This is a genomic window from Methylobacterium sp. WL69, from assembly GCF_008039485.1.
GTDB lineage: Bacteria > Pseudomonadota > Alphaproteobacteria > Rhizobiales > Beijerinckiaceae > Methylobacterium.
Window position 1 is genome coordinate 1 of the sequence record NZ_VRUZ01000026.1, and the last position, 47,238, is coordinate 47,238.

Below are 47,238 nucleotides of genomic sequence, written 5' to 3' on the forward strand. Positions count from 1 at the left end.
AGCGCCAGACCCTGATGGATCGCCGCTTGCGCCACCACGCGCAGGCCGCCTAACCTCTCACCCCAGATGGACCAGAGCCTCCGCTCCTGAACACCGCTGAATGTCCCAAATCATCTGACGACGGACACGATCCGCGCCTGATAGGTCGCCTCGATGGCGATCTCGCTGGAACGGACCGGGTAGGACGCCCCGGAGAACCGCGCCACGTCACGGTCGAGGTCCGCCGACCGACCTGAATTCCGGGCGTAGCCCACGGCAAGGCCGAACGTATCGTGGCGGCGGGTTGACACCAGTCCGTTGAGGCTGATCCCGGCATCCGCGTAGAGGTCGACGAGATTGCGGTCGGACGGGCTCAGGGAGACCCGTCCGAACACCCCGATGCCGGCATCCGCGTCCTTAGGCGCCCGATAAACCAGCTGGTCGACGATGGCGTACATGCCGTCGTTTCCACGCACCCGCCGGGCGATGCCGCTGCTCGCGGGATCGGCCAGGGACACCAGGTTGGTGGCAATCCGTTGGTCGTTGAACCGGTCGAAATGCGTCCAGGCTCCGATCTTGGTGGTGCCGGGCATGCTTACCGTGCTCTTTCCGTAGTCTAGCACGGCCTCGGCGATCACGAAGGGCGGGTCGCTGACCCGGAATTCCAACCCGGTGGCGTCGATGCGCTGCGGTTCGCCGATACGGGCGCCGGCCGGGTTGCCGTTGAAGACCGCGGCGCGCACCCGAAACGTCTCGCTTTGCCGGTACTCGACACGGCCCCCGGGGGTCGCCAGCACGAACGCCGGACCGCCGCTGGGCAGGTTGGCGGCGGTGATGGTCGGCCAGGAGAAGGTCGCGTTGACGAACACCCCGGCATAGCGGCTGCGTAGGAATTCGGAGTCGGCGGCGAGTTGACCGATCCGGATGGAGACGGCGTTCCCCTCGAAGCGGTGCTCCAGATAAACCTCGAACAGCCGGGTCGATGCCAGCGCCTCGATACCGGAGACTACGAGCAGGTTGCCGAGGTGGAAGCTCGACAGGCCGCGACCGTGTATCTGGTAGACGTTGCCGTGCAGCGTGGTGCGATCCCAACCCAGGATGCGTTCGAGGTCGGCGGTGACCTGGACATCGAGACGGCCCTCATACAATGCCCCCCTTTTGAGACCGCCGGTAGCGTTGCCGAGCACCTCGCCGACGTAGTCCAGGGTGTAGGTAATGCCGCGATTGGCGAGGAACGCGCGGTATCCGCCCGGGTCGGCGTATGGGCCAAGCGAACTCGCGATGGATGGCGCCTCCCGGGCGTTGTAGGGCGTGTCGGAGAAGGTCGCCTCGGCCGGCAATTCGCGCGTGCCGCCGCGGTCAAGGTCCGTGGCCCGTTCGGCAGCCGGAAGCGCACGGGCGACAGCGGGTCCGACGTCCACGGCGAGGATGGCGACCAGCGAAGCGAACCCGACAAGGCGGTTTCCTAGAGGCATCAACGCACCCTCGAAGGCGCGCACACATCGTCACGAGGCTTCGACCTGCTCACCGCGGGTGATGCTCCGACATATCGTTTCTGAACCTTCGCCGGCATCGAACCATTGATCACCGCCCGATGCCCCATGGCCAGCGGATAAGGCCGCTGCCCATGTTCCGTATAGCGCTCACCGAAATCGTGGACGCTCCACGCAGGCTTCCCGCGACCTTGCCTTTACCGAACGACGATTGGAACAGCCCACGATGGCGCCCCGCCTCCGAACCCTGCTTGTGTTGTTGACCCTGACCACGACGGTCACTTCGGCTGCGGCCGCCGAGAAGAAGCTCAGCGTGCCCGACGACTACGACGGCTCCTGGTCCATCGCGGTCTCGACCAAGGAAGGACCATGTCCCGACGGGCGGACCTACGCCGTGCGGATCAAGAACAGCGACGTCTCCTATCCGGGAGACGGCATCGACGTGGACGGGAGCGTCGCGACCGGGGGCGGCGTTCGGGCGACCATCACGAAGGGCTCGATGTCCGCCAGCATCTTGGGCAGCCTTGACCGCAAGGGAGCCGGGGACGGGACCTGGAAATCGGCTGGTGACAGCCTGTTTACATGCAACGGTACCTGGACCGCGCGTCGGGGCGGGTGACCGGTCTGCGTCGGTGCGACTGGCATCGCAAGTTCGACCCATCCCGTCTCCCATCGAGCCACCTAGGGGCAGGGTCGCAGGTGTGCGCCCTGTTCCGCCGGACGCGAACGGGCGTCGCGACGAACCTTGGCGGTTCACGTGATCGAGCACGTGGGACGGGAATGCCGCGCACCGATGTCGGAGACTGAAGGCCCCGTGTTCCTGATCCCCCTCGACGATGCTGAGACGCCGCCGGTTCCGAAGGAGGAGATCGCTCGACGATATCTCGGTCGGTTGATCGCCCTGTTCCATCGCAAGAAGTCCGAGCCCTTCATCGCCGACGACAAGCTGCACCGCGCGACGCTGAAGCGTCTCGACGAGGTCGTGGCTCCGCCCGCTTGCGGGCCGGTCCTCGCCGAGATCGGGGCCACCGTCGGCAGGCGGCTGGATCGCCAGCCCGGCGGGTCGCACATCCTGACCGTGGTGCTGCCGCCCTGCGACGAGAACGCGGTCATCGAGACCTGGGCGTCGGAGGCGGGGCATCAGGTCCTTGCGCCGCCTAACCGGCAATCGCTCGTCGCCGCGGAAGATCCCATGCTCCCGAATCTGACCGGGTCAGGCATCCTGGTCATCCCCAGGCTGGAGGACTGGTTCCTGCGGCATCGGGATGGCCTTCGGGCCGTGCGAGCGCTCCTCACGGCCATCGACGGGCTCGACCGATCGGTGGTCGTCGGCTGCAACGCCTGGGCCTGGGCATACCTCGCCAAGGCGACCGGCGCCGACGCCCTCCTGCCGGACGCCGTCACGGTGAAGCCGTTCGACGCCCTCCGCCTGCATGGCTGGTTCGTCCAACTCTCGACCTCCGAGGCCACCGGGGCGATGCGGTTCCGCCTGCCGGCCGACGGCGAGGACGTGCTAGCCGTCGACGAAGCGGGCGCGCCGCGAAACGACTACCTGCGCAAGCTGGCCGGGCGAAGCCTCGGCATACCCTGGGTCGCCTGGCACCTCTGGCGGCGTAGCCTTCGGACGGGTGACGACGCGGGTATCGCCGAGGACGCGAAGGCCGCGATCTCGGATGGAGAGGCCAGCGAGCAGACCCTGTGGGTGGCCGCCCTCGACGAGTACCTGCTGCCGGGTTCGGACGATGGGGCCGCCCTCCATGCCCTGCACGCGTTGCTGATCCACGGGCCGCTGACCCGCGAGGAACTGCTCCTCGTCCTGCCGGGGGTCGGCGAACCGAACGTCCTGCCCGTCCTGCTCAGGGCCGGGTTCCTAGAGCGCAAGGGTGATCGGTTCGGCTGCCGGGCGGCGGCCTACCCGGCGATCCGAGACGGCCTCGAAGCGGCGGGCTTTCCCGCGGGACGGGTTTGAACGCCATGGCCACCGCACAGGACGTACAGGACGGGGGCGTGCAGCTCGTCCACAGCCTCCAGGACATCCGGTTCTGGGAGATCGGGCTCATCGTCGCCGGCACCTGGGCGGCGATCTGGCTGGTTCGCAGCACCTTTCCCTACCTCGCCGAGCGCGGCCCAAGCCGCTTGAGGCTCTACCTCCTGGCGGCCGTGCCCATCGCGCGATTGCTCCTGATGGTGCTCGCCATCGTCTGGATCGTGCCCATCGTCTTCAACATCACGCTGCAGAACTTCCTTGTCATCGCCGGTGCGGCCAGCGTCGCCATCGGCTTCGCCTTTAAGGATTACGTCAGCAGCCTGATCGCCGGGGTGGTGGCCCTGGTCGAGCGACCGTACCGCCCTGGGGACTGGGTCAAGGTCGGCTCCGACTATGGCGAGGTGCGCAACGTCGGACTACGCGCGATCCTGCTGCAGACGCCCGACGACAACGCGGTGACCGTCCCGCACTCGACGATCTGGACTGACCGGATCACCAACGCGAACGACGGCGCCGAGACCCTGCAGTGCGTCGCCGACTTCTACCTGCTGCCCCGGCACGACGGCGCCCTCGTTCGCGCGCTGCTGAAGGACGTGGCGCTGACCAGCCCGTTTCTGAACTACGGCAAATCGGTCCGCGTGGTGCTGCATGAGGAGCCCTGGGGCACGCATTACAAGCTGCGCGCCTACCCGTTCGACATGCGCGACCAGTTCGCCTTCGTCAGCGACCTGACCGTGCGCGGCAAGCTCGCCATCGCCGACGCGGGGGCCATGGAGGCGGTCGCGCTGACGCCGTCTCCGACAACCTGACTGAGCGGCGTCGAGCGCGGCTTCGAGTCTGACCATTCCGACCTGGACGCATTCGCTTCCAGGTCCACACGAAGGATCAACGCGTGCATTTCCTCGGAATCGATTGGGTCGGCGTCAATGCCGAGAACGGGCGAAAGCTCCTGCTCTCCCTGATCTTCATCGCGGTGATCGTCGGGGGCGGGATCGGCCTTCGGGCGCTCGTCGGGCTGGTCCTGAACCGCACCGACCATTCCACGCTCCAGACCAAGTTCTGGACGCGCCAGGGCATCAGCCTCCTCGCGGCGGTGCTGCTGGTCCTCGGCCTGCTCTCGATCTGGTTCAACGACCCCGCCCGCCTCGCCACCGCCTTCGGGCTGATGTCCGCCGGCCTCGCGTTCGCCCTTCAGCAGGTCGTCACCTCGGTCGCCGGCTACTTCGTGATCCTGCGCGGCTCGACCTTCACGGTGGGCGACCGCATTACCATGGGCGGCGTGCGCGGTGACGTGCTCCGCCTCGGCTTCATCCAGACCACGATCATGGAGATGGGCCAGCCGCCGGCAGTGCAGGGCAGCAGCCCGGCCATGTGGGTGCGCAGCCGCCAGTTCACCGGTCGCATCGTCACGGTGAGCAACGCGCAGATCTTCTCCGAGCCGGTATTCAACTACACCCGCGACTTCCCGTTCATCTGGGAGGAGATGTCCATCCCGATCACCTACGAGGCCGACCGCGCGAAGGTCGAAGCGATCATGCTCGCGGCGGCGAAACGGCATGCCCTGGACACGAACGCCATGACCGACGAGGCCAAGACGAACTTGCAGGACCGCTTCGGGGTCGAGCCTATCGACCTGGAGCCGCGCGTGTTCTTCCGGATCACCGACAACTGGCTGGAGCTGACCGTCCGCTTCATCCTCGGCACCCACCAGATCCGAGGCGCCAAGGATGCGATGAGCCGCGAGATGCTGGTAGGCCTCGACGCCGCGGGCATCGGCATCGCCTCGGCCACCTACGACATCGTCGGACTACCGCCCGTCGAGCTCGCCGGACGGCGGCGCATGGGGCATGCCGCCTCCTCCTCGGAAGCCGCTGAATGACGACCGCGATGCCGTTCCTGGCTGCCCTGACAGCGCTCGGCGTCTCGCTCGCCTCGACGGTCGCCTTGGCGGCCTGCGTCCGTTTTCTCCTCTAGGCATGCATCTACGCGACGGAGATGCGCGTCCGGCCCGCCACGGGCGCTCCGAATACCGCTACCAAACGTAGGAAACCGGATCGTCCGGCTTGTTCACGAATAAGCGAGTGCCCCGAGGTCGCTGCCATTCGGTGGTACGGACCGCGTGCACACACCGGAAGTCCCATGGTCCACACCGGATACGATCCGCTCCTCGTCGCGCTCTCCATCGTCATCGCGGTGTTTGCGTCCTACGCAGCGCTCGACCTCGGCGCGCGGGTGCGCCGGCCGGACGTCGGTCCGCGCTGGGCCTGGGGAGCGGGCGCGGCGGTGGCGATGGGCGGGGGCATCTGGTCGATGCACTTCGTCGGAATGCTCGCCTTCGAGATGGGGCTGCCCGCCGCATACGACTTAGGCCTGACACTCTTGTCGCTGCTGATCGCCGTCGGCGTGACCGCCGCCGCCTTCGCCTGGGTGGCTCGCCGAGGCACTGGCACGCGGTCCCTGCTGGTCGCGGGCCCACTTATGGGTGTTGGCGTGGCGGCGATGCACTACACCGGCATGGCGGCAATGCGGGTGCCCGGCAACCTCGCCTACGACCCGGCGGTCGTCGCCGTCTCGGTCGCCATCGCGGTTACCGCCGCCACCGCCGCCTTGTGGCTCACATTTCGACGCAACCGGCCCTGGCAGAAGCTCGCCGCCGCCTGCGTGATGGGCCTGGCGGTCGCCGGGATGCATTACACAGGCATGGCGGCGGCGACCTTCACCGCACAGGAGGCCGGCGCTCACGCCGCGCACGTGACCACCCTGGCGACCGGCCAGCGGGACGTCGCCCTGGCGGTGGCCGGCGTCACCTTCCTGATCCTGTTCCTGGCGATGATGGCCTCCTCGCTCGACCAGCGCCGGGTGCAGCGCCGCCTGCACGTCAGCGAGGAGCGCTTCCGATCCGCCGTCAGGGCTGTCAACGGCATCATGTGGACCACCGACGCCGCCGGGCATTTCGTCGAGGAGCAGGCGGGGTGGGCCGGCATCACCGGGCACGTCCCGGAAGAGTACATGGGCGCCGGCTGGGCGAAGGCGATCCATCCTGAGGACCTTCCATCGACGGTGGCCACCTGGACCGCCGCGTTGCGCGCCGAGGCCCCCTACACCGTCGAGCATCGTGTGCGCACCGCCGACGGCGAATGGCGACGGTACGTGGCCCGCGCGGTACCGGTGCGCGACGCCGACGGCACGGTCCGCGAGTGGGTCGGCGTCCACGAGGACATCACCGAGCGCCATGGATCCGAGGTCGCGCTGAAAGAGGCGCGGGACGCCGCGGAGGAACACAGCCGGGCCAAGAGCCGCTTCCTCGCCAACATGAGCCACGAGCTCAGGACGCCGCTGTCCGCGGTGATCGGCTATTCCGAGATGCTTGAGGAGGAGGCGGAGGAACTCGGGCAGGACAGCCTGCTGAAGGACCTCGGCAAGATCAAGTCCAACGCCAAGCACCTCCTTGGACTAATCAACGACGTGCTCGACCTCTCGAAGGTCGAGGCCGAGAAGATGGAGCTCGATCCCGAGGACATCGACGTCGCCGCCTTCGCGACGGATGCCGCCGGCACCGTCGGCGCCCTGGTCGGGAAGAAGGGCAACGACCTAATCCTCGATATCGCCGCGGATGCCGGCCACGCCCGAACCGACGCGGTGAAGCTGCGCCAGTGCCTGTTCAATCTGCTCTCGAACGCCGCCAAATTCACCGAGGGCGGCACCATCACCCTGCGGGTCAAGCGCGAGATCGACGGGGCCGGTGCGTGGCTCGCGTTCACGGTGGAGGACACCGGGATCGGCATGAGCCCCGATCAGGTCGGGCGCCTGTTCGAACGCTTTACGCAAGCCGACGAGACCACCACGCGCAGGTTCGGCGGGACCGGCCTCGGGCTGGCGTTGAGCCGCGCCTTCGCCCAGTTGCTCGGTGGTGAAATCACCGTGACGAGCGTTGAGGGCCATGGGACCAGCTTCACGCTGCGCATCCCGGTCGTCGCCCCGGACCGGGACATGGAGGTGGTGCCGACGTCTCCGGAGAACCATGCTTCGACGGGCGACCTCGTGCTGGTCATCGACGACGAAGCCAGCCAGCGCGAACTGATGACCCGGTTCCTCGAACGCCAGCGCTTCGCCGTGCGAACGGCGGGCGACGGGCGCATCGGCCTCGACCTCGCCCGGACGCTCAAGCCCCGCGCCATCCTGCTCGACGTGATGATGCCGGACATGGACGGCTGGTCGGTGCTCGCCGCCCTCAAGGCTGATCCGGAGACCGCCGGCATCCCGGTGGTGATGGTCAGCTTCGTCGCCGACGCGGCGCTGAGCGCCTCGCTCGGTGCGGTCGAGGCCGTGCCCAAGCCTGTGGACTGGACGAGGCTCCGGACGATCTTGGAGCAGTTTAGGGCGGCGGACGGCGACGTGCTCGTGATCGACGACGACGCTGACATGCGCCATCGCCTTAGGACCGTGCTGGAACGCCACGGTTGGACCGTGCGCGAGGCCGGGGACGGTCGCGAGGCGCTCGACCAGGTGAGGCACGGCGTGCCGCGACTGATCCTGCTGGACCTCACCATGCCGGTGATGGACGGATTCTCGTTCCTCGACCGCCTGCGGGTCCTACCCAGCTGCGTTGAGGTGCCCGTGGTGGTGCTCAGCGCCCGGAACGTCACCGCCGAGGAACGCGAACGGCTATCCGAGGCCGACCGCGTCCTTCGGAAGGGCGATACCAGCCTTCAGGACATCGCCACCGAGTTGCGAAAGCTAGACAACCGCCAGATTGCTGGCGATGCGGACGCCCCGGCTAGGGAAACGCTGGGCACCTGAAGCCAAATGGGATCACCCGGTTCGGTAGCCGGGAGACCCCGCGGCCCTACCCCCGCGAGGGTCCAGGTCTGCGAGGCGTCCGAAAGCCTACCTGAGGGTCGCGGACTCCCCGTATTTTACCTGCCGTTCCTCCCCGTCGGCCCCGCCGAGCGAGGTGTGGGAGTTTAGGCGTCCCAAGTGGTCGAAGACGTGCTCGAAGGCTTTCGTCACGGCCTGCTCGAATGACCCGTCGTTCTTGCCCATCGCCGACCTGAGCCCGTCCATCAGCTCGCGGTGCCGTTCGGTGTCGCTCGACATGGCGCTCCTCCCCGCCGGCGGTCGGCCGGTGCGAGACGCCAAGTTGCCACGTCCTATTCAGGTTCCGGCCGCCCCGGGCCGTCGCTTGGTCCACCAGATAACGGAACCGTGTCGCAAACCGTTTAATGTCTGATTGTGGGCAGTCGCCGGGCATGCCATGAAACGTAGCGCCTAGGGCACGCATCGCGCCTGGAACTCCCAATTCCCATGTCGAGCGAACCGGCCCATCCCTTCGAGGGCAACCTGCTCCTCGCTGCGCTCGCGCCGGGCGACGTCGCGTTGCTGGCGCCCCACCTCTCCCGTCGGGAGCATTCGCGCCGCGACGTGCTGTTCCAGGTCGACGAGGACGTTTCGCACGTCACCTTCCCGCTCGACCGGACCGTGGCGACCCTGGTCGTGCCGATGGATGGGGGTCGGACGGTCGAGACCGCCACGGTCGGGCACGAGGGCGCCGTCGGCGGCGTGGTCAGCCACGGCTACCTGCCGGCCTTCACCAAGTGCGTTGTCCAGATCGAGGGCGCGGTCCTGCGTATGGATGCGGACCGCCTGCGTGAGGCCAAGCGCGCTTCCCCGACCCTGAACGACCTGTTCGTACGCTATGCCGACTGCCTGCTTTCGCAGGTCCTGCAGTCGGTCGCTTGCAACGCCGCCCACCCCATCGAGCAACGGGTCCTGCGTTGGCTGCTGGGCTTGCAGGACCGGCTCGGCACCGACGCCCTGCCGGTCACCCAGGCCGTGCTCGGCGACATGCTCGGGATCGGGCGCACCTACGTGACCACCGTCCTCGGCCGGCTCCAAGACCGGGGACTGATCCATGTCGGGCGCGGCCGCATCCACATGCTCGACCGTGCGCGGACGGAAGCCGCCTGCTGCGATTGCCACGCCCGTGTGCGCCGGCACTTCCGTACCGTCCTGGGGGCGATCTACGCGCCCGACGGCGGGATCGTCGCGGTCGAGGCGACCGAGCCCGGGACCGAGCCGAAGCCCCGTCCCGAGGCCATCCTGCCGGAACTTCGGGAGGCGACACCGTGCTCGTGACCACCATCCCATCCATCCCGCCAGTGGTCCTCGATGCTGCCAGGCTGACGGCGCTCGACGCCTACGCCATCCTCGACACCCCGCCCGAGAAAGGGTTCGACGACATCGTCCATCTCGCCAGGAAGGCCTGCGACGTGCCCGTTGCGCTGGTCAGCCTCGTGGCCGGCGACCGGCAATGGTTCAAGGCGCGGGTCGGGTTCGAGCCCTGCCAGACCACGCTGGACCAATCGGTCTGCGCGCACGTCCTCGGGCAGCCCGACCTCCTCGTCATCCCCGACCTAAGGCTGGATCCGCGTACCCGGGACAACCCGCTGGTCACGGGCGCCCCGTTCCTGCGCTTCTACGCCGGTGTGCCTCTGCGGGCGGCCAGCGGCGAGCATCTGGGATCCCTGTGCGTGATCGACGTCGCCCCCCGTCCGCAAGGCCTGACCGAGGACCAGGCCGAATCCCTCAGGGCGCTCGCCGGACAGGTCATGGCGCAGCTGGAGCTCCGCCGTTCGTTGGGCGAGCGCGACGCCATGCTCGAACGGCAGCGCGCCACCGTCGTCCAGCACGAGGCCCTGCTCGCTACCCAGGCCGCCGTGGCGGCGGCGGGGGGACGGCTCGACGACATCCTCGCAGCCGTGGTCGACGGCGCGTTGCGGGCGCTGCCGCAGGCGGAGGGCGGCGTCATCGAGATGCGGGAGGGCGAGGAGCTCGTCTACCGCTCCGGGGCGGGCAACCTCGCCCGCCATGCCGGGCTGCGCCTGCCGTTGATCGGAAGTCTCGCGGGCGCCTGCCTCCTGTCCCGCCAGGCAAGGGTCGTAGCGGACGTCCTCGACGATCCGAATGTGAAGCGCGACCTGATCGAGCGCCTCTCGCTGCGCTCGTGCGTGGCCGTGCCGATCACGCGCGGCGGCGAGCCCATCGGCGTCCTCAAGGTCCAGTCCAGCCGCGTCGGCGCCTTCACCGAACGCGACATCGAGATCGTCGGCTTGTTCGCCGGCACCGTCTCCGCGGGCCTAGCGCAGGTCGGCGAGGCCGAGGCGCGCCGAAACGTCCAGGCGAGCCAGGACCGTTACAGGGCGGTTTTCAACAGCGCCATCGACTACGCCATCATCGTCATGGACCTCGACGGCATCGTCGACGACTGGAACGAGGGTGCCACGCGCATCCTCGGCTGGGAACCGGCCGAGATGGTGCGTCGTCCGGCCGACGTGTTCTTCACACCCGAGGATCGCGCCGACGGCATCGCCACCAAGGAGATGCAGGCCGCACTAGACCATGGCCGCGGCGTCGACGAGCGCTGGCACCTGCGCAAGGACGGCACTCGTTTCTGGGCCAACGGCGAGATGATGGCGCTCCGCGACGAGGCCGGTGCCGCCATCGGCTTCCTCAAGATCCTGCGCGACCGGACCGAGCAGCGCGACGCCGCCGCCCGCCTGCAGGCCAGCGAGGCGTTCCTTCGAGGCGTGCTCGATTCTTCGGCCGACTGCATCAAGGTGCTCGACCTCGATGCCCGCATCCGCTTCATGAACGAGGGTGGCCGACGAATCCTGGAGGTCGAGGACTTCGATCAGGTCGGCGGCAGGGAGTGGCCGGCGTTCTGGGCCGACGCCGACCAAAGCGAGGCCTGGGCCGCCGTCGAGGCGGCGCGGTCCGGAGGCATCGGGCGCTTCGCCGGCCCCGCATGCACCCTGAAGGGCGCTCCCAAGTGGTGGGACGTCCAGGTTACGCCGATCCGCGATGACGACGGTGTGGTGACCAAGCTGCTCGCCGTCTCGCGCGACGTGACGGCCAACCGAAAGGCCGAGGAGGCGCTGCTCGCCAGCGAGGCGAGCCAGCGCTCGATCCTGGAGACCGTGCCGGTCGGCATCCTCTTCGCCGAGGCCCCATCCGGCCGCATCGTCGGCGGGAACGCGCGGATCGAGGAGATCCTCGGCCACCCCGTGCTGCGTTCTCCCGGGGGCGTGGCCTACGGGGATTGGCGTGCCGTCCATGCCGACGGCAGCCCGGTCGATCCGATGGACTATCCACTCGCACGGGTGATCCAGTACGGCGAGGCACGTGCCGAGTTGCAGGTGCGGTACCCGCAGCGGGACGGCACCGAGACCTGGATCTACATCGTTGCGGTCCCGGTCCTGGGACCGGACGGGTCCGTGACCGGGGCCGTCGCGGCCGTCTCGGACATCGACGCGCGCAAGCGGGCCGAGGAGCAGCGCGACCTGCTCAACGGCGAGCTCAGCCACCGCATGAAGAACCTGCTGGCGATGGTGCAGGCCATCGCGGCCAACACCCTGCGCGGCGCCACCGACATCGAGGTGGCCAAGGAGGTCCTCGCCGACCGGCTGATCACGCTAGGCAAGGCCCACGACCTGCTGCTCGGGGGCGCGGCCGAGCACGCAGCGATGGAAGCCGTGATCCGCGGCGCGGTCGGGCTGCAGGACGACGGATCGGGACGGGTGCATTACGGCGGCCCCGCGGTCGAAATCGGCGGCAAGGCGTCCCTAGCCCTCGCCCTGATGATCCACGAGCTCGCCACCAACGCGGCGAAGTACGGCGCCCTATCGACGCCGCGGGGCCGTGTAGACATCGCCTGGACCCTGGCGGGTGGGGACGGGGCGCGGACGCTCGCCATCTCCTGGCGCGAGAGTGGGGGCGTCCCGGTCGTCGCGCCATCGCGAAAGGGGTTCGGCACGCGACTGATCGAGCGCGGCCTCGTCGGCGCGGTCGATGGGAAGGTGGCTCTGAGCTACCCGGCGGACGGCGTTCGTTGCGTCGTCGAGGCACCGCTCGCCAACTTCCAGGATGCCCTTTGAGATCGTCGGGCAACACCTGGGCGATCCCGCCGTTGTCGCTGCGGCCCTACTCCCCCCGGATGCCAGATACCGCCCTGCATGCCCGATGAGACCAGCACGCGTTCGATGACGTTCCCGAACGCCGGCGGCGAGATGGGTGCGATGATGCGCGCCCACGATTGGAATCGCACGCCATTGGGTCCGGTGGATGGCTGGCCCGCCGCGCTGAAGGTCGCCGTCAACCTGATCCTGGCATCGCCGGAGAGCATGTTCCTGGCGTGGGGGCCGGAGCTGACCTTCCTCTTCAACGACACCTACCGTCCCATCCTCGGGCCTAGGCTTTCTTGGGCGCTGGGCGCCACGATGCCCGAACTCTGGTCCGACGTCTGGGACCATGTCCGCCCGGCGGTCGAGAAGGCATTCGCCGGCACCGCCAGCCGGTTCGACGACCTGCCGCTGACGATGGCCCGGCGTGGCGTCGAGGAGGAGACGTGGTGGTCATTCTCGTACTCGCCGGTCTATGACGAGGCTGATACGGTCATGGGCCTACTCTGTACCGTGACGGAGACGACGCAACGCGTCCTTACCGAGCGCGCACTGCGCGCGCGGGAGGCCGAGCTCCTGCTCGTCACCGACGCCCTGCCGGTGCTGATCGCGTTCATCGACCGCGACCTGGTCTACCGCTTCGCTAACCGTGCCTTCGAGGACTGGTTCGGCTTGGCGCCCGCGGACGTGATCGGGCGCCACGTCGGAGAGTTCGTCGACGCCACCGGCCTCGAAGCGCGACGCGGGGCCTTCGAGGCCGCGCTGGCGGGCGAACGAGCGCGGCTCGAACTCGATTGGCCCTACGTCGACGGACGTCCGCGGGTCGCCGACATCCGCTACATGCCGCGCCGTGCGGAGGACGATAGCGTCGACGGGTTTTACGTGTTTGTGCTCGATGTGACTGACCGTAAGCAGGTCGAGAGCCACCTGCGGGAGACGAACGAAACCCTGGAGCGCCGCGTCGCTGAGAGGACCCACGACCGCAACGCGCTTTGGCAGCTGTCATCCGACATCATGCTCCGCTGCGGGTTCGACGGGGCCATCGTCGCGGTGAACCCGGCCTGGGAAACGGTCCTCGGATGGTCGGAGGAGGAACTCGTCGGGCGCAACCTGTTCGACCTGATCCATCCAGAAGACGTGGAGCGCACCGTCCAGGGCGCGAAGGCCTCCGCCGAGGGACGGTCGCTTGCGCGCTTCGACAACCGATACCGCCACAAGGACGGCGGCTACCGCTGGATCTCGTGGTCGACCCGGCCGGACGCCGGCGTCATCAACGCGGTCGGGCGGGACTTCACCGTCGAGCGCGAACGCACCGAGGCCCTCCAGGTCGCCGAGGAAGCCCTGCGGCAGGCCCAGAAGATGGAAGCCATCGGCCAGCTCACCGGCGGCGTGGCACATGACTTCAATAACCTGCTGACCGTGATCAAGTCCTCGACCGACCTGCTCAAGCGACCCGGTCTCGCCGAGGAACGTAGGCTCCGCTACGTCGGGGCGATCTCCGAGACCGTCGACCGGGCCGCCAAGCTCACGGGACAATTGCTTGCCTTTGCCCGGCGACAGGCACTGAAGCCGGAGGTGTTCGACGTCGCCCGAAGCCTGATGTCGGTCGGCGACATGGTCGGGACGCTCACCGGCTCGCGCATCGCGGTCCACGTTGAGGCGCCCGAGGAAACCTGCCTCGTCGACGCCGACCCGAGCCAGTTCGACACAGCCATCGTCAACCTCGTGGTCAACGCCCGCGACGCGATGGACGGCGAGGGCAGACTCGATATCGCTGTCAGGCCGGCCGTGGCCATCCCGGCCATACGCTCGCATCCCCTCCTACCGGGCGATTTCATCGCGGTGTCGGTGACCGATACCGGCACGGGCATCGCGCCCGATGACCTCGGAAGGATCTTCGAGCCGTTCTTCACCACCAAGGGCGTCGGACATGGCACCGGCCTTGGCCTGTCGCAGGTGTTCGGCTTCACCAAGCAGTCGGGCGGCGAGGTCCAGGTCGACAGCGCGGTGGGCCGCGGCACGACGTTCACGATCTATCTACCCCGTTCAGGCACCGCCGCCCCGGCGGCCGTCCAGTCGCCGGAGCCCGCCCCTCTGGTCGAGGGCCATGGCACCTGCGTGCTGGTGGTCGAGGACAACGTCGACGTCGGCACCTTCGCGACGCAGACCCTTGCCGAGCTCGGCTACTGCACCGTCTGGGCCGTCGACGCCCAAAAGGCGCTCGCCGAACTCGACCGGGACGCCGAGCGCTTCGACGTGGTCTTCTCCGACGTGGTGATGCCCGGGATGGACGGCGTAGCGCTCGCCCGCGAGATCGGGAGGCAGCATCCCGACCTGCCGGTCGTGCTCACCAGCGGCTATAGCCACGTACTCGCCAAGGGCGGCACGGGCGGCCTCGACCTGTTGCGCAAGCCCTACTCGGTCGAGGAGCTCTCGCGCATCCTGCGTCGGGTTGCGATGGTGCGCAGGGACGCGCGTGCGGAAGCCGGTCGATGATGGGCATTACGACACCCGGTGATCCGGGATACACCTCGAACCCGAAGGTCCGAGAACAGATGAACGACGCAGCGGAGCCAAGACCTACCGCCCCAGACGAGGCCGACTTCCGCAACCTCGCCGACACCCTGCCCCAGATGGCCTGGATCGCGGACGCGGACGGCGACATCTTCTGGTACAATCAGCGCTGGTACGACTACACGGGCACGACCATCGACTCTATGAAGGGCTGGGGCTGGAAGGCCGTCCACCACCCCGACCACGTGGACCGGGTCGTCGAGCGGATCTCGCGCGCCTTCAAGGCCGGCGAGCCCTGGAACGACACCTTCCCGCTTCGCAGCGCCACCGGCGAATACCGCTGGTTCCTTTCGCTCGCCAACCCGTTTCGCGATGCCGAGGGACGCGTCATCCGCTGGTACGGGACGAACACCGACATCACCGACCGCAAGCGCATGGAGGGGCGGCTGGCCCGCCATGCCGTCGACCTGCGCCGCACGAACGAGGAGCTGGAACAGTTCGCCTACGTCGCCTCGCACGACCTTAAGGCGCCGCTCCGGGGTATCGAGAACCTTGTCGGCTGGATCGAGGAGGATCTCGAAGGCGCGCTGACCGGCGACGTCCAGACCAACATGGATCTACTGAAGAGCCGCGTCCAGCGCCTGGAGAGCCTGCTCGACGACCTTCTCGCCTACTCGCGCGCGGGTCGCGCCGACGTCGCCTTCGCGCAAGTCGACACCAAGGCCCTCGTCGAGGAACTCGCCCAGCTGGTGAGCCCGCCCGAGGGGTTCGAGATCGTCGCCGCGGACGACTTGCCGACCGTCAAGGCCGCGAAGGCCCCCCTGACCCAGGCGTTCCAGAACCTCATTGGGAACGCGATCAAGCACCACGACCGCCCGGGGGAGGGCCACGTCCGGGTCGATGCGCAGCCGTCTGCGGATATGGTAGAGTTCGTTGTCACGGACGACGGTGCGGGTATCCCGGAGCAATTCCGCGAGCGCGTGTTCGGCATGTTCCAGACCCTGAGGCCCCGCGACGAGGTCGAGGGCAGCGGCATGGGTCTGGCCATCGTCAGGAAACTCGTCGAGCGCCAGGGCGGCAAGGTCTGGCTGACCGAGGGCCGGGGGGGACGCGGCCTCTCGGTGCACTTCACGTGGCCGCAGGACGGCGCGAAGGGGAATTCGGATGGGTTCGACGGTTAATCTGCTGCTGGTCGACGACGACGAGGTCGACGTCCAGGGCCTCAAGCGCGCCTTCAAGAAGAGCAAGATCGGCAACCCGATCACCGTCGCCCGCGACGGCATCGAGGCGCTGGAATTTCTGCGCGGCCAGAACGGTAAGGAGAAGCTGCCGAAGCCCCACCTGATCCTCCTCGACCTCAACATGCCGCGGATGAACGGCATCGAGTTCCTGGAGGAGATCCGGGCCGATGAGGATCTGCGCACCGCCGTGGTGTTCATGATCACCACCTCGAAGGCGGACGAGGACCGCATGCGGGCTTACGGGCACAACGTCGCCGGCTACATCGTCAAGCGGGACCCGGCCAACACCTTCATGGAGGCGGTCTCCATGCTGGAGCACTTCTGGAAGGTGGTCGAGTTCCCGCAATAGGGCTCGGCACGAACGTGGAATCCCCGACCCGAATTCTGCTGATCGACGACGACGCCGTCGACCGGACCTCCGTGCGCCGCGCCCTGAAGAAGTCCGGGCTCAAGCACGTGCTGACCGAGGCACCGGACGGCACGACCGGCCTGCGCCTCGCGCGCGAGGGCGCGTTCGACTGCATCCTGCTCGACTACCGCCTTCCGGACGTCGATACGTTCGATCTCCTGGCCTCCCTCCTCGCCCTCCCGGGCGAGGGGCACGCCGTTCTGATGCTGACCGGCGAGGCGGACGAGGACCTCGCGTTCCGGTTGATGCGGGCCGGCGCCCTGGACTACCTCGCCAAGGCGGAGGCGACCCCGTCGAGCCTGGCTCGGGCGATCCGCTACGCGGAAGCGCGACGCGGCTTCCAGGCCGAACTCGATGAGGCGCGGCGCGAGGCCGAGGCGAAGTCCATGGAGCTCGACACCCTGAACAGGCAGAAGACCCTGCTGTTCTCGATCATCGCCCACGATCTGCGCAATCCGTTCCAGTCGCTGCTCGGCCTGTCGGAAGTCCTGACCAAGGCGGTGGCGACGCGGGACCACGCCTCCATCGAGCGCCGGGCCAAGGGCATCAACGACGCCGCCACCCAGGCCTACGCCCTGCTGGAGAGCCTGTTCTCCTGGGCGAGCCTGCAGATGGACACGATGGCCGTCACCATTACCGACGTAGCCCTCGGCACGGTGGGGGCGGAAGTGATGCAGGGCGCCGCCGAGGCGGCTGCCGACAAGGGTCTGACCCTGTCCATCGACTGCCAGGGAACCACCGTCCGCGCGCAACGGGACATGCTGGCCACGGTCCTGCGCAACCTCGTGAGCAACGCTGTCAAGTTCACGCTGCCGGGAGGGACGATCACGGTTGCCGGCCGGCGGACCGGGAGCGGCGTCGAGATCACGGTCTCCGATACTGGCGTCGGCATGCCCGCTGGCAAGGTGGCCGACCTGTTCCGGCTCGACCGACGCAGCACGACGAACGGCACGGCGGGCGAGCGCGGCAGCGGATTGGGGCTCCTACTCTGCCGCGACCTCGTGGAGCGTCAGGGCGGCGAGTTGACCGTCGAAAGTTTACCGGACCAAGGCACCACTTTCCGCTTTACCCTTCCGGAAGCGGTCGGCGCCTCATGTCCCTGACGACCCGCATCCTGCTCCTCGTCCTGCTCGCCCTCGCGCCCGCTTTGGCGATCCAGGGCTACAACGAGCACGCCTTGCGCACCTCGCGCGACGAGATCGTGCGCGCCGATACGATGGCGACGGCCCGCACCGTCGCGGAGGACCTTTCGCAGGTCGCGGAGTCGGCCCGCCAAGCCCTCAACTTCCTGGCTCAGGACCCGGCGGTCCGTGCGATGGAGCCGTCGGGCTGCACCGAGTACCTACGCCGGGCCGTGCGCGACAATCCGCAATTCGCAGTGTTCGCGCTGACTCGGCCGGACGGGACCGTCGTGTGCAACAGCCTCGGCTCTGCACCCGGCTCCTACGCCGTGCCCGACCGGGTCTACCAGCGCCGCGCGGTCGCCGAGGGCACGTTCGTGATGGGGACCTATGCCCACGGCAATGCCTCCCGCAAGGACTCGCTGCACTTCGCCCAAGCGCTACCAGACGCGGAGGGGCGCACGGTCGGCGTACTCGCCGTCGCCGTCGATCTCGGGTGGCTCGACGGTTACCTTAGGCGCAACCTGAGACTGCCCAGCACGTCCGTGACGGTGGCGGACCAGGACGGCATCATCTTGGTTCGCTATCCCGACGGGAATGGTTGGGTCGGAAAACCGGTGCCGCCGGATCGGCAGCGCATCGTGATGAGCCGTGGCGAGGGTGTCCGCGTCGACTTCGGCATCGACGGTCGCGAACGCATCCTCGCCAACGCCAAGCCCGGCGGCGCGGCGTCGTCCGCCTGGGTGACGGTCGGTCGCGACCGTAAGGTCGCCTTCGCGGACGTGGACGCCGCCACCCGCAGGGGCGTGGTGCTGATCGTGCTGGGGGCCGTGCTTGCCCTGGCCGCCGCGCTTCTGGCGGGACGCGTCTTCATTCGGCGACCCTTCGACCGCCTGCTCCGGACGGCATCGAAATGGCAGGCAGGAGACCTCGCGGCCCGAACTGGGTTGGACGGCGCCGACGAGTTCGGCCGCCTCGGCAGCAAGCTCGACGCAATGGCCGGCAGCCTTCAACGCAACGAGGCCGACCTTCGCGACGAAGTCCGCAACGGTCGCGCAATGCAGGAGCGGCAGGTGACGATGCTGCACGAGTTGAATCACCGCGTGAAGAACACCCTCGCCACGGTCCAGGCCCTGGCACGGCAATCGACGCGCGGCGGCGAGGCGCCAGGCGAGCGGCTGGAGGCACGCATCCTCGCCCTGTCGAAGACCCATGACCTCCTGACTCGGGACGACTGGTCGGGCGCTCCCTTGCGCGCGGTGTTGGAGAACGAACTCGGTCCCTATCGGGGTGGCGACGCGACCTTCGTCGTGGACGGTCCCGACGTGGACCTTCCGCCGCGCCATGTGCTGTCCCTCGGGATGACGCTGCACGAGTTGGCTACCAACGCCGCCAAGCACGGCGCGCTGTCCGTACCCGGAGGCGAGGTTCGTATCGCATGGTCGGTCATGGCCGACGCCGGCAAAGGCCGTCGGCTCCTCTTGGAGTGGCATGAGACCGGCGGCCCGCCGACCGCTCCGCCGACGCGTCGGGGGTTCGGCACGCGGCTGATCGCAGTCAGCGTCGAGCGCGAGCTCGATGGCGAGATCGACCTCGATTTCGCCGAGACGGGCCTCCGTGTGACCCTCGACATCCCGTTGACTGCGCTCGGGGTGGCCCACTTGAGCCCGCTCGCGACCGCGCATTTAGGGACGCGCAGTCAGCGACATTGAAGAAATCGGACATGCGCACACCTGAGAAACCGATGGGACCGCGGGGCGACTCCATCTCCACGATGCCGACGGTGTCTGCGAGAGCGTCTATGGCCGCCGCCGGAACGTTGCGTGACCCCGCGAAGTGACCGAGATCCACCTCCGCTGGGCTGGCTTTGAGGAGGCCGTCGAGCGCGTGCCCATCGTTGGCTTGGTCGAGGGCGCGGACCATCGCCTGCCGCTCTTCCGACCAATATCGCGTCGCGGGCCGTCGATGCCGACGATGGTGCCTCTGCCAAATGTGCGCGAGGCGGAGATGTCGCGCAGGATGAAGCGTTCGCCGTAAAACGCCCGAAGTTCCGCATTGAGGGCGATCTGAGCTCTGGCCGACCCAGCAGGCTCGACGAATACGTTCTTGGGAAGGAGTACCCGACCGATGGCCAGGCCTGCGCCGTGATGCACTTGAATGAGCGTAAGATGGCGGATCCCCCCCCTTTCGCCGGGCAACATAGGAAGGAGCTGGTCCGCTCGACGTCCGCTTTCCGGCGTTGCTTTGAGAGTCTGAACAGCTGGGTTGGGTCGAGACCGGCTGGTCCGCTCTATGACCGGCTTGGGTAGAATTTTGCCAGTCCGTTTTGAAGAAACGAGATCTGCGAAGCGAACGTTCGCTTAAGAAAGAAGATTACGACCGGAGGCGTTCCTGAAAATTGATTATATTAATATATTCGATATTTAATCTGCTATATATCAAATCAAATATCGAATTTATAAATAAAAACTAACGAATGACAGGGAGTTTTCCATTATTTTTCAGTTTTGCTCGCCATGCATTACTCTCAACTAGTTCTCCAATCACTGAAGCAAGTACCTTCGCGACCCCCTCGCTCCCGCGACCGTTTAACGTGCGCTGAGAAACTACGACCGATAGCCGCCAAGAAGGTGTTGGATCTACGATTGGGATAGCGACCATCTCGCCTCGCGCGATCTCCGCAGATAAAGCGAAATGCGGCATAATCGCCGCGTACTTTTTCGACCGCACGAGTTCCGCTATGGCTGGCAGGCTCTCGCAATCGATTGCCGTCGGCGTGACCTCGTGGCGTGCGGCCAATTGCTCGATTACAACGCGAAGGATGTTCGGACGTCCAGGCAACACGAGCGGTAATGGCAGCCGGAAAACATCCGGGAACCCGATCTGATCTTGGCAGGCGATCGGGTGGCCCGAAGGCATGATGAGCATCAGGTCCTCAATCATCATTTCGGTCCAGGCCACATGCTCGAAAGCTTTGTGGTCGTAGAGTAGCGCAACGTCGAGGCGACCGGCCTGTATCCACTCGTCGAGGGTGCCGCTCATCGCCTCGACGATATGAAGCGTGATGTTTGGCAGCACCTTGGCGGTTTCTTCATGGAGCGGCAGCGCCAGACCACGGCAGGCGGACGTCGGCAGGCCGATGGAGATGCGTCCGCTCGGGCTCGTCGCCTGGGAGCGTACGGTGTCCTTTGCCCTTTCGACTTCGTGCAGGATGCGGCGGGCATGTTCGTAGAATGTCAGGCCCTGTTCGGTTGGCGTGACGCCGCGAGCGTGGCGGAAGAGCAACTCAGCGCCGAGTTCGTTTTCGAGATTTCGAATCTGCTGACTGAGCGACGGCTGGGCCACGCCCAGAACTTCGGCCGCGCGGGAGACATTCCCACTCTCCGCAATCTGCACGAAGTACCGAAGCTGACGAAGATCCATGCATGCTCGCTTTCACGCGAGAGATCCGCAAATTTTGAGGCGCGCGTCAATGCTATGCCAGGAAGCAATGTGCCTATCCTATGGGCACAAATAAGATATTTCCAAATGTTTTTCAATAGGTTGGTGCTGATCGACCTTGATTTCTATTGCCTATCGATAGAGCCGATAGTTTTTTCCTATAGTGAGTATCGGAAATCGGTCTTTGATCATCGCCGCCTCGAGTGAGCAATCTCATAGGTGTTCGGGGTGGAGCGAGCGCTATCCAGCGACGCATATCTGATAATCGGAGAGTTTTGCATGACGGCGCAGAGATACTTGTGCAGCCTCGTCCTGGCTGCTCCGATCGCCCTTGGCGTGCCGACGTCCGTGCTAGCGCAGCAAGAATCCTGCATCGGAAATTCCGCAGCCATCACGGGTCCCGCAGCCTTCGGCGGTCAAGCCATCAGGATGGGCGCCGAAATTGCCATCGAAGAGATCAACGCCAAGGGCGGCGTACTGGGTAAGCCGCTGCGTTTCGTCCAGTACGACGATGCCGGGGCACCGCCCCGCGGCGTCGACAACACCCGCCGCATCGCCCTGGCGGACAAGTGCGTGGTAATCCTTGGAGGCTATCACTCGACCGTATCGGTCGCGCAGGTCGAGCCGGTGCACGCGCTTGGTATCCCGTTTGTCGGCGTGCTCGCCGCGAACACGCAGGCAATCGAGAACGGCCGCAGCCCGAACTACATGTTCCGGGTCTCGGCTAAGGACAAATGGGTCGCTCGATTCCTCGTCGAGCAGGCCGCGAAGGTCTCGAAAACAGGCAAGATCGCGTTCTTCTACGAGAATACCGGTTGGGGCAACGGCGCACTGCCCGACGTCAAGGACGCCGTCGCGAAGGCCGGTAAGCAACTCGTTGCGACGGAGACCTTTAACTGGAACGATCAGGACATGACCCCGCAGGCGATCCGCGCGCGGGATGCCGGCGCGGACGTGGCTCTATTCTGGGCCCTCGACCGCGAGGGCAACCAGATCCTGCGCTCGATGGATAAAGTCGGGTACAAGCCAACGATCATCGGTGCCTGGGGCATCGCCGGTAATCTCGGTGAGCTTGCCGGGCCGCTCGCCAACGGCGTCGAGGTCGTGCAGACCTACAGCTTCATGGGCGATCTCGACCCGAAAGGCGAGGCGCTCTGGGACAAGATCCAGGCCAAGTACGGCTTAAAGGATCCCGCGCAGATCAAGATGGGCTCTGGCGTGGCTAACGCCTACGACGCGGTCTTCATCGTCGCCAAGGCGATCGAGAAGGCCGGCGCCTACGATTGGAAAAAGGTTCGCGAGGGGTTGTACGGCGTCAGCCATGACGGGTTGGTCGCCAAGTATGCCCCGGCCTTCGACGCCTCGGACCCCGAGCGCCAGGACGCAATTCTGCCGCGCGACTACAAGCTCACCGTTTGGTCCGACGGCAAGCTGCTGCCGATCGCGCAAACGCCCTACGGCAAGGCGAACTGAGCGGGTTGCGGACCGGCGCTTCGTGGCCGGTCGACCCACGCTGCGAAGGGCGGGATGCGGATCATGACGACAGCGCTGCAATACAGCCTCTCGGGCCTCTCCATCGGCGGGATCTACGCCCTGGTGGCGCTCGGTTTCCATATCATGTGGTCCGCCGCCAGGGCCGTGAACTTCGCCCATGGTGACACCCTGATGCTCGGAGCCGTGCTCGCGGTGCTCGGGGTCGATGCCGGCCTTCCCCTGCCGCTCGCCTGTCTGCTCGCCATCGCCGCGGGAGGGGTCTTCGGCGTCTTGCTAGAGCGCTTCGCGGTGCGGCCCTTCACGGGTACGAACGCCTCGATCGGCTGGATGCTCACCACCATCGCGGTGGGCATCATGATCGAGTCGCTGGCGACGATGCAGTTCGGCGGCTTCTCGCGCCCGCTGCCCTCACCAGGGGTCGCAAAGCCCATCACGATCTGGGGGGCGGGCATCTATCCGCAGGAACTCCTGATCCCGGTCGTTGCCGTGGTTGCGATGATCGGCTTCCGCCTGCTTCAGAAGCGGACCCTGGTCGGGCGCGCCATGCAGGCCGTGGCACACAACAGGCAAGCGGCCTCCCTCATGGGCATCGACGTCAACCGCATCGTGATGCTGTCGTTCGGGCTGGCCGCTCTGTTCGGCGCCGGGGCCGGGGTGCTGGTCGCGCCGGTCATCCAGGTCTCCGCCACCATGGGGGTGCTGCTCGGCCTGAAGGGATTCGCCGTCGCGATCATCGGCGGCATCACCAGCGCGCCCGGCGTCGTCGTGGCCGGCCTGATCTTCGGCGTTATGGAGAAATTCGTCGAAGGATACGTCTCGACGGCCGCCCGCGAGATCGTTGGCTTCGGCTCGATGATCATCGTCCTTCTCGCCTTTCCCCAGGGTCTGTTCGGCAAGCGGGAAATCTTCAAGGTATGAACGCGCTCTTCCGCCTCGGCTTCGCGCTTCTCGCGCTGACCCTCGTCGCCGTCCCCCTGACGGCGGGCAACGAGTACGAGCTCCGGCTCTTCATGCTCTTCCTGATCTACGGGATCATCGCCGTCGGCCTGAACGTGCTCGTGGGGCTAACCGGCCTCGTCTCCCTCGGTCAGGCCGGCCTGTTCGCCCTCGGCGCCTACACGGGCGGCATCCTGGCAACCCGATTCGGCTTCGACATCCTGTTCGCTAGCCTCGGGGCGGCCGTAGTGTCCGGCCTGTTCGGCGTCCTCCTGGCCTATCCCACGGTCCGGGTTCGGGGCGTCTATCTCGCGGTGGTGACCATCGCCTTCGGCCTCATCGTCGAGAACGTCGCCATCGAGTGGCAGTCGCTGACCGGCGGCACCACGGGCCTTAGCGGCATTCCAGGCCCTAACATCCTCGGTATCCCGCTGACGGGCTACGCCTTCTACGGGGTTCTCGCCGTCACCCTGTTCGCCGTCACCCTGCTTGCCCATCACCTCAAGAGGTCGGCCTATGGCCGGGCCATGCTGGCGGTTTCCCAGAGCGAGACCGCAGCGCGCAGCCTCGGCGTCAACGTGACGGCGATCCGCACCCTGGCCTTCGTGGTGGCGTCCACGACCGCCGGAATCGCCGGCAGCTTCTACGCGTTCCTCAACGCCTACATCTCGCCGGACATCTTCACCTTCTCGGATTCGATCCGCTTCCTGCTGATGGTCATCCTCGGCGGTGCGGCCTCGACGTTCGGTCCCGTCATCGGCGCGGCCGTGCTGACCTACCTTCCGGAGCTGCTGCAGCAGTTCGCCGAGTGGCAGAAGTTCGCCTATGGGGCGCTCCTCCTCCTCGTGATGTTCGGCCTGCCGCGGGGGATTCTCGGCACCTTGAGCAAACTGTCAGGCCGTCTGCGGCCGGTGGCGCGCGGCATCGATCCGCGTGAGGGCATCCCAGCAGCCGAGTTCCTGCGGGACGGTGCGCGCGGAGCGGCCGAACTGGTGACGGACGGTCTGACCGTGCGCTTCGGCGGGTTGACGGCGCTGTCGGCGGCCTCGGTCCGCGTCGGACCCGGTGAAATCCATGCCCTCATCGGTCCGAACGGTGCCGGCAAGTCGACCTTCGTCAACACGATCTCGGGCTTCTACGCTCCAACCGAAGGTTCGTTCAGCATCGATGGCATCCCGCTCGCGGGCCGCAAGCCGCATCGGATCGCCCGGCTCGGCCTCGCCCGCACCTTCCAGAACACCGAGCTGTTCGGCGAGATGAGCGTGCTGGAGAACGTCATGGTCGGGGTCGAGCAACGCCGGCGCTACGGCTTGGCCGGCGCCCTCCTGCGGACCCCCGGCTTCCAGCGCGAGGAGGACGCATGCCGCCGTGCCGCAATCGGCCTCTTGGACCTCGTCGGATTGGCCGAATATGCCAACGAAGCTGCGCGCTTCCTGCCGTTCGGCCACCAGCGCCGCCTGGAGATCGCCAGGGCCCTCGCCGCCCGGCCCCGCCTGCTCCTGCTGGACGAGCCGGCTGCCGGCCTCACCAGCGGGGAGATCGACGACCTGGAGCTCATGATCCGGAAAATTGCCAACCTGGACGTCTCGATCCTGCTGATCGAGCATCACGTCGACCTGATCATGGCGGTGGCCGACACCGTGACGGTGCTGGATTATGGCCAGATCATCGCCAGCGCATCGCCCTCCGTCGTCCAGGTCGATCCTCGGGTGATCGAGGCCTATTTCGGCAGCCCTCTGGTGCAAGCATCCGTGACGGAGGCCGCATGAGCATTCCCGATCCCCTACTCTCCGTCGAGGGTCTCGAGGTCCGCTACGGCGCCGCCACGGCCCTGCGCGCGGCGAACCTCTCGGTCCGGCCCGGCCAGCTCGTCGCGGTGATCGGCAACAACGGTGCCGGAAAGACCTCGCTGATGCGTGGCCTCACCGGCCTCGTCCGGCCTGCCGCCGGGCGGGTGATGTTCAAGGGCGAGGACACGACGCGCCTGGCCGCCCACGCCAAGGTCGCGCGCGGGCTCGTGATGGTGCCCGAGGGCCGGATGCTGTTTCCCGACCAGAGCGTTGAGGACAATCTGATCCTCGGGGCCTACGTCCACGGCGGGTTGAAGCGGCTCGAGGCCAAACGCAACCTGGAACGGTCCCTGACCCTGTTTCCGCGCCTGCGCGAGCGCCTTCAGCAACCGGCCGGCAGCATGTCGGGCGGCGAGCAGCAGATGCTCGCCATCGCCCGCGGCCTGATGACGGAGCCGGACCTCCTCGTCATCGACGAACTCTCCCTCGGCCTCGCGCCGAAGATCGTTGAACAGCTCATCGGCATCCTGCGCGATCTCAACCGCCAGGGCCTCAGCATTCTTCTCGTCGAGCAGCTTGCCGCATACGCCCTCGCCATCGCGGACTACGCCTACGTGGTGGCGCATGGGCACGTCGAGCGCGAAGGGCCGAGCGCCGTCCTGGCGCGGGACCCGGACGTCATGGCGGCGTTCCTCGGCAAGAAGAAGGCCGCCTGATCCCGGGGCGGCCCGCCCCGCGACTCAGTCGACGGAGACGCGCTCCGGTCCGCATCGGAGCGCGAACGATCCCCCACGTCCCAATCGGAGGACAAGCCATGCCCCAACGCGTCGTCGACCTGAGCCTTCTGATCGAGGACAACATGCCGGCTCATAAACTGTTTCAGCGGCCGGTCATCACGACACATATGAGCCATGAGAGCTCGAAGGCGCTCAACCTCGGCGTCCCCGGCGACGCGATGACGTTCCAGACCAACTTCATCGCGATGCTCGACCACGTCGGCACCCATGTGGACGCGTTTCGCCACGTGAACCCGAACGGTGCGGCGGTGGACGAGATGCCGCTCGAAATGTTCATGGGCAAGGCGGTGTGCTTCGACCTGCGCCACATCCCGGATCTCGGCGACATCACGGTGGCCGACATGGAGGCGGCCGAGGAACGATGCGGCGTCAGGGTCGACGGTCACATCGTGCTGCTCTGCACCGGTTTCCACGCGCGCAACTACCCGAGCCTGGATTCCGTCTGTAAGAACCCGCTGCTGACGGCGGACGCCACGCGATGGCTTCACGCGCGCGGCTCACAGATGCACGGCGTCGAGGGTCCCTCGACGGACAAGCCGAGCGACGACGTTTTCGCTCAGCACCGGCTCTGTCGCGAACTCGGCATGAGCCATTGGGAATGGCTCGTGAACCTCGAGGAACTCGTCGGACAGGGCGTGGTGCAGTTCTTCGGGGTTCCGCTGAAGTTCAAGGGCGGCTCCGGCTCGCCGGTGCGGGCCTTCGCGATCCTCGACGCCTGATCCCGCCGCCGGAGCCACGAATTTCGTGGGCTTCGGCCCCGGCATCGGTTTTCGAACCGAGGCGCCGTTCCGAAGCTACCTCGACCGGAGAATCGTGATGAGCGATTTCGACTTCAAGAGCGCGCTGGACCTGCGGCGCCTCGTGGCGACCCGGCAGGTCTCACCGGTCGAGCTGACCGAGCGGGCTCTGAGCCGGGCCGAGGCCACCCAGTCCAGCCTGAACGCCTTCTTCGTGCTGATGCCGGAGGAAGCCCGCGCCGCCGCCCGGCAGGCGGAGGCGGCGGTGATGCAGGGGGGGGCGCTCGGCCTGCTGCACGGCCTGCCGGTGTCGGTGAAGGACCTGATCGCCATCGCGGGCCAACCCTTCGCCTCGGGCTCCCGGGCGATGGCAGGCAACGTCGCCGCCGTCGATGCCCCTTCGGTGGAGCGCCTGAGGCGGCACGGGGCCGTCATCATCGGCAAGACCACGACCAGCGAGTTCGGCTGCAAGCCGGTTGGGGACTCGCCCCTGACCGGGATCACCCGTCACCCCTGGGATCTCGCCAAAACCCCCGGCGGATCGAGCGCCGGGGCCGCGGCGTCGGTCGCGGCCGGCATCACCCCATTCGCGCTCGGCACCGACGGTGGGGGCTCGCTTCGGATCCCCGCCGCGCTCACGGGTCTCGTGGGTCTCAAGGCGCAGTTCGGACGCGTCCCCGTCTGGCCGACCTCCGCAACCCCGACGCTCGCCCATGTCGGCGCGCTGGCCCGGTCCGTCGGGGATGCGGCGCTGCTCACCACGGCCGTGGCTGGCCACGACCCACGGGACCCGTTCTCCGTCGCCGGCCCGGTTCCGGATCTCCTCGGAGCGGTCCAGTCTTCCGTCGCCGGCCTGCGCGTCGCCTGGAGCCCGACGCTCGGCTACGCCCGGCCGGACCGGAACGTGGTCGAGATCGCCCGCGCTGCCGCGATGGCGCTGGCCGACCAAGGCGCCGTCGTCGAGGAGGTGGAGACCGTGTTCGACGGCGATCCTGGCGATCTTTGGACGGCTGAGTTCTATGCCGGCGTCGGCACGCGCCTGCGCGGCGTCCTGGAGACGCAGCGCGATCTCCTCGACCCGGCCGTCGCGGACGTGCTCGATGCCGCCCTCGCGCAGGAGATGCGGGCCTATTACGAGAGCGTGTTCCGGCGCTACGCGCTTCGCGATGCTATGGTTCGCTTCTTCGACCGCTACGACGTGCTGATCTCGCCGACCGTGCCGGTCTCGTCGCTCGCAGCCGGATGCGATCTGCCGGCGCGGTTGTCGGACCGCAGCCTCGTCACCTGGGTGTTCTATACTTATCCGTTCAATCTCACGGGACAGCCGGCCGCCTCGGTCTGTGCGGGCCTGGACGCGGATGGAATGCCGGTGGGTCTCCAGATCGTCGGCCGCAGCCTCGGTGAGATGGACGTGGTCCGGGCGGCGGCGGCGATCGAGCGTACCAAGCCCCGGGGCTACAACCTCAAGCAGCCGGTCGTCTGATTAAGCCGTGTCGGTATCCCCGATCAGGGAGCCGCCTCCCTGCGGAATGTCCCGCAGTTTTGCGTGCGCACTGCAGTTTTCTCCGCCGAACGCCTCAAGGATTGATGCAATGGAGCCGATCGACTTCCACCGGTTGTTCCGTGCCCACCTTGATAGCGAAACTGTTGGCACCTTGGTGTCAGCAGCGTTAGTGCATCTTGTCAGTTTCCCATTTCGAGCCAACGCTGAACGGCGGCCGACCAATGACCATTTTTGGTAAGCCACATTGATCATCTGTATCCTGAGTTGGGTCAGATGCGGAACGTCTACACCCGTACAACGGGTCGTGGTCCGCTTCCCACTCCGAGCCGAATTCGGCGGAGAGCTGAGGAACGGCCGCTTTGGAGAATCTCCGAGGGCGGTGCGGATGGCTGGCATGGGTCGGATGCGGAACGTCCGCTTCGAGGTGAAAGACCCAGGTTCGGTTGCCGCCCATCCCGCACAGTCCGGGTGCTCGCCATCCAGTATCGTCAAATCACCAGCAGGGAGCTCGTAGCCGCGCCGCCGGGATGCCACACATGATCCAGAGGAGCGCATCGGCATCGCGGGCTCCTCGCATCGCCGCAGCGGCCTTGGGATCGCGCATTCGGCGGGCGACGCAGGCCAGGGCGTTGAGCTGGGAGCCTTGCGCCTCCATCGGGAGCAACAGGAGGAAGACGAGGTCGACCGGACGCTCGTCGATGGCATCGAATTCGACGGGATCGCGAAGGCGAACCAGGCCCCCGAAGGGACGCCGGACGGTCTCCAGCCGGGCGTGCGGCAAGGCGATGCCGTTCCCAACCCCGGTCGAACCGAGTCCCTCCCGCTTTTCCAGGGCTGATCGCACCGGGGCGGCATCGTGGTCGAGCGCCCGGGCGGCCCGACGTGCGAGGTCGTCCAGGAGCGCGGCCTTGCCACTGACGCGAACACCGACGGCGACATGGTCGGGCGACGGGAATTCGTCGATTGCCATTCGGTGCGGCTCGGTCACGGGCGGTCGGGATCCGGCAGGGCGTTCATCGGTCCCTCGGGGTGGGGATTCGAGGAATGTCGGTCGACCTTGCCCTGAGGCGATGGCGGGGAGTTCAAGCGTGAGCTTCGTCGTCCGGGGCCCGCAGCCGGTAGCCCACGCCGGTCTCGGTGAGCAGGATGCGCGGACGCTCGGGGTCCGCCTCCAGCTTGAGGCGAAGCTGGCGCATGTAGACCCTCAGGTATTGCGGGTCCGACGAGGTCGAGACCGCGCTCATGAGCTGGGCGTGGGTCAGGGCCTTGCCGGCATGCTGGATGAGGACACGCAGGAAATCGTATTCGCGTGGCGTGAGCTTCACTCCGGCGCCCCGGACCTTGACGAGGCGGCGCACCAGATCGACGCTGAGACCGTCGACCTCGAACACGGCGCGCTCGCCCTGGACGGCCAACTGATGGCGCAGGGCCGCCCGGATGCGGGCCAGGAGCTCGCCCATGCCGAAGGGCTTGGTCACGTAGTCGTCGGCGCCGAGGTCGAGGGCCTCGACCTTGCCGGCCTCGTCGTCGCGGCTGGACAGGACCACCACCGGCAAATCGGGAAAATCCTTGCGGATGAGGCGCAGCAGGTCGTGCCCGCGCATGTCCGGCAGGCCGAGGTCGAGGATGACGAGGTCGACCGTCTCACGGGACAGGACGTCGAGGGCGGTCCGTCCGTTGGGCGCCTCGAAGGTCTCGTAGCCCTGGGTCGCCAGGCCCATGCGCAGGAGCTTCCGGATCGGCGGCTCGTCGTCGATGACGAGGATGCTGATGCTCATGCCGCCAGATCCGAGTGAACGTGTCCCGCCGGGGGGATGGGCAGGAGGATGGTGAAGACGGCGCCGAGGCGGTCGCGGCGGTTGCCCGCCGTCAGCGTGCCGCCCATGGCCTCGACGAACCCGCGGGCGATGGCGAGGCCGAGGCCGGTCCCGGCCCGGACGCTGTCGGATTTGCGGACGCGGTAGAACTTGTCGAACACCCGCTCGACGTCGGCCTCGGGCAGGCCATCGCCCTCGTCGAGGATCTGGAGGCGGACAAGGCCTCGCTCGGCCACGCCCCTCACGGTGACGGTGGAGCCCTCGGGGGCATACTTGGCGGCGTTGTCGAGGAGATTGACCAGCACCTGCTCGAACAGGACCGGATCGAGGCGCAGGGCCGGCAGGGTGGTCGGGAGATCCAGATGCACCGGGTGGCCGGCCAGGATCGGCCCGAGGCGGCGCAGGGCGGTGTCGACGCTCTCGCCGACGTCCTGCGGGGTGAGGCTCGCGGCCACGGCCCCCGCCTCCAGGCGGGTCATGTCGAGGAGGTTGACGATGAATCGGTTCAGCCGCTCGGACTCCTCGATGATCGTGGCGAGAAGGTCCCGTTTGGCGTCGTGCGGCAGCGCCTCGTCAAGGTCGCGCAGGGTCGTGGCCGCCCCCAGAACCGAGGACAGCGGGGTGCGCAGGTCGTGCGAGATCGAGGTCAGCAGGGCCTGGCGCAGGCGGTCGGTCTCGGCGGCGCGTTCGGCCCGGTCGAGGTCCTCCACCAGGCGGACGCGCTCGATGGCGAGCGCCGCCATGTCGGCGAGGGCGTCGAACAGACGCCGGCTCTCGGGCGAGAGGATCGACCCTGTGCCGTCGGTGTCGAGGCCGATGACCCCGACGATGCCGCGGCCCGTGCGCATCGGCAGGAACAGGCGCTTGGCCCCCGGCAGGGTGTCGGCGCCGCGGCCCGCCGGGCGCTCGTTGTCGAAGGCCCAGGTCGCGGCCCCGAGATCGGCCGCGTCGAGGGTGTCCTCGGGCGGGAAGCCGGCCCGGACCGAGACCGCACCGTTCTCAGGCAGCAGCAGGACGACCCGAACCCTCAGCATGGCGGCGATCTGGGCGGAGGTCGCCCACAGCACGTCGTCGAGGGTCGCGCATCCCGCGAGCTTGCGGCTGAAACCGTAGAGCCGCTCCGTGGCACGGGCGCGGCCATGCGAGACCAGGGCCTCCTGGCGCGACCGCGCGGCGAGGTTCGAGACGACGAAGGCCACCACCGTGAACAGCACGAAGGCGGCGACGTTGGTCGGGTCGGTGATGGTGAAGGTGTAGACCGGGGGCAGGAAGAAGAAGTCGTAGGACAGCGAGCCGATGACCACGGCGAGGAGCGAAGGTCCCAGCCCGGAGCGCACCGCGACCGCGACGATGGCGCTGAGGAGGATCAGATCGGCGTTCTCCACGCCGAGATACGGCTCGACCACGAGGGCGAGCCCGAGGGCCGCGACCGTGGCGAGGGTCCCGACGAGATAAGGTAGGATCTCGAAGGCCGGCTTGGCCGGCGCGGTGGCGACCGTCTTCGCCGGGACCGGATCGGCCTTGGTCGCCTCTCCGGTGATGACGTGGATGCTGATGTTGCCCGAGCGTCGGACGAGGTCGTGCACCACCGAGCCGTTGAGGAGCTCGAACAGCGCGGACCGGTCGGCCTTGCCGAGGATGATGTGGTTGACGTTGGTCGAGCGGGCGAAGGCTAGGATATCGTCTGCGACACGGCGGCTGCCCGGCAAGGTCACGGCGTCTCCCCCCAGCCTGTCGGCGAGGCGCAGGGTATCGGCGATGCGGTCGCGGGCGGCCTCGTCGAGGGACAGGCTGCGGGGCCCTTCGACCGTGATGGCGGTCCACGGTGCGTGCAGCCGGTCAGCGAGGCGCTTGGCATGGCGAACGAGGCCGGCCGAGTGCGGGTCCTCGCTGATGCAGACCAGCACTCGCTCGCCGGCACCCCAGGGGCCCGCGATGGCGTTGGCCCGCATGTGGCTGAGGAGTTCGTCATCGACGCGGTCGGCGGTCCTTCGTAGGGCGAGCTCTCGCAGGGCCGTCAGGTTGCCCCGCGAAAAGTAGTGCTTGAGGGCCCGCTCGGCGTTGCCCTTCACGTAGACCTTGCCGTCGCGCAGGCGCTGGATCAGGTCGTCCGGGTTGAGGTCGACCACCTCGATGTCGTCGGCCCGGTCCAGGATGCCGTCGGGCACGGTCTCGCGCACCCGGATGCGTGTGATCTGGGCGACCACATCGTTCAGGCTCTCGACGTGCTGGATGTTGAGGGTGGTGTAGACGTCGATGCCGGCATCGAGGAGTTCTTCGACGTCCTGGTAGCGCTTGGGGTGGCGCGATCCGGGCGCGTTGGTGTGGGCGAGCTCGTCCACGAGGGCGAGCGCCGGCTGGCGGGCCAGGATCGCGTCGAGGTCCATCTCGTCGAGCGCCGCGCCGTGATACGCGACCGGACGGCGGCCCACGACCTCGAAGCCCTCGACCAGGGCCTCGGTCTCGGCGCGCCCGTGCGTCTCCACCACGCCGACGACCACGTCGATGCCGCCCTTGAGCCGGGCGCGGCCGACGGTGAGCATCTCGTAGGTCTTGCCGACTCCCGGGGCCGCCCCGAGGAAGATCTTGAGACGCCCGCGACCGCCTTCCTCGCGCCGTGCCGCCTGGAGCAGCGCGTCGGGCGAGGGACGGTCGGGATCGTGGCGCGGGGTCGTCGTGGTCAGGATGCTCATCCGGCGATGTTACTTGGAACCGAGGTTGTCCAGGGCGAGGTTAAGGGCGAGCACGTTCACCCGCGGCTCGCCGAGGAGGCCGAGCAGGCGATCCTGGACCTGAGAGTCGACGAGGATGCGCACCTGATCCTCCGAGAGGTTACGTGCCTTAGCGACGCGAGGAACCTGAAACAGGGCGGCTTCGGGCGAGACATCCGGGTCGAGACCCGAGCCGCTCGTGGTGACGAGGTCCACCGGGACGGGCCGGCCTGGGTTTTCGGCTTGGCGCGCCGCAACATCCGCCTTCACCCGCTCGGCGAGCGCGGCGCTGGTCGGGCCGAGGTTCGAGCCCGACGAGTTCGCCGCGTTGTAGGGCTCCGGCACCGTCTTGGTGGCGTCGGCTGGGTCGGCGGCGCTCGTCGCCGAGGGGCGGCCCTGGAAGTAGCGGTCGCTGGTGAAGGACTGCCCGATCAGGCTGGAGCCGACGACCTTGCCGTCGCGCTCGATGAGGCTGCCGGCGGCCTTGCCCGGGAAGATCGCCCCCGCGATGCCCGTCATCGCGAGGGGATAGGCGAGCCCCGTGAGCGCCGTCAAGGCGATCAGCAGGACGAGGGCGGGGCGAAGCTGGTTCGACATGACGATGGTCCCGAAGGTGGCGTGCGGCGGCGGCTCAGACGAGGTGCAGGGCGGTGACGGCGAGATCGATGGCCTTGATGCCGACGAAGGGCACGAGGATGCCGCCCAGGCCGTAGATCAGGAGGTTTCGGCGCAGGAGGGCGCCCGCCCCGACGGCGCGGTAGGACACGCCCTTCAGCGCCAGCGGGATCAGCACGACGATGATGAGCGCGTTGAAGATGATGGCCGAGAGGATCGCGCTCTCGGGCGAGGCGAGACCCATGATGTTGAGCGCCTCGAGCTGCGGGTAGAGCACCAGGAACATCGCCGGGATGATGGCAAAGTATTTGGCGACGTCGTTGGCGATGGAGAAGGTGGTCAGGGCGCCACGGGTCATCAGCAGCTGCTTGCCGATGCCGACGATCTCGATGAGCTTGGTCGGGTCGCTGTCGAGGTCGACCATGTTTCCGGCCTCGCGCGCCGCCACCGTGCCGGTGTTCATGGCCACGCCGACATCGGCCTGGGCCAGCGCCGGGGCGTCGTTGGTGCCGTCGCCGCACATGGCGACGAGCTTTCCTTCAGCCTGCTCCTTGCGGATGAGGGCAAGCTTGTCCTCCGGGGTCGCCTGGGCGAGGAAGTCGTCGACGCCGGCCTCCGCCGCGATGGCGGCCGCGGTCATGGGGTTGTCGCCGGTGATCATGACGGTGCGGATGCCCATCCGGCGCAGCTCGGCGAAGCGCTCGCGGATGCCGCCCTTCACGATGTCCTTGAGGTAGACCACACCGAGCAACTGCCCGTCGCGGGAGACCGCCAGCGGGGTGCCGCCGGCTCGGGCGATGTCCTCGGCGATGGCCTGGATCTCGCGCACGGTCTCGGCGGCGACACCCGGGCTGTAGGCCAGGGCCGCGTTCGACCCGCGCGTCGCCATCGGCGGCCGGCTCACCGACGCGATGATCGAATCGACCGCGCCCTTACGGATCGACGATCCGTCGAGATCGACGCCGCTCATCCGGGTCTGGGCGGTGAAGGGCACGAAGGTGGCGTTCAGGTGTCCCATGTCGCGGGCGCGGATGCCGTACTTCTCCTTGGCCAGCACCACGATGGAGCGGCCCTCGGGGGTCTCGTCGGCCAGGGACGCCAGCTGGGCCGCGTCGGCGAGGTCCTGCTCGGAGACGCCGCGCACCGGGCGGAACTCGGTGGCCTGGCGGTTGCCGAGGGTGATCGTGCCGGTCTTGTCGAGGAGCAGAGTATCGACGTCGCCAGCCGCTTCCACTGCGCGGCCCGACATGGCGAGCACGTTGAAGCGCACCAACCGGTCCATGCCGGCGATGCCGATGGCGGAGAGGAGCGCGCCGATGGTGGTGGGGATCAGGGTCACGAACAGGGCGACGAGGACGATGAGCGGGATCGACCCGCCGGCGTAGGAGGCGAAACTCGGGATCGATGCGACGGCGAAGACGAAGATGATGGTGAGGCCTGCGAGCAGGATGTTCAGCGCGATCTCGTTCGGGGTCTTCTGCCGCGAGGCGCCCTCCACCAGGGCGATCATGCGGTCGACGAAGGTCGAGCCGGCCGCCGCCGTGATGCGGACGCGGATCTCATCCGACAGGACCTGGGTACCGCCGGTCACCGCCGAGCGGTCGCCGCCCGACTCGCGGATCACGGGGGCGGATTCGCCGGTGATGGCCGCCTCGTTGACCGAGGCGACGCCGAGGATGACCTCTCCATCCGATGGGATGATGTCGCCGGCCTCGACCAGGACCACGTCGCCGACCTTGAGGTCGTTGCCCGGCACGGTCTCGTAATCGCGGCCCGTGCCGGTGAGGCGCTTGGCCATGGTCTCGGTGCGGGTGCGGCGCAGGCTGTCGGCCTGGGCCTTGCCGCGTCCCTCGGCGATGGCTTCGGCGAAGTTGGCGAACAGCACGGTGAACCAGAGCCAGAGGATGATCTGGCCGGAGAAGGCGAGGTTGGCGCCGCCGGTCGCGACGTCACGGATGAACAGGACGGTGGTCAGCGCAGCGACGACCTCGACCACGAACATGACCGGGTTTTTGATCATCTTTCGCGGGTCGAGCTTGGTCAGGGCGCCGATCAGGGCCGGCCCGACGAGGGCGGCGCTGAACAGGCGGATGGAGTTGGGGCGAGCCATGGCGGGTGTCCGGGCATGAGGGACGTCTGGAAGCTGGCGCAAATCCGCGCCGTGCCGAAGGGTCAGGCGGCCAGGGCGCGGCCGAGCAGATCGACGGCGATCACCAGGCAGAGGGCGCCGAGCAGGGTCAGGCCGAGGAGCGCGAGGACGACGTCCGAGGCCCGGAGATCGCCGCGCTCCGGGTGGCCCCGGCTGACCGTTCGGGGCCGAGGCCGGTGCAGGGCTAGGGCGCGGCGGGCGGCGGGGCGCATCGGCGCGCGGTGGTGCTGCGATGGGTGCCGCACTCAGCCCCCCGCCGCGAAGGTCTGACCGAGGCCGCCGGCGAGGTGCTCGACGATGGGACCGAGGGCCAGGGCCGGGAAGAAGGTCAGGCCGCCGACGATGAGGATCACGCCCACCAGCAGCCCGACGAACAGGCCGCCATGGGTCGGGAAGGTCCCGGCCGAGGCCGGCACGGTCTTCTTGGCCGCGAGCGACCCGGCGATGGCGAGCGCCGGCACGATGACGAAGAACCGCCCGAACAGCATGCCGAGGCCGAGGGTGGTGTTGTAGAAGGCCGTGTTGGCCGTGAGCCCGCCGAAGGCTGAGCCGTTGTTCGCCGCCGCCGACGTGAAGGCGTAGAGGATCTCCGAGAAGCCGTGCGGGCCGGCATTGGCCGGACCCGCGAGGCCAGCCGCGACCACGGTGGCGAGCGCCGTGAAGCCGAGCATCATCAGGGGCAGGCACAGGATGGCGAGCATCGCCATCTTCACCTCGCGGCCCTCGATCTTCTTGCCGAGGTATTCCGGGCTGCGCCCGACCATGAGGCCGGCGACGAAGATCGTGACGATGACGAAGACCAGGATGCCGTAGAGGCCGGCGCCGACGCCGCCGACGATGATCTCGCCGAGTTGCATGTTGATCATCGGGATCATGCCGCCCAGCGCCGTAAAGCTGTCGTGCATGGCATTGACCGCGCCGCAGGACGCCGCCGTGGTGACGGCCGCGAACAAGGCCGAGGCGAGAATTCCGAACCGGACTTCCTTGCCCTCCATGTTGCCGCCGGTGAGACCGAACGCGTTCAGGACGGGACTTCCGGCGCTCTCGGCCCAGTAGACCACCGCCGTGCCGGCGAGGAACAGCACGCCCATGGCGGACAGGATCGCCCAGCCCTGGCGCTCGTCGCCCACCATGCGACCGAAGACGTTGGTCATCGCCGCGCCGATGGCGAAGATCGAGACGATCTGGACGAAGTTCGAGAGCGCGGTCGGGTTCTCGAACGGGTGCGCGGCGTTGACGTTGAAGAAGCCGCCGCCGTTGGTGCCGAGCATCTTGATCGCGACTTGGCTCGCGACCGGGCCGACCGCGAGGGTCTGCTTGGCGCCTTCCAGGGTCGTCACCTCGACGGCGCCGCCGAGCGTCTGGGGAATGCCCTGCCAGACGTAGAACAGCGTCAGCGCCATGCAGAGCGGCAGCAGCACGTAGAGGGTCGTGCGGGTGAGATCGACCCAGAACGAGCCCACCGTGTCGGCCGAAGCCCGCGAGAAGCCCCGCACCAGGGCTACGGCCAGCGCGATGCCGGTGGCGGCGGACAGGAAGTTCTGGTGGGTCAGCCCCAGCATCTGCGTGAGGTACGACATCGTCGTCTCGCCGCCGTAGGACTGCCAGTTCGTGTTGGTGACGAAACTCGTCGCGGTGTTGAACGCGAGGTCCGGCGCGACCGCCGACTGCCCGTCCGGGTTGAGCGGCAGCACCGCCTGGACACGCAGCAGCGCGTACAGGGCGAGGAAGCCGAGGACGTGGAAGGCCAGCATGGACAGGGCGTAGGCCAGCCAGTGCTGCTCCTGGGCGGCGTTGATGCCGGCGACGCGGTAGAGCCCGCGCTCGACGGGTGCAAGCACGGGCGAGAGGAAGGTTCGTTCACCCGTGAAGACACGGGTCATGTAGCCGCCGAGCGGTCGGGCGAGCGCGAGCACGACCGCGCAGAACAACGCGATCTGGATCCAGCCGTTGATTGTCATGGCAAGTCTTCCTGGGAGCCGTTCCTTCAGAACCGCTCGGGGCGGACGAGGGCGTAGGTGAGGTATCCGAGCAGCCCCAGGGTCACGAGGGCGCCAAGCGTCAGGTCGAGGGTCATGGCGGGCCTCAGAGGCGTTCGCAGAGGACGGCGTAGCCGGCGGCCAAGGCGAAGAAGGCGAGCCCCGTCGCGATGTAGACGATGTCGAGCATGGTCGGTCCGTTTCGGTTCGGGGGCCGATGCATGACCGGTCTCGCCCGGGTCCAATGTGGACGCGAACCGCATTAGGGTTCGAGACGGAAGCGAGGACGATCTTATAAGGATCGCATGAGGATCGCTGCCCGGCCCTGGAACGGGGGTCGTTCAGTTCGCGGGCATGGCCTGGCGCAGGGTGAGACGGAACTCGGTGCACCCGAGGGGGCAGCCTGCCTGGGCGGCCCGCGGCAATCCGTCTGCCACGTCGAACGGTCGCCCTGAACGACGCCATGGCTTCCGAGGTGATAGCCATGGAAGAGGGTCCCGCATCCCAGGCACCGGAAGCGCGGAGGCTGCAGGCCGGACGGGTGTGAGGATCGACATATGGCACCGGGCCTATCGGCCGGGGCCGGTCCCCAGCGGATAAGGTTCATCGAAGGAGTCGAGCGCCATGAACCCTCTTGGGGCGGCCTGCGTCGATCCTCGAATCGGCATAAGGGTTCGAGGGGAGCGGGAGACTTCGGCATAAAGATTTTATGCCGTCGGCCGAGCGACAGATTCCGCCAAGTGTCCGCATGAACGTTAGCGGCAAGGAATGTCCGCTTTTAAAACGGAGCAGTCGAACGTCTAATGACGAGGTTGGGTCGATAGTGATTACTGGGCGGCCCTGGAAGCTTATCGCCCAGTGACGTACTCATCCGCGCTGGCGGGGACGGATTAAAATCACGCCCTTCCACCAAGCTAACTCGAATCAGGTGCGGTCGAATTCCATACGGTGGCCAAGGGCCGTTTGTTGGCACCATTCCATTTGCGAGCGGCCCCTACGGAATTCGACGACGGGTGCTGGGTTTCCGTTTGATCGCTCCGGTTTCGCGTCGGGCTGGTGCATCTGTCGGGGGCTTGCCCGTCCGCTTCGTTCGCTGTGATTTCCCCGTCGGATGTCGGATCACCGGAGTACCCGCATCAAGGAAACGGCGGCAGGCGTCGAAGTTGGCCTCGACCTCAGGTGGGCAGGCTTTGCCCTGCTGCTCAGCCAAGCTTCGAGCATAGCGAACCATGGCCTCGCTTGGAGCCCGAGAGGTATTCGGCTCACTTCCATTCTCTTCCTGCGCTGTCCGTGACCCCGCTTGGGTATCGAGGAAGGCTCGGCATACGCTCATGCTGGTTTTGCACCCGCGTGGTAATCTCATCCCTGATCGCTTGGCCAGGGAGACGGCGAACGACACCATGGCGGGGGTCGGCGGCCGGTCATCACCGCCCTTGGGAGGGGTCAGACTCGGATCGAGTTCGATCACGTTGGCTTTCGATATCGCCCTGATCAGGTCGTCCAAACGGGTGCGGGTCCGCTCTTGGAAAGCGCCAGCACGACGTTGGGCCTCAGCCCGGTTGGGAGCCTGCCCGATCTCGGCCAGATCCGCTTCGAACAGGGCCCGGCCGACCGGATCGCCGTACGTGGGAAACACCTGCCTCACGGCCGTGATGAAGGCGAGCCCGACGCCCGTCACCTCGATGGCCGGATCCTTGCCGGTGCCAAGCGCGATGTAGTGGCTCTTTAGAAGCTTGGGCAGGATCGCGTCGCGGGTCGCAGCCGTTCCGAGCCCCTTCGGCTCGTTCGGGTTGACCGGGTTCTCCAAGGCTCGCTTCGCGTCGGGATCCTCGACCTGATCGATGAGACGCCCCATGACCACGGGCAGTTCGCCGCGCGTGATGCGCCGGGGCGGTTCTGTCACGGACGTGGTGATCTCGGTAGCGGTTGCCGATGCAGCCTCACCGTCCCGCACAGAGGGTAAGCGGACGAGCGGGACTTCCTGATCGCGCCATACCTTGCCCGGTACGACATCGACCTCGGCATCGGCCTCGCCACCGTAGATGGCCCGCCAACCGGCATCGCGCACGACGCTGCCACTCACCGAGAAATGCTTCGCGCCGATGGACGTCGAGACATCCGCCGAGATGCCGGTGCGGGCATCGATACCGTCGGGCAGGTGCGCGGCAAGGTAAGCCTTGGCGACGAGTTCGTAGAGGCGGAACTGTTCGACCGATAGGCGCTCGCGGGCCGGCACCTTGCGGAGAGGGACGATGGCGTGATGCTCGCCCGGATCCTTGACGTAGTGCCCCTTGGTACCCCGGCGGATCACCGGCCGGAAGCTCCCTGGGAAGAGGCGCGAAACTTCGGGCAACACACCCGCGACGGCGGCCACGATGGCAGCCGCATCGCCGGTCTGGCCCTCGGGCAGGTGCTCGGATTCGGTACGCGGGTAGCTGAGGTAGCCTTGGTCGTAGAGCTCTTGCGCCAGCGCGGCCGTGCGTTGCGGATCCCAGCCGAATCGCTTGGCACATCGCCGCGCCAGCGTGTCCTTCGAGAACAGGCGCGGTGGGGAGCGCCGCACGTCCTTCTGCTCGACCGTCAGTGGACCCGACCACGTTGCCGCCGCCTGCCGGATCGCCTCGGCGACCTTCGGATCGAGAATGCGTTCTTTCGGGGCGTGCCATAGGGTCAAGGCCGCGCCGGTCTCGGTGATGAGGTGAAGCGCGACTTTGAAAAAGTCCTGCGGCACGAAGGCGCGAATGCGGTCCTCGAGATTGGCCAGGATGGCGAGGGTCGGAGTCTGTACGCCGCCGAAACGCCAGGGCTCGCGAAAGGCGGGCGGTCGCAACCGCAGGGTGATCGCCCGGGTGCCATTCAGCCCAAGGAGATAATCCTCGTACTGCCGACAGAGCGCCTCCAGGTAGGCCGCATAGTCCTGATCACCCGACGCGGGCTCCTTCGCCAGGGATGCGAAGGCACGCCGGATCGAGACCTCGTCGAGGGCACCGAGCTTCAGTCGGTCCACACGCCCGCGCCAGCCGAGGTGCTCCAGCACCTCCCAGGCGATCATCGAACCCTCGCGGCCGGGATCGGTGGCGATGATGACGCGCTCGACACCCTGAAGCGCCTGACGGATCGCCGCGAGTTTCGGTGCGTGCGACTGCCCCGAGCGGTTCTGGCCGCAACTGACCGGAATGGTATCGAGCACGATGGGCAGCGCGTCGAACCGCCAGGGCTTCCACTCGGGCCGGATGCTTCCCGGCTCCTCGGCAGTGAGCAGGTGCCCTTCAGCAGCAACGCACACGGTGTTGGGCGAACGGAAGAACCGCTGAAGCTGGCGCATTGCCGACGGCTTCTCGAAGAAGAAAAGCGTGCGACCGGTGCTCGGGGCGGGCATGGCCAACGCGCGCCGGTCTCAAGCCGCCTGAGAGGCGCCACCGGCCCGCGATACGAAGGGCTGAACCAACACACGACGACCGCTCAGATCGTGCACGGTGACGCTCCACTCCGACCAGTCCTCTTGGCCGTCAGTTCGTCCATGACGCTTTCGGCGACCTCCACAGCCCGACGCGTCAGGCGTTCGGGGCGACGGACATCCCTGCCGACGGCATCGAGGACGAAGGCGTAGCCGTTGGTTGCATGGAAGCGGTAGCGAGCCATGATCTGCAAATCCCCTTCGCCGCAGCTTTCGAAAACGCCCCAGTTCGCGTTATGTTCTATAAGAAGGCAGCCGGTGGAAAAGGGCAAGGCGGTGTATCGGTACGCAGCCCGCCGCACGGTGTTGCAGGAACGGGAATGCCGGACGATACAGCACCTACGACCGAACCCGCCGCGCCCGCTCGGAAGATCATCCACATCGACATGGATGCGTTCTACGCCTCCGTCGAGCAGCGCGATGACCCGGCCCTGCGCGGGCGCCCCCTGGCGGTCGGCGGATCGCGCGAGCGCGGCGTCGTCGCGGCGGCGAGCTACGAGGCGCGGGTGTTCGGCGTGCGCTCGGCGATGCCCTCGGTCACGGCGCGTCGGCTCTGCCCCGACCTCGTCTTCGTCAAGCCCCGCTTCGAGGTCTACAAGGCGATCTCCGCCGAGATACAGGCGGTGTTCGCCGAGCACACCCCGATCATCGAGCCGGTGTCCCTCGACGAGGCCTACCTCGACGTCACCGAGAACCTCCAGGGGCTGGCGACCGCCACAGAGGTCGCCCGGGCCATTCGGGCGGAGATCCTGGCCCGCACCGGCCTCGTGGCCTCGGCGGGGGTCTCCTACAACAAGTTCCTGGCGAAGGTCGCGTCGGACTACAGGAAGCCCGATGCCTTGTTCGTCATCACCCCGGCCATGGGCCCTGGCTTCGTCGAAGCCCTGCCCATCGGACGCTTCCACGGTGTCGGGCCCGTGACGGAGGCCAAGATGAAGCGCCTCGGCATCCTCACCGGTGGCGACCTCCGGGCGCGGTCGCTTGCCGAGCTTCAGGCCATCTTCGGCAGTTCGAGCAGCTACTACCACGGCGTCGCCCGCGGTATCGATCACCGAGCCGTCCGGGCGCACCGCATCCGCAAGTCGGTGGGGGCGGAGAACACCTTCTCCGAGGACACGACGGAGTTCGCCGTCCTCGTCGAGCGGCTGCAGCCGATCCTCGACAAGGTCTGGACGGTCTGCGCGAGCAAGGGCGTCACCGGCCGCACCGTCACCCTGAAGGTGAAGTTCTCGGACTTCGAGCAGATCACCCGGGCCCGCTCCCTCAGCCTCCCGGTGGCGAGCCGCGAATCCCTCGCTCACATCAGCCTTGGCCTGCTGCGCGATGTGTTTCCCCTACGCCGCAGCGTGCGGCTGATCGGGGTGTCGCTGTCCGGCCTCCAACATGGCGCGGCGGAAGAGCCACGTCAGCTTGGCTTTGCCCTGTAGCTGAGGCGGCGTGAGACAGCCGTGCTATGGCCTAGGCCACCCCCCGCCCGCCCGCCTGCGCTACTGTGCGTCCGCGATCAGCGTCGAGGTTCGTCCGATCACCGCCCGCAGCGGATCAGTTGGGCCACCTTCCGGCAGTAGCACCCTGGCCTCAATGGCCGAGAACCCAGCGTGCTGCAGGTACAGCGCGATCAGCCGCGCGTGATCGTCTCCGCCCAAGGCTTGCCAAATGGCCACCGCCTTCGTGGGGAAGCAGCGGTTTGAGAAGGTGATGATCACGGGCGCGCCCGGCACCAGCACACGTGCGACCTGGCGCAGGACGGCGACGGGATTTTGAAGGTACTGCACCCCGACGCAGATCAGGGCGGCATCGATGCTGGTGTCATTGAGGGGCAGGATGGGGTCGGCGTTGAGGTCCTGTACGAAGTGCTGCGTCAGGCGTGCGTTAGCGGTGAGCTCCTGAGCGTTGAGGCCATGGCCAATCACAGCCCCGTACGCGACCTCCGCAGGCAGGTGGCTGACCCAACTCGACATCAGGTCGAGGATGCGGCCACCGGGCGGCAGCAGCGTGCGGTACAGGTCGGTCACGGCGTTGATGGCCGCGTCGTCGATGTGCGTGACCAAGCGCGGCTGCGCATAGAACAGGGCGTCTGGGGTTCGATCCTGTTTGGCGAAGGCTTCGGGGGGCAATCTGGGAAGATCCGTCATATTCGTTTCCGCTTGCCAGCCTCACGGCCCGACATGAAGTCCGCGCGTCGAGTGCGACCTTATCAGCCGCGTGATCCCAGTATCTTGGTCACGATCTTCGGCTTTGTGCTGGGGGTGATCGTCGCGCCCGCTGGTAGGCAATGGTGGAAATCTGACGCTCGGCACCCACCCTGAACGTCTGAGAAGGGTGGGAAGGCCGGCAAATCGTGAGCCGCGAGGCTCGGTGAGGTCGCGAGCGCCTGAAGCGTCGTGAGGACCCCATGGATCTCGCGGTCGAACGCTACGGACAAGCCGTGGGCTTCGGTCTGCACGTCCTGTTCGACCCGCGTGCGTTCAGAGGCGGCGAAGTACCAGAGCAGGACACCGACGAACAGCAAGGTCGGGACCAGCAGGCCGACGAAGAGGGTCAGGAACTGCCATCGGAGCGGACGGGGAGGCTTCAACCGCTTTTCCCTCGCCCAGGGAGGTGCGGGTTCGGTCCCGCATCAGCCTCTCGATGGAGGGCGTCATGATCGTCGTTCCTCGCGATGCTCACTGCATGACGAGGATTCAGGTGCGGATAGGATATGGCGGAACGGATTTTCCCTGACCGATGGGCGTCTGGGCCCCGCCCGGATCAGTTTCATCAGAGGTGATGTCACACCGGGTGGGACCGCTCTCGTCTTGGTTTCGAACGTCCCCAACGGGACCGGACACAGGACGGAGCGTCACATGAAAATCGTCGTCATCGGCGGCACGGGGCTGATCGGCTCGCAGGTCGTCACCACCCTGAAGGCCGCCGGCCACGAGGTCCTTGCGGCCTCGCCGAACACCGGCGTCAACGCCGTTACCGGCGAGGGGCTCGCGGAAGCGTTGAAGGGCGCCAGCGTGGTGGTCGACGTCGCCAACTCGCCATCGTTCGCTGACGACGCGGCCATGGACTTCTTCGTCCGTGCCGGACGAAACCTCGCCGAGGCAGAGAAAGAGGCCGGCGTCTCCCGCCACGTCGCGCTCTCGGTGGTCGGCACCGAGCTCCTGCTCGACAGCGGCTACTTCCGCGCCAAGCTCGCCCAGGAGGAACTGATCGCCTCGGCGGGCGTGCCCTGGACGCTTGTCCGCGCCACCCAGTTCTTCGAGTTCGTCGCCGCCATCGCGGGAGCCGCGCTCGTCGATGGCGTCGCGCGCGTGACCGAGCGCCCGACAGGCGCGGCGCTCGGAGACGTTCATTGCCAGCATGATGTGCTCGACACAGGCGCGTCGGCGCGCAGGGCTCAGAAGTTTCCCCGGGACGCCTCCTGCAGGATCAGCTTGTCGAGGGTGAGATCGGCGATTGCTTTTCGGAGCCGGGTATCCTCACCTCATTCCCGACGCTGCAGACCGACATCCGGAACGCCGGTGGCACCTGGGTCGACGAGGAGGTCGTCACGGACAAGGGACTCGTGACCAGCCGCAACCCGAAGGACCTGCCCGCCTTCTGCGCCAAGATCGTCGAGGAGTTCGCCGAGGGCCGCCATCCCGACCAGGCCCGCAGCGTCTGAGGGGGTCACGCATTCCTGCGCGGCCCGCCGGCGGGCCGCGCCCCATCCAGGAGACATCATGGGACGCTTTATCAACAAGGTGGTGCTGGTCACCGGCGCCGCATCCGGCATCGGCGAGGCCGCCGCGCGGCGGTTCGGGCGGGAGGGCGCGACGCTCGTCCTCGCCGACAAGAACGCAGAGGGACTGAACAAGGTGGCCGGCGGCATCGAGGCGGCCGACACCCTCACTGTGGTCGCTGACCTGTCCAACGCGGACCGATGCCAGGACGTCGTCGCGCAGGCTATCAAACGGTTCGGGCGCCTCGACGTCCTCGTTAACAATGCCGGCAAGGACCATCTGGGCCGTGTCGACGAGGGCGACATTGCCGATTTCTCGACGATCATCGAGACCGACCTCTACGGCGTCTTCTACATGACGCGCTTCGCGCTACCCCATCTCCGGGAGAGTCGAGGGTCCATCGTCAACGTGTCGTCCGTTTCGGGTTTGGGCGGGGACTGGAACCACAGCTTCTACTGCGCGGCCAAGGGTGCGGTGACGAACTTCACCCGTGCGGTCGCGCTCGACGAGGCGCGGAACGGGGTCCGGGTGAACGCGGTCAACCCGTCGCTGGTCTACACGCCGTTCACGGCCGGCATGCAGGACCAGCCCGAACTCGTCGCCAAGTTCGAGGAGCGCATCCCGATGGGGCGTGGGGCGAAGCCCGACGACATCTCCGGCGTCATCGCCTTCCTGGCGAGCGAGGACGCCCACTTCGTCACCGGCGTGAACCTGCCGGTCGATGGTGGGCTGTCGGCGTCAAACGGTCAGCCGAAGCTGAGTTGATGGCCTTCCGCGTCGCGATCCCCATCCCACCGGAGCGGGATCGCGCCGAGCACCGGCCGACGATCCATCGACTCGGGCCACTTCCATCCTCACACCCAGCGAGGTGACCATGACCTATGTTCGATACGCCCCCGACATCGAGAAGCCTGCCGAGGGCGAGCAGGAGACGATCGACGGCATCATCAAGGGGATGACGCAGCAATCCGAGACGGTCGAGGCCCGCGAGCACCATGCCGTGCGCGCCAGCCACGCCAAGAGTTCGGCCTGCGTCACCGGCGATCTGATCATCGCCGCCGGCCTGCCGCCCGAACTGGCACAAGGGCTCTTCGCCACTCCCGGCACCCACCCCGTGGCGGTCCGTTTCGCACAGGGCCCGGGCGAGACCCTCGGCGACCGCGTCTCGACCCACCGCGGCATGTCCATCAAGGTGTTCGACGTCCCCGGCGAGAAGCTGCCCGGCCACGCCGTCGACACCCAGGACTTCGTGCTTGCGACCGGGACCACCTTCCCCTCGGGCACGGCGGCCGGGTTCCTGCGCGACGGCACCGTCATCGGCAAGTCGACCGGGCTGCCGGAAGGAATCAAGAGCGCGGTCTCGTCGACCATGCGCACCCTCAATCGTGCCCTGCACGCCTTCGGCACGGAGAGCGCGCTCGCCGACTTCTTCGGCCATCCCTACAGCCATCCCCTGGCCGACAGCTACTTCAGCCAGGCGCCGGTCCGCTACGGCGATTACGTCGCCAAGCTCGGGGCCGTGCCGTCGACGGAAAGCCAGCGCGCGCTGTCCGAGTGGCGCCTCGACCCGCACCAGGACGAGGACGGCTTCCGCCACGCCACGGTCGCCTTCTTCCGGCAGAACGAGGTGGTGTTCGAGTTGAAGGCCCAGCTCTGGGCCGATGCCGAGAGGCAGCCCATCGAGGACGCCTCGGTCGACTGGCCAGTCTCGATCAGCCCTTACCGCACCGTCGCGACTCTGCGCCTGCCGCGCCAGGATGCCTACGCACCGGACCGCGTCCGCTACTTCGACGAGGTCATGACCTTCCGTCCCGCCCACAGTCTCGCGACGCATCGGCCGCTCGGCTCCGTGATGCGCGCCCGGCTCCAGGTCTACCAAGCCCTGAGCGCCTTCCGCCATCGCGAGAACGGCGTGGCGGAGGAGGATACCGCGAGCATCGACCGGATCCCGGCCTAGGACCGGCGTTTCGGACGCCGGGTGAGTATAGCCCAGCCAGAGGAGGCTTCGCGTGAGCGAGCAACAGGTTAAAACCACACTTCTGGATGTGAACGTCCACGTGGCGGGGCCGGCGGACGGACCGACCGTCCTGCTGCTCCATGGCTGGCCGGACGATGCCACGACCTGGGCGACCGTGGCCGGCCATCTGAACGAGGCGGGCTTCCGAACGGTGACGCCGGAGCTGAGGGGGTTCGGCGGTACCCGCTTTCGTTCGGCTGACACGCCGCGCACCGGCAACTCCGGCATCCTCGCCTACGATGCCATCGACCTGATGTGTCCGTCGTCAGATGATTTGGGACATTCAGCGGTGTTCAGGAGCGGAGGCTCTGGTCCATCTGGGGTGAGAGGTTAGGCGGCCTGCGCGTGGTGGCGCAAGCGGCGATCCATCAGGGTCTGGCGCT

Annotated in this window: 36 protein-coding genes and 4 pseudogenes; 24 read left to right on the forward strand and 16 right to left on the reverse strand. The window is 67.4% G+C overall.

Translation table 11 applies throughout. The features are described 5' to 3' along the window. Positions 1-110: 110 nt before the first annotated feature. Entirely contained in the window at positions 111-1,478 is a 1,368-nt protein-coding gene (locus tag FV218_RS09730; RefSeq protein WP_147709570.1) for a carbohydrate porin, read from the reverse strand. Positions 1,479-1,698: 220 nt separating this feature from the next. Here FV218_RS09730 and FV218_RS09735 point away from each other — a divergent pair, with 220 nt between their 5' ends. The 5 genes from FV218_RS09735 to FV218_RS09755 all read left to right on the forward strand — a co-directional run bounded on the left by FV218_RS09735 (position 1,699) and on the right by FV218_RS09755 (position 8,259). Further along, positions 1,699-2,091 carry a heme utilization protein gene (locus FV218_RS09735; protein ID WP_147709571.1) on the forward strand — a complete coding sequence of 131 codons (393 nt, stop codon included), beginning with the start codon at positions 1,699-1,701 and terminating at the stop codon, positions 2,089-2,091. A 174-nt stretch (positions 2,092-2,265) separates the two neighbouring features. After that, positions 2,266-3,441, forward strand: a complete 1,176-nt coding sequence (locus FV218_RS09740; protein ID WP_147709572.1) for a hypothetical protein — start codon at positions 2,266-2,268, stop codon at positions 3,439-3,441. Positions 3,442-3,446: 5 nt separating this feature from the next. Beyond that, entirely contained in the window at positions 3,447-4,268 is an 822-nt protein-coding gene (locus tag FV218_RS09745; RefSeq protein ID WP_246685056.1) for a mechanosensitive ion channel domain-containing protein, read from the forward strand. Between the two features lie 83 nt (positions 4,269-4,351). Then, the gene (locus FV218_RS09750; protein WP_147709574.1) at positions 4,352-5,338 is read left to right on the forward strand and encodes a mechanosensitive ion channel domain-containing protein; all 987 of its coding nucleotides are present in this window, start codon (positions 4,352-4,354) and stop codon (positions 5,336-5,338) included. A 260-nt stretch (positions 5,339-5,598) separates the two neighbouring features. Further along, positions 5,599-8,259 carry an MHYT domain-containing protein gene (locus tag FV218_RS09755; protein ID WP_187273016.1) on the forward strand — a complete coding sequence of 887 codons (2,661 nt, stop codon included), beginning with the start codon at positions 5,599-5,601 and terminating at the stop codon, positions 8,257-8,259. 87 nt (positions 8,260-8,346) lie between these two features. Here the strand turns inward: FV218_RS09755 and FV218_RS09765 are convergent, their stop codons facing one another. Further along, the gene (locus FV218_RS09765; RefSeq protein WP_147709576.1) at positions 8,347-8,556 is read right to left on the reverse strand and encodes a hypothetical protein; all 210 of its coding nucleotides are present in this window, start codon (positions 8,554-8,556) and stop codon (positions 8,347-8,349) included. 207 nt (positions 8,557-8,763) lie between these two features. On the opposite strand from FV218_RS09765, the gene FV218_RS09770 reads away from it, so the two are divergent. From FV218_RS09770 to FV218_RS09800, 7 genes are all read left to right on the forward strand, one after another. After that, positions 8,764-9,594 (forward strand): Crp/Fnr family transcriptional regulator, encoded by an 831-nt coding sequence (locus FV218_RS09770; RefSeq protein ID WP_147709577.1) that lies wholly within the window; start codon positions 8,764-8,766, stop codon positions 9,592-9,594. Further along, a complete protein-coding gene (locus FV218_RS09775; RefSeq protein ID WP_246685057.1) occupies positions 9,585-12,392 on the forward strand; it encodes a PAS domain S-box protein in 2,808 nt (935 codons plus the stop codon). The genes FV218_RS09770 and FV218_RS09775 overlap by 10 nt, the downstream gene beginning before the upstream one ends. Before the next feature lie 105 nt (positions 12,393-12,497). Further along, positions 12,498-14,912, forward strand: a complete 2,415-nt coding sequence (locus FV218_RS09780; protein WP_246685058.1) for a PAS domain-containing protein — start codon at positions 12,498-12,500, stop codon at positions 14,910-14,912. 59 nt (positions 14,913-14,971) lie between these two features. Beyond that, entirely contained in the window at positions 14,972-16,111 is a 1,140-nt protein-coding gene (locus tag FV218_RS09785) for a PAS domain-containing sensor histidine kinase (protein ID WP_147709579.1), read from the forward strand. Next, entirely contained in the window at positions 16,095-16,520 is a 426-nt protein-coding gene (locus tag FV218_RS09790) for a response regulator (RefSeq protein ID WP_147709580.1), read from the forward strand. Before FV218_RS09785 ends, FV218_RS09790 begins: the two co-directional genes overlap by 17 nt. 14 nt (positions 16,521-16,534) lie before the next feature. Further along, a complete protein-coding gene (locus tag FV218_RS09795; RefSeq protein ID WP_147709581.1) occupies positions 16,535-17,683 on the forward strand; it encodes a hybrid sensor histidine kinase/response regulator in 1,149 nt (382 codons plus the stop codon). Then, complete coding sequence (locus FV218_RS09800; RefSeq protein WP_147709582.1) at positions 17,674-19,413, forward strand: HWE histidine kinase domain-containing protein; 1,740 nt, start codon at positions 17,674-17,676, stop codon at positions 19,411-19,413. The genes FV218_RS09795 and FV218_RS09800 overlap by 10 nt, the downstream gene beginning before the upstream one ends. Before the next feature lie 757 nt (positions 19,414-20,170). Here FV218_RS09800 and FV218_RS09805 read toward each other — a convergent pair. Beyond that, the gene (locus tag FV218_RS09805) at positions 20,171-21,124 is read right to left on the reverse strand and encodes a LysR substrate-binding domain-containing protein (RefSeq protein ID WP_147709583.1); all 954 of its coding nucleotides are present in this window, start codon (positions 21,122-21,124) and stop codon (positions 20,171-20,173) included. Positions 21,125-21,421: 297 nt separating this feature from the next. Between FV218_RS09805 and FV218_RS09810 the strand changes: the two genes are divergently transcribed. The 6 genes from FV218_RS09810 to FV218_RS09835 all read left to right on the forward strand — a co-directional run bounded on the left by FV218_RS09810 (position 21,422) and on the right by FV218_RS09835 (position 28,379). After that, a complete protein-coding gene (locus tag FV218_RS09810) occupies positions 21,422-22,615 on the forward strand; it encodes an ABC transporter substrate-binding protein (RefSeq protein WP_147709584.1) in 1,194 nt (397 codons plus the stop codon). 63 nt (positions 22,616-22,678) lie between these two features. Next, a complete protein-coding gene (locus FV218_RS09815; RefSeq protein ID WP_147709585.1) occupies positions 22,679-23,554 on the forward strand; it encodes a branched-chain amino acid ABC transporter permease in 876 nt (291 codons plus the stop codon). Then, positions 23,551-25,341: a branched-chain amino acid ABC transporter ATP-binding protein/permease gene (locus FV218_RS09820; RefSeq protein WP_147709586.1), complete on the forward strand. Its 1,791-nt coding sequence runs from the start codon at positions 23,551-23,553 to the stop codon at positions 25,339-25,341. The genes FV218_RS09815 and FV218_RS09820 overlap by 4 nt, the downstream gene beginning before the upstream one ends. After that, positions 25,338-26,078, forward strand: coding sequence for an ABC transporter ATP-binding protein (locus FV218_RS09825; RefSeq protein ID WP_147709587.1), 741 nt, complete (start codon positions 25,338-25,340; stop codon positions 26,076-26,078). Before FV218_RS09820 ends, FV218_RS09825 begins: the two co-directional genes overlap by 4 nt. 98 nt (positions 26,079-26,176) lie before the next feature. Beyond that, positions 26,177-26,878, forward strand: a complete 702-nt coding sequence (locus FV218_RS09830; RefSeq protein ID WP_147709588.1) for a cyclase family protein — start codon at positions 26,177-26,179, stop codon at positions 26,876-26,878. Between the two features lie 94 nt (positions 26,879-26,972). Then, positions 26,973-28,379 carry an amidase family protein gene (locus FV218_RS09835; RefSeq protein WP_147709600.1) on the forward strand — a complete coding sequence of 469 codons (1,407 nt, stop codon included), beginning with the start codon at positions 26,973-26,975 and terminating at the stop codon, positions 28,377-28,379. Positions 28,380-28,893: 514 nt separating this feature from the next. Here FV218_RS09835 and FV218_RS09840 read toward each other — a convergent pair. From FV218_RS09840 to FV218_RS09885, 10 genes and pseudogenes are all read right to left on the reverse strand, one after another. After that, a complete protein-coding gene (locus FV218_RS09840) occupies positions 28,894-29,388 on the reverse strand; it encodes a PTS sugar transporter subunit IIA (protein WP_246685059.1) in 495 nt (164 codons plus the stop codon). A 94-nt stretch (positions 29,389-29,482) separates the two neighbouring features. Then, positions 29,483-30,178, reverse strand: a complete 696-nt coding sequence (locus FV218_RS09845) for a response regulator transcription factor (protein WP_147709589.1) — start codon at positions 30,176-30,178, stop codon at positions 29,483-29,485. After that, the gene (locus FV218_RS09850; RefSeq protein WP_147709590.1) at positions 30,175-32,910 is read right to left on the reverse strand and encodes a sensor histidine kinase KdpD; all 2,736 of its coding nucleotides are present in this window, start codon (positions 32,908-32,910) and stop codon (positions 30,175-30,177) included. The genes FV218_RS09845 and FV218_RS09850 overlap by 4 nt, the downstream gene beginning before the upstream one ends. A gap of 9 nt (positions 32,911-32,919) precedes the next feature. Then, positions 32,920-33,525: a K(+)-transporting ATPase subunit C gene (locus FV218_RS09855; protein WP_147709591.1), complete on the reverse strand. Its 606-nt coding sequence runs from the start codon at positions 33,523-33,525 to the stop codon at positions 32,920-32,922. A gap of 34 nt (positions 33,526-33,559) precedes the next feature. Beyond that, positions 33,560-35,653, reverse strand: a complete 2,094-nt coding sequence (gene kdpB / locus FV218_RS09860) for a potassium-transporting ATPase subunit KdpB (RefSeq protein ID WP_147709592.1) — start codon at positions 35,651-35,653, stop codon at positions 33,560-33,562. Positions 35,654-35,715: 62 nt separating this feature from the next. Next, entirely contained in the window at positions 35,716-35,937 is a 222-nt protein-coding gene (locus FV218_RS09865) for a hypothetical protein (RefSeq protein ID WP_187273017.1), read from the reverse strand. Beyond that, positions 35,938-37,653 (reverse strand): potassium-transporting ATPase subunit KdpA, encoded by a 1,716-nt coding sequence (gene kdpA, locus FV218_RS09870; RefSeq protein WP_147709594.1) that lies wholly within the window; start codon positions 37,651-37,653, stop codon positions 35,938-35,940. A gap of 26 nt (positions 37,654-37,679) precedes the next feature. Further along, positions 37,680-37,769, reverse strand: a complete 90-nt coding sequence (locus FV218_RS09875; RefSeq protein WP_036267122.1) for a K(+)-transporting ATPase subunit F — start codon at positions 37,767-37,769, stop codon at positions 37,680-37,682. A gap of 896 nt (positions 37,770-38,665) precedes the next feature. Then, entirely contained in the window at positions 38,666-41,050 is a 2,385-nt protein-coding gene (locus tag FV218_RS09880; protein ID WP_147709602.1) for a DNA topoisomerase, read from the reverse strand. 18 nt (positions 41,051-41,068) lie between these two features. Next, a pseudogene (locus FV218_RS09885) lies at positions 41,069-41,313 on the reverse strand (hypothetical protein). A gap of 135 nt (positions 41,314-41,448) precedes the next feature. Here FV218_RS09885 and dinB point away from each other — a divergent pair. Next, positions 41,449-42,555 (forward strand): DNA polymerase IV, encoded by a 1,107-nt coding sequence (gene dinB, locus FV218_RS09890; protein ID WP_147709595.1) that lies wholly within the window; start codon positions 41,449-41,451, stop codon positions 42,553-42,555. A 60-nt stretch (positions 42,556-42,615) separates the two neighbouring features. Here the strand turns inward: dinB and FV218_RS09895 are convergent, their stop codons facing one another. Beyond that, positions 42,616-43,263 (reverse strand): methyltransferase domain-containing protein, encoded by a 648-nt coding sequence (locus FV218_RS09895; protein WP_147709596.1) that lies wholly within the window; start codon positions 43,261-43,263, stop codon positions 42,616-42,618. Positions 43,264-43,325: 62 nt separating this feature from the next. Next, complete coding sequence (locus FV218_RS09900; RefSeq protein ID WP_147709597.1) at positions 43,326-43,706, reverse strand: hypothetical protein; 381 nt, start codon at positions 43,704-43,706, stop codon at positions 43,326-43,328. A gap of 268 nt (positions 43,707-43,974) precedes the next feature. Between FV218_RS09900 and FV218_RS09905 the strand changes: the two are divergent. Further along, positions 43,975-44,427, forward strand: a pseudogene (locus FV218_RS09905) (NmrA family NAD(P)-binding protein); the annotation flags it as partial. Positions 44,428-44,430: 3 nt separating this feature from the next. On the opposite strand, the pseudogene FV218_RS09910 reads toward FV218_RS09905, so the two are convergent. Next, positions 44,431-44,597: pseudogene (locus FV218_RS09910) on the reverse strand (IS3 family transposase); the annotation flags it as partial. Between FV218_RS09910 and FV218_RS09915 the strand changes: the two are divergent. The 4 genes and pseudogenes from FV218_RS09915 to FV218_RS09930 form a co-directional block, all read left to right on the forward strand. Beyond that, a pseudogene (locus FV218_RS09915) lies at positions 44,595-44,780 on the forward strand (DJ-1/PfpI family protein); the annotation flags it as partial. The pseudogenes FV218_RS09910 and FV218_RS09915 sit on opposite strands and share 3 nt — an antisense overlap. Before the next feature lie 79 nt (positions 44,781-44,859). Next, positions 44,860-45,603, forward strand: a complete 744-nt coding sequence (locus tag FV218_RS09920; protein ID WP_246685060.1) for an SDR family oxidoreductase — start codon at positions 44,860-44,862, stop codon at positions 45,601-45,603. Positions 45,604-45,712: 109 nt separating this feature from the next. Beyond that, positions 45,713-46,795, forward strand: coding sequence for a catalase family protein (locus FV218_RS09925; RefSeq protein ID WP_147709598.1), 1,083 nt, complete (start codon positions 45,713-45,715; stop codon positions 46,793-46,795). 52 nt (positions 46,796-46,847) lie between these two features. After that, a complete protein-coding gene (locus FV218_RS09930; protein ID WP_246685061.1) occupies positions 46,848-47,189 on the forward strand; it encodes an alpha/beta fold hydrolase in 342 nt (113 codons plus the stop codon). Positions 47,190-47,238 lie beyond the last annotated feature (49 nt).

Excerpts from the sequence above, each read along its gene's own strand:
- FV218_RS09735 (WP_147709571.1), top strand. The coding sequence starts at position 1,699 with ATGGCGCCCCGCCTCCGAACCCTGCTTGTGTTGTTGACCCTGACCACG.
- FV218_RS09740 (WP_147709572.1), top strand. The coding sequence starts at position 2,266 with ATGTCGGAGACTGAAGGCCCCGTGTTCCTGATCCCCCTCGACGATGCT.
- FV218_RS09745 (WP_246685056.1), top strand. The coding sequence starts at position 3,447 with ATGGCCACCGCACAGGACGTACAGGACGGGGGCGTGCAGCTCGTCCAC.
- FV218_RS09755 (WP_187273016.1), top strand. The coding sequence starts at position 5,599 with ATGGTCCACACCGGATACGATCCGCTCCTCGTCGCGCTCTCCATCGTC.
- FV218_RS09765 (WP_147709576.1), bottom strand. The coding sequence starts at position 8,556 with ATGTCGAGCGACACCGAACGGCACCGCGAGCTGATGGACGGGCTCAGG.
- FV218_RS09770 (WP_147709577.1), top strand. The coding sequence starts at position 8,764 with ATGTCGAGCGAACCGGCCCATCCCTTCGAGGGCAACCTGCTCCTCGCT.
- FV218_RS09780 (WP_246685058.1), top strand. The coding sequence starts at position 12,498 with ATGACGTTCCCGAACGCCGGCGGCGAGATGGGTGCGATGATGCGCGCC.
- FV218_RS09785 (WP_147709579.1), top strand. The coding sequence starts at position 14,972 with ATGAACGACGCAGCGGAGCCAAGACCTACCGCCCCAGACGAGGCCGAC.
- FV218_RS09790 (WP_147709580.1), top strand. The coding sequence starts at position 16,095 with ATGGGTTCGACGGTTAATCTGCTGCTGGTCGACGACGACGAGGTCGAC.
- FV218_RS09800 (WP_147709582.1), top strand. The coding sequence starts at position 17,674 with ATGTCCCTGACGACCCGCATCCTGCTCCTCGTCCTGCTCGCCCTCGCG.
- FV218_RS09805 (WP_147709583.1), bottom strand. The coding sequence starts at position 21,124 with ATGGATCTTCGTCAGCTTCGGTACTTCGTGCAGATTGCGGAGAGTGGG.
- FV218_RS09810 (WP_147709584.1), top strand. The coding sequence starts at position 21,422 with ATGACGGCGCAGAGATACTTGTGCAGCCTCGTCCTGGCTGCTCCGATC.
- FV218_RS09815 (WP_147709585.1), top strand. The coding sequence starts at position 22,679 with ATGACGACAGCGCTGCAATACAGCCTCTCGGGCCTCTCCATCGGCGGG.
- FV218_RS09820 (WP_147709586.1), top strand. The coding sequence starts at position 23,551 with ATGAACGCGCTCTTCCGCCTCGGCTTCGCGCTTCTCGCGCTGACCCTC.
- FV218_RS09825 (WP_147709587.1), top strand. The coding sequence starts at position 25,338 with ATGAGCATTCCCGATCCCCTACTCTCCGTCGAGGGTCTCGAGGTCCGC.
- FV218_RS09830 (WP_147709588.1), top strand. The coding sequence starts at position 26,177 with ATGCCCCAACGCGTCGTCGACCTGAGCCTTCTGATCGAGGACAACATG.
- FV218_RS09845 (WP_147709589.1), bottom strand. The coding sequence starts at position 30,178 with ATGAGCATCAGCATCCTCGTCATCGACGACGAGCCGCCGATCCGGAAG.
- FV218_RS09850 (WP_147709590.1), bottom strand. The coding sequence starts at position 32,910 with ATGAGCATCCTGACCACGACGACCCCGCGCCACGATCCCGACCGTCCC.
- FV218_RS09855 (WP_147709591.1), bottom strand. The coding sequence starts at position 33,525 with ATGTCGAACCAGCTTCGCCCCGCCCTCGTCCTGCTGATCGCCTTGACG.
- kdpB (WP_147709592.1), bottom strand. The coding sequence starts at position 35,653 with ATGGCTCGCCCCAACTCCATCCGCCTGTTCAGCGCCGCCCTCGTCGGG.
- kdpA (WP_147709594.1), bottom strand. The coding sequence starts at position 37,653 with ATGACAATCAACGGCTGGATCCAGATCGCGTTGTTCTGCGCGGTCGTG.
- FV218_RS09875 (WP_036267122.1), bottom strand. The coding sequence starts at position 37,769 with ATGACCCTCGACCTGACGCTTGGCGCCCTCGTGACCCTGGGGCTGCTC.
- FV218_RS09880 (WP_147709602.1), bottom strand. The coding sequence starts at position 41,050 with ATGCCCGCCCCGAGCACCGGTCGCACGCTTTTCTTCTTCGAGAAGCCG.
- dinB (WP_147709595.1), top strand. The coding sequence starts at position 41,449 with ATGCCGGACGATACAGCACCTACGACCGAACCCGCCGCGCCCGCTCGG.
- FV218_RS09895 (WP_147709596.1), bottom strand. The coding sequence starts at position 43,263 with ATGACGGATCTTCCCAGATTGCCCCCCGAAGCCTTCGCCAAACAGGAT.
- FV218_RS09925 (WP_147709598.1), top strand. The coding sequence starts at position 45,713 with ATGACCTATGTTCGATACGCCCCCGACATCGAGAAGCCTGCCGAGGGC.